We start from the raw sequence: 53,825 nt of genomic DNA, 5'->3' as shown, positions 1-53,825 counted from the left end.
GTCTTCGTGGGCGAGGGCACGCAGAAAGCCGCAGGCGGCGCCGGCGCCGGCGCCGTCGCGCAGGGCGGCCAGGTCGGCGTCCGTCAGGGTGGGGGCGGTGATCTCGGGCATGGGGTGGGCTCAACGTTTGAAGTAAAAATATTATATTTATTTATATAATAAAAAGGCAAGCCCGGACCGTGCGCGGATCGGAGGGGTTTCAGGCCGGCAGGACGCTGAAGTAGACCGCGGCGAAATGGCAGGCGCTGCCGCCCACCACGAACAGGTGCCAGATGGCGTGGTTATAGGGGATGCGGTCGGCCAGGTAGAAGATCACCCCGGCGGTGTAGGTGATGCCGCCGGCCAGGAGCAGCCAGAAGCCCAGCGGGTCGATGCTGTCCACCAGTTCCCCGGAGGCGAACAGCACCAGCCAGCCCATGGCCAGGTAGATCGCCACCCGGGCGAGCTTGTAGCGGTTGCCAAATACCAGCTTCAGGATGATGCCGGTGGCGGCCAGCCCCCAGATCACACCGAACAGGGTCCAGCCCACCGGGCCGCGCATGTTGACCAGCAGAAAGGGGGTGTAGGTGCCCGCGATCAGGGCGAAGATGGCGCAGTGATCCAGCATCTTGTAGACCGCCCGCAGGCGCGGCCGCCGGCTGCCGTGATAGAGCATGCTGGCGGCGTAGAGCAGCGCCAGGGTGGCGCCGAAGACACTGAAGCTGACGATTTTCCAAGGGTCGCCGAGCAGGCTCGCCGCCACCACCAGGACCGCCGTGCCCACCAGGCTGAGCACCAGGCCCAGACCATGGGTGAGGCTGTTGAGAAACTCTTCCAGCAGAGAATAGTCCGCCGTCGCGGCGTCGTGCCGTGAGGCCATGATGGCTCCTTGGATGGTTGCCCGAGGGGGTCCCCGAAGCGGCATCATGGCGACAGCCGAGGTCCCTTGTAAAGGGCGGTGATGCGCTGGCGTGATCGGTCGCCAAATTGCTGTGTCTATGGAGGGTAAAAGATGGATTGTTCGCTTCTATGGTCGTGATTCGCAGAATCTGTTCGCCGGCACCGCCGATGGCCACTAGTCTTGGGGTCATACGAGCACGAAGCGCCGTCACGGGCGAAAGCGAGCCGGGTTTGATTCCGCTCAGCTTGTGAAAACGGAAAAAGGGGGCATCCTATGGAGAACCCTTTCACGGCTCTCAAGGAGGTAAGGCAATGATTGAACACAGCAAAGAAGTGGCCCAGGAACTGAGCAAGCTGCTCGCCGAAAGCTACACCCTGTACTTGAAGACCCACAACTATCACTGGAACGTCACCGGCCCCATGTTCCACGGCCTGCATCTTCTGTTCGAGGAGCAGTACACGGAATTGGCCACCGCGGTGGACACCATCGCCGAGCGCATCCGCGCCCTGGGCGAGAAAGCGCCGGGCAGTTACGCCGATTTCGCCAAGCTGTCCACCGTCAAGGACGCCGAAGGCAACCCGGACGCCACCGAAATGCTGAAGACGCTGACCGCCGATCATCGCACCGTGGCCGAACGGGCCAACAAGGTGCTCAGGCTGGCCGGCGAGCATGAGGACGAAGGCAGCGCGGCGATCGCCAGCGACCGCATCGAGATTCACGAAAAAGCGGCCTGGATGCTGTCCGCCCACCTGGGCGACTGACACGAGGGACATATCAAGACCCCCTTCGACATTTTCGGCCGGCGCTCCGCCGGCCTTTGTTTTTCTCTCTCTCCTCCTCTCCCGGTCTTGTCCTCGACCCTTCCTGGTATTTATTGTACTCTCCGGTTTTGTTTGTTCGGTATACAGCCCGTATTGGGTCGCCAGGAAAAGGCAGACAGTGATGAAAAGGATAATAGGGATAATAGGGGGCGCGGCACTGATGATGCTGGGCCTGGTGGGATGTGGGGAGCCGGCGTCGAAAGCCAAGGACGGGCCGGTACCAGTGAAGCTCGTCACCGTGGACAGGGGTGACGATGGCGGGCGCCGTTATCCTGGCCGCGTGATGGCCACGGAACGCTCCCAGCTGGCGTTTCGTGTTTCAGGCCAGTTGGTGGAACTGCCGGTGAAGGATGGCCAGCGTGTCGAGGAGGGGCAGTTGCTGGCTCGCCTGGATCCGCGGGATTTCCAGAATGAATTGGACAGAAGCCAGGCGGATGCCGAGCTGGCGGAGAAGAATTACCAACGTGGCCGCGTTCTGGCGGAACGGGGAGTGATCGCGGAATCCGAACTGGATGAGTTGTTGAGCCGTTATCATCAGGCCCGGGCGGCATTCAAGTTGGCGCGGGACAACCTCTCATACACCCGCCTGCTCGCTCCTTATGATGGTGTCGTGGCGAGCACCGAGCAGGAAAACCATCAATTCGTGCAGGCTCAAGAGCCGGTCATGAATCTGCAGAGCAGCGCTACCATTGATGTGCGGTTTTCCGTTTCGCAAAGCTTCATTTCCCGCATGGCGCCGCTGGACCGGACTTTCCGGGCCGAGGTGATCTTTCCGGCCTTGCCGGAGCAACGTTTTCCCGCCGTCTACCGTGAGCATGAGGCTCGCTCCGGTTCCACCCAGGCCTACTCCGTGGTCGTCACCTTGCCCACCCCCGAGGTACTGGCGGTCCTGCCTGGCATGAGCGCGGAAGTCCGGGTTGACGAAGAGCAGTTGAACGGTCCAAAGCGGCCACGGGCCCGGGTGCCGGTGGGTGCGATTTTCAATCAGGACGGAAAGGAAGGGGCCCGGGTCTGGCGCCTGGACCCGGAGGCCGGGACCGTGCATGCGGAAACCGTGACGCTGGGGGCGGTGACCGGTTCCGGGGTGGAAATCGTCAAGGGGTTGGAGCCGGGTGATCGGGTAGTAAGTGCCGGTGTGCATCGCCTGGAGGAGGGACAGGCGGTGCGTGAGCTGACTCGCGAGCGGGGCCTGTGATGGGTATCGCCGAGTACGCTGTCCGGCATCGGGTCGTAAGCTGGCTGTTCGCGGTGGTGTTGCTGGTCGGCGGCCTGGTCAGTTTTACGCGACTGGGGCAATTGGAAGACCCGGAATTCACGTTGAAGACCGCGCTGGTCAATACCGAATACCCGGGCGCGTCCGCCCTGGAGGTGGAAGAGGAAGTCACCCTGCCCGTGGAAAAGGAGATCCAGAGCCTTCCCTACGTGGATTACGTTACTTCCATATCGAGTGCCGGTCTGTCCCAGATCACCGTGGAAATGAAACCGATCTATCGGGAAAAGGATCTCAAGCAGATTTGGGACGAGCTGCGTCGTAAGACGCATGACATTCAGCCGAGGTTGCCCCCGGGAGCCGGAGGCATTCAGGTACTCGACGATTTTGGCGACGTCTACGGCATTCTGTTGGCGCTCACCGGCGATGGCTACGCCTATCAGGACCTTAAGAATTACGCCGACGTACTGACCCGGGAGCTGGTGCTGGTCGAGGGCGTGGGGCGTGTGCAGGTCGCCGGTCAGCGTCAGGAACAGGTTTTTCTCGAGCTGTCGCGGAATCACATGGCCAATCTGGGGATTAGCCCGGAGCGGATTTTCTCCCTGCTGGATACACAGAACACGGTCAATCCCGCCGGGAAGGTCCGGGTCGATGACGAGCAGCTTCGGATCAGCCCGGACGGGGCTTTCACTTCGGTGCGGGACCTGGGCGATCTTTTGATCTCCGAGCCTGGCGCGGAGCAACTCGTCTATTTGAGCGACGTGGCGGAGATCAAACGCGGTTACAGGGAAGTGCCGGATCATCTTTATCGGCATCGTGGCAAGCCGGCATTGACGCTGGGTATTTCCTTCGCCCCGGGAGTCAATGTGGTGGATGTTGGTGAGCGCGTGCGCCAACGTCTCGCGGAGCTTTCCTACCGGCAACCCGCCGGGATGGACCTGTCGACGGTTTACGATCAGCCCGCCGAAGTGGATGAATCGGTCAGTGCTTTCCTGTGGAATCTGGGCCAGGCGGTGATGATCGTCATCGGCGTATTGTTGCTGTTCATGGGCCTGCGCTCCGGCGTTCTGATGGGCGGTATCCTGCTGCTGACCATCCTCGGTACCTTTATTGCCATGGCGGTGATGGGCATTGAGCTGCAGCGAATCTCCCTGGGGGCGTTGATCATCGCTCTGGGGATGCTGGTGGACAACGCCATCGTTATCACCGAGGGCATCCTGGTGGGGATAACGCGTGGGTTGACCAAGGTAGCGGCGGCGGCGGAGATTGTCCGTCAGACCGCATGGCCGTTGCTCGGCGCCACGGTCATCGCCATTACCGCGTTCGCACCCATCGGCCTCTCCAGCGACGCATCCGGTGAGTTCACCAATAGCCTGTTCTGGGTGCTCTTGGTGTCGCTACTGTTGAGCTGGGTGGTGGCGATCACCCTGACCCCCTTTTTCGCCAATATGCTGTTTTCCGGCGACAGGGTGGCGGAGGCGGATGGCGATAGCGCTGGAGAAGATCCCTATAAGGGCGGTTTCTTTCGCCTTTATCGGGGGATGCTGCATCGCTCCATTCATCACCGCGTACTGACCCTGATATTCATGTGCGTATTGCTGGTGGCGGCGGTGGCGGGCTTCGGGTTGGTGAAACAGTCATTTTTCCCACCCTCCAACACGCCTATTTTCCTGCTCGACTACTGGCTGCCCCAGGGCAGCGATATCCGTGCCACCCGGGAAGGCGTGGAAAAGCTGGAAGCCTCATTGCTCAAGACCGGTCATGTCACGTCGGTGACCAGCACCATCGGTCAGGGCGCGCAGCGCTTTATGCTGCCGTATTTTCCGGAACGTCGTTACCCTTCCTACGCGCAGTTGATCGTGGAGGTGGATGAACGCGACAACATCGACGGTGTGATAGCGGAACTCCAGGAACGGCTGGCCGGGGAGCACCCCTCGGCCTTCATCAAGATGAAGCGTCTGATGATCGGGCCCTCCGCCAGCGCGACCATTGAAGCGCGTTTGTCCGGGCCGGACCCGGACGTCCTGCGCGGCTTGGCGGTGAAGGTGGAAGAGGTCATGCACAGGGACCCCGGGCTGGAAGCCATTCGCCATGATTGGCGCGAGCGAGAGAAGGTGATCGTGCCGCGCTTCGAGCAGGCCGAGGCTCGTCGCGCCGGCGTCAGTCGTGAGGATCTGGAGCAGGCCCTGGCGATGAACTTCTCCGGTGTTCAGGTGGGGCTTTATCGTGACGGCGCGGATTTGCTTCCGATCATAGTGCGCCCGCCGGAGGTCGAGCGCCTTGGCGCGAATAACCTGGACCAGGTGCAAGTGTGGTCGAGGGTATTCGAGGATTACATCGCCATCCGGCAACTGGTTTCCGGGTTTGAAACAAAGCTCGAGGATGGCCTGATCATGCGTCGGGACCGGAAGCGCACCCTTACCGTGCAGGCCGAGCCGGATATTCTCGGCGATGAAACCGGTGATCAGATCTTGCGGCGTATTCGTCCCGAGATCGAGGCATTGGCGTTGCCGAGCGGCTATGAGCTGAGCTGGGGTGGGGAGTACGAACTCACCAAGGATGCCCAGGAGGCGGTATTCGCCAGTGTGCCGATGGGTTATCTCTTCATGTTCATCATCACTATTCTTCTGTTCGACAGCCTGCGTCAGCCATTAGTGATCTGGGCCACGGTACCGCTGGCGATCATCGGCGTCACCATCGGTCTTTTGGTGTTCAATGCGCCGTTCAGTTTCATGGCGTTACTCGGCTTTCTCAGTTTGAGCGGCATGTTGGTTAAGAACGGTATCGTCCTGGTTGAGCAGATCAAATTGGAGATGGATGCCGGTAATGCACCGCTGGACGCCGTGATTCACGCCTCGGTGACCAGGGTCAGGCCAGTATGCATGGCCGCGGTAACCACCATTCTGGGGATGGTGCCCTTGCTGTTCGATGCCTTCTTCAAGTCGATGGCGGCGGTGATCATGTTCGGCTTGGGTTTCGCCACCGTTCTTACCTTGATCGTGGTGCCGGTCCTGTACACTCTGGCTTACCGCATTCGCCCTGACGGCGGCACGGCATGATCGCCGCCGTGCCGTCTGGGCCGTCATGGCGCTTGAAAATGGCACGACCTGCACTGGCTCCAAACGGGCCTGTCAACGCATATTGCGGACCATATCAAGAGCAGTTTCATGACAGGTGCCGCTATGAGTGCTCAAGCCCCGATTCGACGCACTAACAAGAGCCATATTCAACCGCGCCGGATGGATTTCACCTTCGATCCGGACATCCCCCGCTACTGGTTCGACCACGATCAGTTCAAGACCCTGCTGCTGACCGCGCTGTCCTGCACCTTCCCGGAGGGGGAACGGTTCTTCGTGCGCTCCGTACGCCATTACCAGAAGAACATCGCCGACCCGCAGCTGCGCGAGCGGGTCAAGGGCTTCATCGGTCAGGAAGCGCACCACGGCAACGAACACGAGCAGTTCAACGCCTTCATGGAAAGCAAGGGCGTGCCCACCCGCAAGGTGCACGACTATGTCCATGACGGCATGAAGTGGATCGCCAAGAAGTTCTCGCCGGAGCGGCAGCTGGCCAAGACCTGCGCCCTGGAGCACTTCACCGCCATGCTGGCGGAACTGATGCTCGAGGAGCCGGAATTCCTGGAAGGCATGGATGAGCGCATGCTGCCGCTGTGGTTGTGGCACGCCATCGAGGAAAGCGAGCACAAGGCGGTGGCCTTCGATGTGTACCGCGATCAGGTGGACAACTACTGGATCCGCACCTCGGAAATGGCCTTCACCACGGTGGAATTCATCGGCTTCACCATTTTCCACTACATCCAGCTGCGCCAGGACATGGACGATAAGCGCGACCTGCGCTCGGTGCTCAACGGCGTTAACTGGCTGCTCGGCAAGCCCGGCTGGCTGCGGCGCCTGGGCCGCTCCTACCTGGCCTACTACAAGCCCGGCTTCCACCCGGAGAAGAAGGACAGCCGCGCGGTGCGCCAGCGCGCCCTCAAGCAGCTCGCCGACATGCTCGGCCGGCCGGAACTGGCGGACGCCGCCTAGGCGGGTGCCTCGCCGCGCCGTTCCCGGGGGCGGGCGATGCCCCGCTCCCGGAACAGGGCCGTCACCCGCAGCACCAGGTCGCTCTGGAACGCCTTCTCATAGTGCACGTCGAGCACATAGGCCTTGGCGCGCAGCCGGATCGCCAGATACTCGGCCACCGGTACCTCCTCGATGGCGAAGCTCACCGGCTTCTTCAAAAAGGCGTAGCGGCTGGTCACGATCACCTCCTCGATGATGTCCCGGGCCGCTTCCAGGTCCGCGTCCAGCCCCACGTGGAAATCCGTCACCACCATCATGTCCAGCTCGCCGGCGTTGCCGGACGCCACCACGTCGGTGATGAAGCGGGCATTGGGAATGGTCACCAGGTTGTCATCCAGGGTCTGCACGCGCACCGCCCGCAGGCCCATGGAGACGATTTCGCCGTAGGTGTCGTCGAAGGTGATGCGGTCGCCCACCTGGAACGGCCGGTCGAACAGCAGCAACAGGCCGGCCACCAGGGAGGCGGCCACGTCCTTGAGGGCGAAGCCCAGCGCCACGGCGATGGAGCCGGCGGCGGCGAGGATGAACTCCCGGGGCGGATTGAGCACCCCCAGAATCAAGGCGCCGGTGCCCAGAGTGTAGATGGCGAAGCCGATCAGGGTGGTCAGCTGCAGGATCAGAAAGCGACGCGCCGGCACCCGCTCCATCAGCGAGTGGCCCAGGTGCTGGATGCCCCAGTTCAGCGCCCACAGGCAGAAGCCGCCCAGCGCCAGCAGGGCGATCACGGAAAGATCGAACAGATCCAGCACCATGGCCAGATCGCCGACCAGGTCACCGCTTTCATTCATGGAGCAGGTTTTTCCTGTTCAGGTGAGTGATCATGGCGTGGTACCACAGCGGCACCAGACGGTAGCGGCCGTCGTCCTCGCTGGCGCGGATGAAGCCCGCGTCGAAGCCGGCTTTCAGCGCGTAGCGCACCACGTTCTCGGAAAGATGGGTCACCGCCACGATCTCGTCGCCGGACAGGTTCTCGTGGGTGGCGATGGCGGCGTACACGAACAGCAGGTTCTCCCCGGACTTGTCCATGGCGGAGCTGGGCGGCAGCGATGGCAGCCCCACCAGCACCTCCCGCCGGCTCACCTTCACCGAGGTCTGCCACAGTCTCAGGGCGGTCATCGGATTGCCCCGGCAGGCGTCCCACAGCAGGCTGAAATAGCGTTGCTCGGCGTTGCGCACATTGCCCGCGTCCGGGCCCCGGGACGAGAGCAGCACCTCGTCGTAGCGCAGCCGCAGCTCGGTGCGGTGGTGGCGCGAGAGAATCAGCGAGCGGATCTCCGCCGGGCTCCAGCGCTTCACCTTGAGGGCATTGCGGAACTGGTATTCGCGGCCGAACACATTGCACAGGTAGGCCCAGCTCTGGTTGTTGAGCAGGATCAGCCAGAACAGGTTGTCCAGGCGCGCGTTGGTGAGCCGCAGCAGGGTGCGCCAGCCGTCCAGGCCGCCGATCCGCGACAGGAACACGTTCTGGCATTCGTCCAGCACCAGCAGGGTAGGGGGGCGGTCCGCGTCGGTCTTGACCAGGCTGGCCGGCCCTTCGGCCAGGTCTTCGTCCAGGGCCTCGGCGATCAGGTCGGTGACCGCCTCCGGCGACAGGGTCTTGGGCGGCACCCGCAGGGACACCACGCGCAGGTCCGGGTCGTCCTTGGCCAGGCTGGCCACCAGACGCCCGGCGGCCAGGCTCTTGCCGCCGCCTTTCTCGCCGGCCACCAGCAGGGTGTTCTCGTCGGTGCGATCCTCCCGCCAGCGGCGGATCGACTTGTTCATGGCCTCCAGCAGGCCGGTGTCGATAAAGGGCGCCGGCTCGCCGTCCGGCAACTCGGCGGCGAACCAGCGCTGGTAGTCCCGGGCCGCCTGGCTTTCGTCCACCTCGGCGTCCTCGTCCTCCTCGCCCCGGTTGCGCAGCCGGAACCAGCGCGCTTTCAGTCGCAGGTAGGCGTCGAAGCCGGCGAACAGCCGGTCCAGGTAGCGGGTGGCGAAGTACACCAGCGCCACCGGCAGCAGCAGCGGCGCGGTCCAGTGAAACAGCCCCCGGCGCAGCAGGGCCTCGGCGAGCGGGTCCAGCCGCGACGGCAGGATGCTCTGCAGGCACAGCACGTATTCCTCCGCCCGGGGCGCCAGCAGCCGGCCCACGGCGGCGTACAGGGACAGCGCCACCAGCGCCGCCAGAATATCGTGCACCGGCCCGTCCGGGCGCACCTGGGCGACCACCAGGAACAGGCCCCAGGGCAGCATCAGCGCCAGGGACAGGCGGCGGGCGCGTTGCCCGGCCTGGTCCGCCTGGTCGCCCTGCATGTAATGGCCGGCGCCCTGGGCCACGCGCAGAATCAGCCATTCGCCCACCAGCCGTTGAACGCCGAACAGCACGTACAGCTTCGCGATCGGCAGCGCCCAGATCAGCCAACGGGTGGACAGGGACTGATCCAGCAGCGGTGCCACCAGGGTGATGGCCAGGGCCAGGATCAGCCAGGGGAGCAGCGGCGCCAGGCCCGCCACCAGCCGGCTCAGATTCCACAGCCAGCGGCGTTCGCTGCCCAGTTGCAGCACCCGGGCATGCAGCGCCAGCAGGCCGCCCCGGGCGCGCTGGCTGCCCTTGGCCAGCAGCACGAACAGCGCCACGCCGATCAACAGCGCGAGGGCGTTGCCCGCCAGATTGAGCGTGGTGGTATCCGCGATGCCGTAGAACGACTGCAGCGCCTCGATCACCTCCCGCGGCGCCCGCGGCCAGGAAAACCCCATGGTGCGTCCCTTGCCTCCGATTTCGGTCATTGTATGGGCCGGGGTGGCGGGCGTCATCCGGAGCGCGCCAGCCCCGGGATGAGGGTGCTATAGTCCAAGTAACCACGGCATGAAGGACGAAGGAGAGACGGGATGGCTTCATTGCTGGTTAAGGATCTGATGGTGCGCCATCCGCTGGCGATCCAGCAGGGCACCGAACTCACCTCGGTGGTGGCGACCCTGCTGCAGAGCCGCTACAGCGGCCTGCCGGTGGTGGACGCGGACCGCCAGGTGATCGGTTTCGTGTCCGAGCAGGACTGCCTGCGCCGGCTGCTGGTGGCCAGCTATCATCAGGAGGGCTCGGTGCGGGTGGAGGACCTGATGCACGACGAACCGCTCACGGTGCATGAAAACCAGTCGGTGGTGGACATCGCCGAGATGATGGTCAAGCAGAAACCCAAGATTTATCCGGTGCTGGACGAAGGCGGCCGGCTCTCCGGGCTGCTCACCCGGCGCATCGTGCTGCGCGCGCTCAACGACAGCCGCCGGGCCTGACCGCTTCGTACAAGTTTGCGCGGTGTTGGTACGCTAGTGTTAATGGCGCAATGACCCCAATAACAAAAAGGAGTGCGTGCCATGCGTAATCTCGCCACCTTTCTCGCCGATTACGGCGAAAGTCATCGTCACCCGGTAAATCAGTGGGTGCACATCGTCTGCGTACCGATCATCTTCGTGGCCACCCTGGGTCTGTTCTGGCTGATCCCGGTGGGCCGGTGGCTGGGCCTGGACGGCGCCGCCGCCTACTGGATCAACGGCGGCACCCTGCTGGCCCTGGCCTGCATGCCCTTCTATCTGCGCCTGTCCCTGGGCGTGTCCCTGCTGATGCTGGGCTGGCTGCTGGCGTCCCTGTGGCTGATCACCACCGTGGACCGCAGCGCCCTGTCGCTGGGCTGGAGCGCCCTGGCGGTGTGGCTGGGCGCCTGGGCGGTGCAGGTCTGGGGCCACAAGGTGGAGGGTAAGAAACCCTCGTTCGTGGACGATCTGGTGTTCCTGCTGGTAGGGCCGGTGTTCGTCAGCCTGGAGCTGCCGTACAAGCTGGGCCTGAGCCGCACGCCGGGCCACGGCAAGCCCTCCTGACACGTGAGCCGGCCCCGATCGCCCCTTTATCTCTGGGAGGGCGGCTGGTGCATGCTGGCGCCGCAGCTGCACAACCGGCCCCACCGGCACGTGGCCGCCTCGTTGCTGGTGGGGCTGGCGGCGCCGATCCGCGTGCAGCTGGCCGGCCACCGGCTCACCGCCAAGGCGGTGTGGGCGGCGCCGGACGTGGAGCAGGCCCTGGACAGCGACGGCCCGGTGGCGGTGCTGCATCTGGACCCGGATCATCGCGCCTGGCGGGCCCTGCGCCTGCAGGGCCCCGGCGGCGAATTCGATCTGGACGCCCACCCACGGTTCGCCGCGTCGCTGGCGGCGCTGGCCACGGCGCCTTCGGTGCCCGACGCCCTGGCGGTGCGCGCCGCCCTGGAAGCCGGCGAGCCCCGCCCCCTGGATGAGCGGGTGCGCGCCGCCTGCGAGACCCTGCGGCGCGGTGACGGCGAGGTCGGTGGCGCCGCCCTGGCGGAAACCGTGGGGCTGTCCGAGTCCCGCTTCCGGCACCTGTTCCGCGAGGAGCTGGGGGTTAACCTGAAGCGCTTCCAACTGCACCTCAAATGTCAGCGGGCGCTGACCCTTTGGCGAGACGGCATGAGCCTCACCGATCTGGCCCTGGCCGCCGGCTTCTACGACCAGCCCCATCTCAATCGCACCCTGCGCGCCATGTTCGACACCCTGCCTTCCCGCTATGCTAGGGCCTTTCCCGTTCGGGTCGAACATCTGGACCCGGCATAACAAGATCAACCCGGGAGCGCCCATGGACTACCAGCACATCCGCGCCGATCTGGCGGACCACATCCTGACCCTTACCCTGAACCGGCCGGACCGGCTCAATGCCTTCACCCTGCGCATGAAGGACGAGCTGGTGCACGCCTTCGGCGAGGCGGACCGCGACAACGCGGTGCGCGCGGTGATCGTCACCGGCGCCGGCCGCGCCTTCTGCGCCGGCATGGAAATGCAGCCGGAAGACGGCGGCCATGTGTTCGGCTACGACGACGCCGAAGGCGAGACCCCGCCCCTGGACACCATCCGCGATTCCGGCGGCGAGGTGTCCCTGGCCATCTACAACTGCCGCAAGCCGGTGATCGGCGCGCTCAACGGCGCCGCCGTGGGCGTCGGCATCACCATGACCCTGCCCATGGATTTCCGGCTCGCCACCCACGGCGCCAAGATCGGCTTCGTGTTCAGCCAGCGCGGGCTTACCCCGGAAGCCTGTTCGTCCTGGTTCCTGCCGCGTCTGGTGCCCATGCACAAGGCGCTGGAGTGGATCTACAGCGGCGACATCTTTCTCGCCGAGGAAGGGCTGGAGGCGGGCCTGTTCCGCAGCCTGCACGACAAGGAATCGGTGCTGGATGCGGCCCGGGAACTGGCCGCCAGGCTGATCGCCAAAAGCTCGCCGGTATCCGTGGCCCTGGCCCGCCAGATGCTGTGGCGCAACCCGTCGTTCGAGCACCCGATGCGTGCCCACGCCGTGGAAAGCAGTATGATCTACCGCGCCAATGAGTTTTGGGACGGCAAGGACGGCTTCACCGCCTTCCTGGAAAAGCGGGACCCGGTGTTCGACACCGATCTGAACGACCTGCCCCGTGACTTCGGCTTCTGGCCGGAGCCGCCGCTCAAGTAACAGCGCCGCTCGAACAACAGCGCCACTCGAACAACTGAAAACAGCGAGGACCCGATGAAACGAGAAACGATCGCCATCCATGGCGGCTTCGCCGGCGACCCGGAAACCCATTCCGTGGCGGTGCCGGTTTACCAGACCACCAGCTATTACTTCGACGACACCCAGCACGGCGCCGATCTGTTCGATCTCAAGGTGCCGGGCAATATCTACACCCGCATCATGAACCCCACCAACGCGGTGCTGGAAGAGCGGGTGGCGCAGCTGGAAGGCGGCATCGGCGCCCTGGCCATGGCCTCCGGCATGGCCGCCATCACCGCCGCCATCCAGACCCTGGCCCGGGCCGGCGACAACATCGTCTCGGTGAGCCAGCTGTACGGCGGCACCTACAACCTGTTCGCCCACACCCTGCCGAACATGGGTATCCGCGTGCACATGGCCGATGGCCGTGATCTGGACGCCATCGCCGCCGCCATCGACGACGACACCAAGGCGGTGTTCTGTGAGTCCGTGGGCAACCCGGCGGGCAACATCGTCGACCTGGCCGGCCTGGCCAAGGTGGCCCACGACGCCGGCGTGCCGCTGATCGTCGACAACACCGTGGCCACCCCGGCCCTGTGCCGGCCGTTCGAGCACGGCGCCGACATCGTGGTGCATTCCCTGACCAAATACATGGGCGGCCATGGCACCACCGTGGGCGGCGCCATCGTTGATTCCGGCCGTTTCCCGTGGAAGGACAACCCGCGCTTCAAGGCTTTCAACGAGCCCGACCCCAGCTACCACGGCGTGGTCTACACCGAAGCCATGGGCGAGGCGGCTTTCATCGGCCGTGCCCGGGTGGTGCCGCTGCGCAGCACCGGCGGCGCCCTGTCGCCGATGAACGCCTTCCTGCTGCTGCAGGGCATCGAGACCCTGAGCCTGCGCATGGAGCGCCACTGCGAGAACGCCATGAAAGTGGCCCGCTACCTGCGCGACCATGACAAGGTGGAGTGGGTGAACTTCGCCGGCCTGGACAGCGACCAGGACCACGCCCTGGCGCAGCGCTACATGGATGGCGGCGTGCCAGCGTCGATTCTCAGCTTCGGCATCCAGGGCGGCCGCGACGCCGGCGCCCGGTTCATCGATGCCCTGGGCATGATCAAGCGGCTGGTGAACATCGGCGACGCCAAGTCCCTGGCCTGTCACCCGGCCACCACCACCCACCGCCAGCTCAATGACGACGAACTGCGCACCGCCGGCGTCAGCGCCGACCTGGTGCGGCTGTCCATCGGCATCGAGCACGTGGACGACATCCTGGCGGATATCGAGCAGGCCCTGGCGGCGGTTTAACGGCGGAAACGGGCCGGCGTCTCGCCGGTCCAGCGCTTGAACGCCTTGGCGAAGGCGCTTTCGTCGGAGAAGCCCAGTTCCTCCGCCAGCTCGGCCACGCGGCGCCCGTCGCGGAGCCCCTGCTCGGCCCGTTCGCGCAGCAGGGTGTCGCGCAGCAACTTGAAGCTGGTGCCCTCATCGGCCAGCTTGCGGATCAGATGCCGGCCGCTCATGCCCAGCCGGTCGGCGATCCGCTCCTTTCCCCAACCCGGATGCTCGCGAATCAGCGCGCCCACCCGGGCCCCCAAGGAACGGTGATCCAGCCGTGCCAGCAATTCGTCGCCCAGCCCGCGCAGGTGCCGGCACAGAGCCGGATTGGCGTGCACCAGCGGCAGCGCCAGCTGGTCGGCGCCGAACACCAGGGCGTTGTGCGCCGTTTCAAAGGTCACCGGCACGCCCAGCTTTTCCCGATAGCGGGCCGGCGCCGCCTGAGCGACATGGCGCAGGGTCAGCGCCCGGGCCTGGAACGCCTCGCCGGTGCTCCAGCGGGTCAGATTGAGCAGGCTGGCGAGCACCGCCTCCACCCGCGCCGGGCGGCGGGTGGCGTAGCGCGGCCGGTAGCGCACCGCCACCGCGTCGCCGTCCCGGGCCACCTGGAAGTCGCCGCCCTCGCCGACGATGGGGTGATAATCGAGCAGGGAATCCAGGGCTTCCCCCACGGTTTCGCAGCTCATCAGGATCATGCCGGCGGTGTCCAGATGGCCCACCTGCAGGGCCAGGCCCAGATCCAGCCCCACCAGCGGATCGCCGGCGGCCTGGCAGAAGTGATCCCAGAGCCGGTCCTGGCGGTCCAGGTCCACCCTTTCCCGGTCCGACAATTCCGCCGCCAGCGCGTCCGGCAGCGGCAGCGCCAAACGCCGGGCCGCCTGTACGATGGCCTGGGAGAAATGGACGGTAACCGTGGGGGTGTGGGCCATGTCCTGAATTAACCGGTTGCGGGTCGCGAATCCGCCGTGCCCGGGTCGCGGGCGGCGGCTAATCTGCAAGCATAACAATAAACCGGAGCAACCATGTACGCAGTGATCGGCGCCGGGCCCATGGGTCTGGCCACCGCCCGTAATTTGCAAAAACAGGATCTGCCTTTCGTCGGCTACGAACTTCATGACGACGTGGGCGGGCTGTGGGACATCGACAACCCCCACAGCACCATGTACGAGAGCGCCCACCTGATCTCTTCCAAGCGGATGACCGAATTCCGGGAATTCCCCATGGACGACCGGGTCGCCACCTATCCGCACCACCGGGAGATGAAGCACTACTTCCACCAGTACGCGGAGCATTTCGATCTGCGCCGCCACTACCGCTTCGGCACCCGGGTGACGGCGCTGTCGCCGGCGGCGGACGGCGGCTGGGATCTGACCGCCGAGCGGGACGGCGTTGCCGATACCCGCCATTTCGACGCCGTGCTGATCGCCAGCGGTACCCTGCACACCCCCAACCGGCCGGCACTGCCCGGCGACTTCGCCGGCGAGGTGATGCACGCCAGTGACTACCGCAGCGCGGACTGTTTCCGCGACAAGCGGGTGCTGATCGTCGGGTGCGGCAACTCCGCCTGCGACATGGCGGTGGACGCGGTGCACCGGGCCGCCAAGGTGGATCTGTCGGTGCGGCGCGGCTATTACTTCCTGCCCAAGTTCATCGGTGGCCGCCCCGCGGACGCCATCGGCGGCAAGCTCAAACTGCCGCGCCGCCTCAAGCAGTGGCTGGACGCCCGCCTGATCCGTCTGATCGTGGGCCGTCCCAGCGACTACGGCCTGCCGGACCCGGACTACCGCATGTACGAGTCCCACCCGGTGGTCAATTCCCTGGTGCTCCACCATCTGGGCCACGGCGACATCACGCCACGCCCGGACATCCGCGCCGTGGACGGCCACACCGTCACCTTCAGCGATGGCGAGCGCGCCGATTACGACCTGATCCTCATGGCCACCGGCTACCAGCTGGATTACCCCTACATCGATCCCGCCCACCTGAACTGGCACGGCAACGCGCCCCGGCTTTATCTGAACCTGTTCCACCCGGAGCGGGACGACCTGTTCATGATGGGCATGATCGAGGCCGCCGGGCTGGGCTGGGAAGGGCGCAACGAACAGGCGGAGCTGGCCGCCCTGTACCTGCGCCGCCTTGCCGAGGGGCACCCGGCGGCCCGGGATCTGCGGCGGCTTAAACGGGAGCGCGCCGGCCAGAGCCTGGACGGCGGCTACGACTATCTGAAACTGGCGCGCATGGCCTACTACGTCCACAAGGACAGTTACCGGGCGGAAGTGGCCCGGCACGCGCGCGCGCTTCGCGCCGATCAATAACAACGCCGTCCGGCGGCTCCGCCGGCGAGGAGGACGGGTGCAGACCACCATTGAATTCAACACCGGTAGCCTGATCGTGCTGAACGCCATCCTGGCGTGCATGATGTTCGGGGTGTCCCTGTCGCTGCGCGCCGACGACTTCAAGCGCGTGCTGGCCAAACCGGATGCGCCGGTGGCCGGCCTGCTGGCGCAGTTCCTGCTGCTGCCGGCGCTCACCTGCGCCACCACCTGGTGGCTGGAGGTGGACCCGCAACTGGCCCTGGGCATGATCCTGGTGGCGTCCTGTCCGGGCGGCACCTTCTCCAACATCATGACCTGGCTGGCGCGCGCCAACGTGGCGGTGTCGGTGAGCATGACCGCGGTGTCCAGCCTTGCCGCCACCGTGCTGACGCCGCTCAATTTCGCGCTCTACGGCTGGCTCAACCCGCACACCCGCGGCCTGGTCACCGACATCGCCCTGGACACCGGCAACATCCTCATGCTGGTGGTGGCGGTGCTGGCGGTGCCGTTGCTGCTGGGCATGGCGTGCGGGCATTACTTCCCCCGTTTCGCCCAGGCCGCGCAGAAACCCATGCGGGTGTTCACCCTGCTGGTGCTGTTCACCTTCGTGGGGCTGGCGTTCGCCAACAACATGGATGTCTTCCTGGCCAACGCGGACCGTATCGTCGGCCTGGTGGTGGGCCAGAACGCCCTGGCCCTGGGGCTGGGTGCCCTGGCGGGGCTGTTGGTGGGCCTCAACCGGGCCGACCGCCGGGCGGTGACCCTGGAGGTGGGGATCCAGAACTCCGGGCTCGGGCTGTCGATCCTGTTCACCTTCTTCCCCCACGCCTCCGGCATGATTCTGATCGCCGGGTTCTGGGGGATCTGGCACCTGGTCAGCGGCCTGACCCTGTCGCTGCTGTGGGGGCGCGGCGCCGGCCGGCGGGAGGCGGCGCCATGAGCCGTATTCTGATTACCGGCGCCGGCGGCTACATTGGCCGCCAGCTGGGCGAACGCCTGGCCGCCGATCACGATGTTCTGGGGCTGGACGTGCGCGTGCCCGACGGACTGCCGTTCGAGTGCCGGCGCGGTGACATTCGCGATCCGGCCCTGGCGGACCTGCTGCGCGCGCACCGTGCCGAGGTGGTGGTGCACCTGGCGGCGGTGCTGGAGGATTCCGGTGACCGGGTCCGGGACCACGACATCGACGTGAACGGCACCCGCAACGTGCTGCGGGCCTGCCTGACCGCCGGCGTGCGGCAGCTGGTGGTCACCAGCTCCGGTGCCGCCTACGGCTACCATCCGGACAACCCGGCCTGGCTCGACGAGGGGCAGCCGCTGCGCGGCAACCCGGAATTCGCCTACTCGGACCACAAGCGCCAGGTGGAGGAGCTGCTGGCCGACTACCGGCGCGAGCACCCGGCGTTGGGCCAGCTGATTCTGCGCCCGGGCACGGTGCTGGGTGCCGGCACCCGTAACCAGATCACCGCCCTGTTCGAACGCCGCCGCATCCTGGCCATTGCCGGCTCCCCGTCGCCGTTCGTGTTCATCTGGGACCAGGACGTGGTGGGCGCCATCGTCCATGGCGTGCAAACCGGTGCCACCGGCGTCTACAACCTGGCCGGCGACGGCGCCCTGCCAATCCAGCGGGTGGCCGCGCTGCTTGGCAAGCCGCGTCTGGTTTTGCCCGCCTGGCTGCTGGCCGCCGGCCTGGCGGTGGGGCACCGGCTGGGGCTGACGCCGCACACCCCGGACAAGCTGAAGTTCCTGCGTTACCGGCCGGTGCTCGACAACCGCCGCCTCAAGGAGGAATTCGGCTACCGGCCGGCGAAGACCTCCGAGGAAACCTTCCGCTTCTTCATCGACCACGCCCGGCAAAGGGGACAACTGTGAAAACCATGCTGATCACCGGGGCCGCTTCCGGGCTCGGTTGGGCCCTGGCGCTGGCCGCCCGGCAGCGGGGCTGGCGCCTGATTCTGGTGGACCGGGACGCGCGAGCCCTGGCGGACAAGTGCGCCCGGCTGGCCGGCACGGACACCGACACGGTGCGCCAGCGCGCCCTGGATCTCACCGACGCCGCCGCCCGCGACGCCCTGGTGGCGGAGCTGCGCGACGAACCCCTGCGGGCCCTGGTCAACAACGCCGGCATTACCCACCGCTCGCCGGCGGCGGCCACCGATATGGCGGTGTTTCAGCGGGTCATGGCGGTGGACTGGGAAGCGCCGGTGGCGCTCACCCTGGGCCTGCTGCCGGCGCTGCGCCGGGGCGGCGGCACCGTGGTCAACATCGGCTCCATGGCCGGCTGGATGCCGGTACTGGGGCGCGCCGGCTACTGCAGCGCCAAGGCCGCCCTGGGGCAATTCTTCGAGGTGCTGCGCGGCGAAGTGGCCGACGACGGCGTCGGCGTGCTGATGGTTTACCCCAGCTTCCTGGCCACCCCCATCGAAGCCAATGCCCTGGGGTTCGACGGCCGGCCCGCCGCCCACGCCCGTTCCTCGGTGGGGCGGGTGCGCGACGCGGACTGGATGGCGCGGCGCACCCTGGACGCTCTGGACGCCGGCAAGCGGCGGCTGTTTCCCGATCGCTTTACCTGGTTCGCCAGCCTGCTGTGGCGGCTGGCGCCGGACCTGTACCATCGCCTGATGCGCCGCCGCTTCGCCGTGGAACTGGAATCCTGAATGCTGGACTTGCTTGCTTCACCCTGGGCCCTGGTGGCCCTGTTCGTGCTGTTCGCCTACACCACCGAGGCGATGACCGGTTTCGGGTCCATCGTCATCGCCCTGTCGCTGAGCGCCCTGGTGCTGCCCCTGGACGTGCTGATGCCGGTGCTGGTGCCGCTCAACCTGGTGCTCAGCGGCTACCTGACGCTGCGCTATCACCGGCTGGTGGCGTGGCGGCTGCTGCTCACCGGCATCCTGCCGATGATGGCGGCGGGCACCCTGGCCGGTTTCCTGGCCCGGCCCTGGCTGGATCAGGGCGTTGCCCGGCCGCTGTTCGGTGCCCTGGTGGTGGCGTTCAGCGTGCGCGAGCTGTGGCGGCTGCGCCACGCGGTGACGGCGGCTGCCCACGGTCGTTGGCACAGCCGCTTCTGGATGCTGATGGCCGGGCTCACCCATGGCCTGTTCGCCTCCGGCGGGCCCTTGCTGGTGTACGCGCTGAACGGCATCCGGCTGGACAAGGGTCGCTTCCGGGCCACTTTGGTGCTGGTCTGGTTCAGCCTCAACAGCCTGCTCACCCTGGGCTTTCTGATCAACGGTGATTTGCGGGCCCAGGGCGATCATCTGCTGGCGCTGGTGCCAGTGGTGCTGGTGGGCATCGTGCTCGGCGAGGCCTTGCATCACCGGGTGGACGAGCGCCGTTTCCGTCAGGTTCTGTTCACCGTGCTGCTGCTTGCCGGTGTCGCCCTGCTGGTTCGATAGCCGCTGGCCTTTCCCGGGCACAGCCCCTAGCATTCGAATCAGAAGACAAGGGAGAGTGTTATGTCGGCAGTGGAAATTCGGCCGGTCAGTGGCATCGCGGTGGAGCCCTGGCTGGATGAACTGGCGGATCTTCGTATTCGCGTTTTTCGTGATTATCCCTACCTGTACGACGGCTCCCCGGCCTATGAACGGGACTACCTGGACCGCTACGCCCGCTCCGAGCAGAGCCTGTTCGTGCTCGCCCTGGAGTTCAACCGGTTGATCGGCGCCGCCACCGCGCTGCCCCTCACCGACGCCGATCCGGAATTCATGGCGCCTTTCGAGCAGTACGGGCCGGCGCCGGAGCGGGTGTTCTACTTCGGCGAATCGGTGCTGCTGCCGGATTACCGTGGCGAGGGCATCGGCCACCGCTTCTTTGACCTCCGTGAGCTCTACGCCCGGGATTTTGGCTTCGACGTCACCGCCTTCTGCGCGGTGGTGCGCGATCCGGACCACCCGGCGCGTCCCGGCGACTATCGTTCCCTGGAGCCGTTCTGGGAAAAACGCGGCTATCGCCCGGTGCCGTCGCTCACCGCCCGCTTTTCCTGGCGGGATCTCGGCGAGGACGAACAGACCGAGAAGACCATGCGATTCTGGCTGCGCGAGGCCGCCGAGGACGAGTAACCGCGGGCTCGGGTTTGTAAAAATTCGTAGTTTTCATACCTTCGGGCCATGAAGAGGACGTGAAGACCGGTCTACAGTCGAGGCCTTCGGAGACTCGATTATGCACTGGTCCTATTGGCTCGGCCGCGTCACCCGCGGCCTCCTCATTATCGTTCCCCTGGCGCTGATCGCGGTGCTGGCGGCGCTGCTGGTGGCGGGCTGAGCCGTCAGCAGCCGCCGTGGCGGCGCAGCAGCGCCACCGGGTTGTCCAGGTGAACCACCTCCCAGCCGTACCGGCGCGCCAGCCAGCGGAAGGTGTGCGGCTGCCAGAAGCACACATGGGTGGGGTCGCGGCGATAATGCCAGCGTGGGAAATGATCGTCGTCGGTGAGAAACCGGGTCATGATGCCCAGCCAGCCGCCGGCCGGCACCAGGCTCTGGAAGCGGGCCCATTCCCGGGCCGGCTGGTGCAGGTGCTCCACCACCTCGGTGCAGGTCACGAAGTCGTAGGTCCGCTCCAGAACGGCCGGATCGTCGGCGTAGATCGGGTCCCAGATCCGCGTTGGAAAGCCTTCCTCCTCCAGCATCCGCGCCAGGGCCGGCCCCGGCCCGCAGCCGAAATCCAGCCCCCGGGCGCCGGCGCTCAGCCGCGCCGTCAGCGGCGCCGCCAGCTGGCTTAGAAAGCGCCGGTAGCCGGCGTCGTCCGGGTCGTTGCGGTGCAGATCGTACTGGCGCTTTTCCTCCGCCCGGTCCGGCAATTGGGCGCGGCTCAGGAACGTCAGCCGGCAGGCGTCGCAACGCAGGTAGCGGCGCCCTTCCACGGTGGCGAACAGGGTGCTGTGGGGATGGCCGCACAGGCAGCAGGCGGTCATGGTCGCGGCAACCACTCCTTCAGGCAGGCATAGGTGCGCGGGTCCTCGAGCATGGCCATGTGGCCCATGCGGTGGAACAGCCGGCGGGTGAGGTTGGCGGCGCCCGGATAGAGGCGCTCGGCCAGGGCGCTGTCCACCCGCACCAGCCAGTCGCCCAGGGGCGCGGCGCTGCGCTCGTCGCTCAGGCTGCCGGCCAGGAACAGCTGCTCCACGTGCGGGTCCAGCGGTACCTTGAGGCTGGGGCGGGCTTCGTCCAGGGGCCGGTCGCGCCATTGTTCCTCGAGCACGTAGCCGAAGCGCAGGTCGCGGATACCGTCGGAGCGCAGGTTGCCCAGGCGCATCAGCGGCCGGGAGTAGGGGGTCAGTCCCAGCAGCCGGTTGGCCTGGTTGCCGAGCCGCTCCAGCACCGCGCCCTGGTGGGGCGAGCCCAGGCAGGCCAGGTGGCTGAGCTTGTCCACCCAGGCATCGCCCCGCGCCCGGCCCTGGTGCAGGGCGCTGCGCGACACCAGGCCGCCCATGCTGTGGCCCACCAGGATCAGCCGGTCGGGCAGGGCGGTACGGTTGAGCAGATCGGCCAGGGCGCGGCCATTCTCGGAGATGTGCAGCCCGGTGTTGTAGCGCAGAAAGCGGGTGTGGGCATCCAGGGCCGGGCCCGCCCAGCGCTGGAAGTCGGCGGCGGCCTGGTTGTCCCAGCAGCGTTCGTTGAGGCACAGGCCGTGCACGAACAGCACCAGGGTGCCGCGCTCCAGGGACGGCGGGTCCGGCAGCAGGGCCATGGGGAGCGCGTAGTCGCTGTCCTGAAGATCCAGCACCTGGCCGAACACGCCGTTGACGGCGCTGCGCAGGTCCAGCCCGCCGTCCGCCTCCCGGTCCGGGTCGGCGGCCAGGCGGGCCAGGGTGGTGAGCCGGCCGGCCTGGTGCAGGCCGTAGCGGATCGAGCCGTACACCAGCGGCGCCGCCGCCCGGGCCCGGTCGCCGGGTGTCAGCGGCCGGGCGATGGCGCCGTGCATCTCCTGCACCACCCGCGTCACTTCGCCGCCCAGGGCGGTGGCCAGCTGGGCCAGGCCCCCCAACTGCTCGCTGAAACCTTTCATGGACACTCCTTTTTTTGCTTCCCGATGGTAGGGCCTGCCCGCGGGAAATGCGATGCCCGGGAGCGGTGACCGCATGGTCACACGGAAATGGTTTCATTTGATACAATATGCGCTCCAGCCTTGGAGAATGGAATGACCCCTGAACAGCGTTTCGGCCGCTGGGTGCGCCTGGCCTTGGCGGCGTTTTTTCTGATTTTTGTCTATGTGGTCTGGATGGACCTCTACGCGCCCCTCACCACCCTGGCCCGGGCCCAGCGTTACGTGGTGCAGGTGGCGGCCCAGGTGGACGGCCAGGTGATGGAGGTGCCGGTGGCCGACGGTGATCGGGTGGGGCGGGGTGACGTGCTGTTCCGGGTGGACGATCGGGACTACCGGCTGGCCCGGGACGCCGCCGAACTGGCGGTGACTGGCGCCGGCCAGGACAACACCGTGATGCTGGCGGAGCTGGCCGGGGCCCGGGCCCGGGTGACCGGCGCCCGTGCCACCCTGGAAGAGGCCCGCCGCAAGCAGCGGCGCCTGGACAATCTGCACCGCAGCGGTGCCGTCTCCCGGCAGCAATGGGAAGAAATCCAGGTGGCCGTGGAGCAGGCCCGGGCGGATCTGGAAGCGGCCCGGGCGGAAACCAAACGCCTCGGCACCCGTCTGGGTGATGGCGACCAGGACAACCTTGCTCTGGCGCGGGCCATGAACCAGCTGGAAACCGCCAGGCTGCAACTGCGGCGCACCGAGGTGAAGGCTCCCCTGGCCGGGGTGGTTACCGACCGGCAACTGCAGGTGGGCCATTACGCCCGGGCCCGGGAGCCGGTGCTCAGCCTGGTGTCCGACGAGCCCGCCTGGGTGGCGGCGGACTTCCGTGAAAAGAGCCTGCGCCACACCCGCGACGGCGATCGCGCCGAGGTGGTGTTCGACGCGCTGCCGGGCCGGGTGTTCGAGGCCCGAGTGGGTACCCGGGGCTGGGGTGTGCGCCAGGGCCAGGGCACGCCGGACGGCGCCCTTGCCGAGGTGGAGGACAGCGATCGCTGGGTGCGCGACGCCCAGCGCGCCCGGGTGCGGCTGGTGCTCCTGGACCCGCCGCCGCAGCGCGCACTGATGGTGGGCGCCCGCGCCACCGTGCAGCTGTACCCGGAGCACGGCATCGCCGCCGCCGTGGCCCGCGTCTTTGGCTGGGCGCAGATCCGTGCCTTGGCCGTGCTTCACTACCTGTACTGAGCGATGAACGACGATCAACTGCGCCATTGTCTGCGTATCAGCCTGGGCTCGCTGGCCGGCTATCTGTTCATGCACCTGACCACCTGGACGTCCGGCTTGTTCTTCTGCGTGTATCCGGTGTTGCTGCTGGCCATGGTGCCGCGCATGAACGGCCACGCCGCCTTTCAGTTCATCGCCGCGGCGATGATCAACATCGTCGAGGTGTATCTGATCAGCGGCCTGTTCGGCGACCGGCCGCTGCTGATCACGCCCCTGGTCTGGGCTCTGTTCGCGGTGCGCTTTCATTGCATGGCCACGGGACCGTATTTCCTCTTCGGTGCCCAGGGGCTGGTGGCGGCCAGTGTGCTGTTCCACTTCGCCAGCTATCCGGACCTGGACGTCACCGGCATGGCCAAGGCGAACCTGGCGGCGGCCGTTTTCACCGTGGCGGTGGCCTGGGTGCTGGGTTGGTTGTTGCCGCCGCGCCAGGTGACCCCTCCGCCGGCGCCGGAACCGAAAAGCGATGCCCAGCGCCGCCACCAGGTGCTGCTGGGCGCCACCGTGGCCACGGTCAGTTTTCTGGTGTTCCAGATCTTTTCCTTGAGCGATTCCTTGTCCGCCCAGGTCACCACCCTGCTGATGCTGTTTCCCATGAGCTTCGCCGGCGCCGCCGAGTACGGCGGCCGGCGCGCGGTGGGGGTGCTGTTGGGCTGCAATCTGGCGCTGGCGATCCAGCTGCTTCTGTACGACTGGTACGGCTACTGGATTCTTTCCGCGCCGCTCTACTGGGTGGCCCTGATGGTCTGCGCCCGGCAGCATTTGCTGGAGGGCCGCTCCGGCGCCGGTTTCGCCGCCTGTACCACCATCGCGGTGATCTTCGGGCAATACCTGACGCCGGAAGGTGACGCGGTCTACGCCACCCTGTACCGGTTCAGTTCCATCGCCGTGGCGGTGCTGGTGGCGCTCACCGTGATTTACCTGGTGCACAAGCTGCTGAACCTGTCGCCGCTTACCCGTTACCGGGTGGGCGCCGCGGAGGATTCGTAAAATACAGGAAAATCCCGGCCCCCCTCCCTGTTCAGGCGCCGATCGTGACGCTAGATTGCTCCTCAACGATCACGACACGTCGAGGAGTGACTATGCGTACTTTTAGCAAAGGACTTGTAACCATCATGTTTGGCGCCATGCTCGGCCTGGCTGGCTGTGACCAGCAGGGCCCGATGGAAAAAGCCGGCGAGAAAGCCGACGACGCCGTCGATGAAGTCACCGAACAGGGCCCCATGGAAGAGGCCGGTGAAGAGATGGGCGATGCCTGGGATGAAACCAAGGAAGCCGGTGAGGAAATGGGCGAAGCCATGGACGGGGACGGCAACAAATAACCGTCGCTTCCTTCACCAGAAAAAAGGCCGCTCGGGGGAATCACCGGGCGGCCTTTTTTTGTGGCCGGCGAAGGCCGGTGGCGGGTGCCGGAACGGAAATGCGTATATTTGGGCGGCAATTTTTTGCGAAGGGATACATTCCACTACATCCCTTCACTCAATCCTGACCGTTTATGTCTTTGGCGCCCCGGTGTCCACTGGCTAGAGTAAGCAGGCTGCACGGCCCGGCGGCGACGTTCGCTCCCGCGCCGACCTAACCGATGAGGAGTAGCCCGATGGGAACCCAGGCGAAATGGGTGGGGCCGGAATCGCCAGCCCGGCTGACCGTGGACGCGGTGGATAACCGGGCCTTGGCGTTGCATGAGTATCTGGTGGTCTACCGCGCCGGCGTGGGGCCCCGTCGCGGGCGCCGGCAGCGGCTGCGTGAACTGCGCTACGACATTGCCCGTCTGCAGGCCTGGGCATGGTATCTGCGGGCCACCGAGCGGCGGCCGGCGTGGTGGCGGCTCCTGCACCTGCTGGGTGGCTGGTTCGGAGCGGGCCGTCAGGAGAAACCCGGTCGCCGCCATCAACGCCGCGCCGGGATTCAGCGCCTGAGCGCCTTCAGCGTAGTGGATCGCGCCTATGCCGCCCAGATCGAGGATTTCCAGGGACGCCTGTTGACGCTGGGCCTGAACCATCCGCCACTCAGCGAGGAGCGCCAGCGCTGCCGGCGGCTGCTCGAGGACGATGTGGAGCGCCTGCGACAGGAGCGGGATCGTCTCACCGGAGAGGCCGGTCGCGTGGCGGTGGTGTGCTGGCTGCTGGGCCGGCTGGTGCGGGTGCGTGGCTGGCTTGGCCTGAACAAGCACACCTCCCGGGCGATGGATCCATGAGCGGTTTGCTGGAGGGCGGCCGCCTGCCCATGGTGTTCACCCTGGCGGACCTGAAACAGCAACTGGACGGCGATGAGCACGCCGCCATGGAGCTGGCCCGGCGCTGGCTGGAAAGCGGCCAGGTGCGTCAGGTGGCGCCGCCGCGTCCGGTGTTCATCCGTCTCGGCGGCGCCGAGCCGCCGGAGGAACCTCATCTGTGCCTGGCCCTGGCCCGCACCTTCCCTTCCGCCGTGGTGGTGGGCGGCTCCGCGTTGTGGCGCCAGGGCGCCAGCCGCCAGCGCGATGCCCTGCTGCACTGCGCGGTGAGCGAGGACGTGGAGCAGTTCGCCTTGCCCGGCGTGCGCCTGCACCAGCGCCCGGAGGGCTGGCTGCTGGCGGTGTCGCGCGCCGACGGGCTGCACGGCCAGCTCCATGAGCTGCCCCTGCTGACGGCGGAAATGGCGGTGGCCGACGCCGCCCGTTTCGCCGACGTCTGGGTGCCCGATCGGGATCAGCTGGATGGCCCGGGACTGGACGCCGCCCGGGTGGCCGCCGCGGAGCGTGCCCTGGCGGCGCTGTAACCGGACTTTCATTGACCGGGCCGGTCCGGGCGCGTATAAATGCGAATCGTTATCAAGCTCGTCATGCGCGCCTTATGCTGCTCCTCTTGTCCGTCGTGCTGCTCGCCGGCACCTTTCTGCTTTATCTTTCCGACCGTCAGCAACGGGCGCTGGCCCGCCCCTTGCCGCAAGCCGCCCGACTCGCCGGCCTGGTGATGGTGATCGGTGCCTTCGCCGGCTGGGCCTGGCGCCTGGGGCCCGGCGTCGGCCTGTTTACCGCGCTCTGGGTGTTCGCCCTGGGGGCCATGGGGCTGCCGATGCTGGTCGGCCACTGGGTGGACAGCTACCGCGGCGGCCGCGGCAAGGCCGCCGGAGGCCGTCCATGAGAGGACTGCTCGGCGCCGTGCTGGGGCTGCCCCTGGCGATGATGTTGTGTGGCCTGCTGGCCGCGGCGCTGCCAGTGAACTGGCGCGACTGGCTGGTGCTGCTGATGTTGCTGTCACTACTGGTCTGGGCGGTACTGATCGTGCTTGCCGGCATGGCGCGCACGCCCTGGCGGGCCGGCATTGGCCTGGTGGCCGCCAACGGCGTGGCCTGGCTGCTTCTGCAAACCACCAGCCTTTACGGGGGAGCCTGATGCGCGCGGAGACCCTGAAACGACACATTGATCTGCACGCCTGGGTGGGCATCCTCACCGGGTTGGCGTTGTTCGTGGCGTTCTTCGCCGGCGCCCTCAATATGTTCCACCACGAACTGCACCACTGGCAGGAGCCGGCGGCCACGGAAACCGCCGCCCCGGACGCCAACATGCAGGCGCTGCTGGATACCGTGGTGGCCAATAATCCGAACGCCGGCAACTGGATGTTCCTGATCCCCGGCGACGATCCCTCCGCCATCTGGCAGGAGACCGTGGACGGCGAGAGCGTCTGGCACACCGAGCACGCCTCGGATTTCAACGACGCTGGCGAGAAGGTCGCCCCGGCCGGTGGTTCCGGCCTCTCCGAATTCGTCAACGAACTGCATTTCGAGCTGGCCATTCCCAAGGTGGGCCTGTACTTCATGGGCGTGGTCTCGGTGCTGTACGGCGCCGCCCTGATCGGCGGGCTGGTGATTCACTGGTCCCGGCTCAAGAAGGAATTCTTCGCCCTCAAACACCAGGGCAACCTGCGCCGTTACTGGAAGAACCTGCATAACCTGGTGGGCGTGATCAGCTACCCCTTCCACGTGATCTTCGCCTGGACCGGCGCCGCCATGGGCTGCCTGGCCATCGTTACCCTGGTGATGGGCGGCCTGGTGTTCGGGCCCCAGTTCCAGCCCGCCTTCACCGAGGCCTCCGAAGCCTGGCCGACGCCGGAAGCCAGCGGCAACCCGGCGGCCATGGCCGGCGTCGACGACTATCTGGCCGGCGCCCGTCAGGCGATGCCGGAACTGGACGTGGGCTGGATCGAGCTGCAGCAGTACGGCGATGAAAACGCGGTGGTGGACGTGGGGGGCTCGGTGCACGGCAAGGTGGCGCATTATTCCCATGTGGTGATGCGCGGTGACAACGCCGAGCTGCTCACCGTCAGCGGTCCCGGCCAGCGCTCCTTCAACCATTTCCTGATGGCGCCGGTGTACTCCCTGCACTTCGGCGACTACGGCGGCCTGTTCGTGCGCTTGATGTATTTCGCCCTGGCCTTGCTGGGCTGCCTGCTGTTCTTCTCCGGCAACATCATGTGGTGCGAGCGGCGCACCGACCGCCAGGGCCCCAGCCGCTCCGCCGCCTTCATGCTGCGCCTCACCCTGGGCGTCACCTTCGGGGTCATGGCCGGGCTGGCCATGGCGTTCATCGTCAGCAAGCCGATGCTGTACTCCCCCTGGCAGGCCTGGACCGCCCCGGCGGAAAAGATCGCCTTCCTGGTCACCCTGCTGATCGCCCTGGCCGCCGCCTTCCGTGCCGCGCCGCTCACCACCGCCGGCCTGTGGCCCAAGGTCTGCGCCGGCCTGTACCTGCTGGCGCCGCTGGTGCAGGGCGCCCTGGAGGGCTTCCACACCTGGCTGGAGCCGGACTTCCTGCTGGTCAACGGTTCGCTGCTGGCGGTGGCCGCCAGCCTGATCCTGGTGGACCGGCTGCGCCGCCGGCGCCTGCGCCGGGCCGCGCCGCACCCGCTCTGGGTGGGCGCCGCCCACCCGGTGACGGCGGCCAATCCGGTGGACCCGGATCCGGCCTGATGGCCATCATCGACGCGCACCAACTGCAACGGGACTGGGCGGGCATGACGCCGGCCCGCGCCCGTGCCCTGCAACATGAGAGCGCCGCCCGGGTCCGACTGGAGACCGACGTGGCGCTGCCGCCGGCAACGGTGGCGGGCGTGGACGTGGGCTTCGAGAATGGCGACACAGCCCGGGCCGCCGTGGTGGTGCTGCGTTACGCGGACCTGGAGCCGGTGGACTACGCGCTGGCGCGGCTGCCGGTGACCTTCCCCTATGTGCCCGGCCTGCTGTCGTTCCGGGAATGTCCGGTGATTCTGCGTGCCCTGGAGCAACTGCGCGTGGCGCCGGACCTGCTGCTGTGCGACGGCCATGGGGTGGCGCATCCGCGCCGCCTGGGCATCGCCGCCCACCTGGGCGTGCTCACCGGTCTGCCCACCGTGGGGGTCGCCAAGAAGAAGTTGTGCGGGCGCCATGGCGCGGTGCCCGAAGGGTGGGGTGAATGGACCCCGCTGAAGGACGGCGACGAGACCCTGGGCGCGGTGCTGCGCACCCGGCCCGGGGTCAAGCCGTTGTTCATCTCACCGGGCCACCGGCTGGATCTGCCCGCCGCTCTGGAACTGGTGATGCACTTCACCACCCGCTACCGGCTGCCGGAAACCACCCGCTGGGCGGACGGCCTGGCGTCCAACCGGGGCCAGCGCTGGCTGGCCCGGCTTGATCAACTGCGCTGACGTCGCGGGCGGATCAGGGCGCCAGGGAAAGGCGGTGAGCCGGGCTGGGCGCGGTGCCGCTGACCGGTTCGACTCTGGACAGGGTGGCGCCCACCCACTCGGCCACCTTCGCCTTGCCCACCACCTCGCCGGCGCGCCACGCCACCACCTGCCCGGTGGGGGTGCGCACCGGCCGGCCCGGTTCACGTACTTCCAGCACGGTGCCTTCCGCCAGGCCGTTGACGCGGCCGGCGGCGATGTACAGGGCATTGCCCTCGCCCTGGAACGGGCGCGCTGACCAATCCGCCGTGGCGGCCTGGCTGGCCAGGCTGTCAAGCAGGCGGGCGGCGCCCTGGTCGTTGTTGGCGACGCGCTCGGTAAGTTCCTTGTCCAGCGCCGTGTCCCATACCCGGACGGCGACCCGGCCGCCGTCCCCGGCGCGGGCCTGGACCAGCAGGCGGGCGCCGGGGTAGACCGCCAGCGCCGAGCGGCAGGCCTGGCTGGCGAGGTCGTTGCACTCGGAGGTGTGGGCGATGGCGTCCTGGACCAGCCCTTTGGGCAGGACCAACAGGCCGTGCTCCGCCGCCTCCTTGGTGAGGGTTTCCGGCAGGGCGGCTTGCACGGCCCCGTCCGTGACCAGCGCCACGTTGGCGAGCGGCTGATCGCGCCGGTTAAAGCTGACGGCGCGGGGCTGGTCGCCCTTGTTGCCGTCGGGTTGCGCCTGGCTCCACCGTTCCCAGAACGGGGTGTCCCAGTCCGGTTGCGGCGTGTTCAGGTTGGAAGGGCTGTCGGCGATCTCCAGGGCCTGCTCCGCTTCCGCGTCGGTGAGGGCGCAGCCACTCAGGCTGAAGGCGGCGAGAACGCTGGAAAACAGCACGGTTCTGGCAGTGAGCTTGATCATGAAAGTAGTTCCGTATCAAAAAAGCTGGAGCGGGGACAACAGAGTTTGGGCAACGGGGAAAGACTTTGTCCAGTGGCGCGCGCCGGTGGTGCGGCCCGGAAACGAAAACGGGGCGACCAAGGTCGCCCCGATTCCGTGTCTGACGATGCAGCCTGGGAGCGCTTAGAAGCTCACGCTCATGTTCAGGCTGGCGGCTTTCACGTCGTCGTTGGCGAAGGAGCCACCGTCGGAGGGGCCGAAGCCAAGCAGGTCATTGCCGGCCAGGGTACCCGCTTCGTTCTCCTCCATCATGCCCACGGACAGCCAGGTACGCAGGCTCTTGTTGGCCTGGTAGGCGAACTGCAGGTCATAGACCATGCTGTCGTCGTCGACGGTGCCATTGTCCACGGAGAGTTGGCCCACGGCGCCGGTGATGGAGAATTTCGGCGTCAAATTGAACTTGGCGCGGCCGATCAGCAGATCCTCGTCGAAGTCCTTCCGGCCCAGCGTACCGCCCATGCGATACAGGCTGCTGGCGCTCTGGGTGGCTTCCGGGTTGGAGTTGATCAGGCTGGACCAGGTATCGAAGCCAGGGGAGATCAGACCGCCGTCACGGGTAGCGGCGTATTGAACGCCCAGGTCGACGATGCCCACGTTGGTGCCCAGACGCAGGTAGGCGGAGGGTGCGTCTTCCTGGAAGAAGCGATCGTCACCGGGGGTACCGGTTTCCACATTGCCGTTGGTGAAAACGTTGAAACCGACTGCCATGTTCAGCGCTTCGCCAATGCTGCCGTCCAGGTAACCAGAGAAAAGCGTCACATTTGAGAGCGGATATTGAGTCGGAGGGCCACCAGCGCCTTCATAGTTGTTGTACCACTGCACCCACAGCAGGCTGGCATCCCAATCGCTGATCTTGGAGGTCACGCCAAGCAGCGACATGTCGCCGTTATCGACGTTGGAGTAAGGGGTGGCATCAGAACGACGATCATAACCCAGGACCATGCTGGTGGTCTTGCTAAACGGTTGAACCATCAGGATGCGGTCGCGGCGGTCGTCGCACACGAGAAAGCAATTATTGTAACTGGTTGCCTGTCTGCCTACACGGAACACGGTATGTCCAACCGGAATCTGCACATAACCCAGGTCCAGACGCACACTGTCACCACGACTGGAACTGTTGTAGGAAGGAGTACCGGTGGCGTTTGGATGATTGTCACCGACCCAGCGGTCACCGGCTACTTCCACGCTGGTGTACACGGAAATACCGGTATCCTCATCAAGAAAGTTGCTTTTTACCCGGATCAGGTGGCCAAAACCGGTGTCGCTGTCATCGGTGGCACCGGCGGGCAGGCCATCCTCATCAAGCTGGTTGGCGAACGCGGTGGCCCGGTACTCCAGGCCAAAATCGGTTTTGATGGCCTGGGCCATCGGAGACAGCGCGGCGGTGGCGCCGAACACGGCGGCCATGCCGATGGCTTTGGTCAGTTTGGAAAGGCGGGGCTGGTCGGAATGACTGTTCAGCGCTCCCTGAGCGTCTTTGGTCCACTTAAGTGCCATTGTTTTTGTCCTGTTTCTTCGAAGTTTATTGGTATCTCAGAGGGTCGTACTCCGGTCATCCTTCACCGGCCACCACCCCCGGGGTGACAAACCCGTTTCAGGCGATGAACGATGAAACCCTCTCGCATGCCCTTCCCAGGGCATCGTCTCCCGAGCGGACACGTTCGTGCTGAACAAGTCCACTAGACTTTTGGCGAAACCCCGCGATTACACGGTTTCACCCGGCCGTCACGGGCTATCTTAGAGCCCCTTTTATCGCCGAAGCAATACTGTAAAGCGCCAAAATACCGGTTGGTATGTTGGCGCCGTGGAGGATCCGGCGCGCCTTCCGGGTGGAAAAGTGAACACCGGTTGATTATTGGCGGGGTGGAATCCGTTTTCACAGGTCAGGGGAAAGCGGGGGAGGACGGTGCGCCCCCACGGGCTCTCTGGAATCCGCTACAGTGGCGTTGCCGCCGATACGGAAAAATGAAACGTCCTATTCGCGGCGGTTTCATTTTTCGTAACGGGAACAGGTGTTCACTCGTTCAGGTTGTCGGCGGGTCGGGGCCGGAGCGGCACGAAACCGCCCCGAAAAATGTTGCGAGATGTGTCCGCGTGCCGGGATCAGGTCTCGCCCACGGTGACGATTTTCAGGGTATTGGTGCCACCGCCCACGCGCACCGCGTCCCCCCGGGTGAGAATCACCCGGTCGCCGTTGGCCACCTGGCCGGCTTCGCGCAGCCGCGTTACCGCTTCGTTGTTGGCCTGGTCGCCCGGGTAGGGGGCCATGTCGAACCGGCGCGGTTCCACGCCCCGGTAGATCGCCACCCGGCGCTGGGTGCGCGGGTCCGGGGTGAAGGCGAAAATCGGCATGCCGGAGCGCACCCGGGACATCAGCCGCGCGGTGGTGCCGGTCTCGGTCATGGCGACGATGGCCTTGACGTTGTCCAGGTGGTTGGCCACGTGCATGGCCGCCCGCGCGATGGCTTCGTCGGAGCGGTGCATGGCCTGCTCCTGGCGCTGATTGGGCGGGCGGTTCTGGTAGGTGCGCTCGGCGCCCAGGATGATGCGGTCCATGGCCTGTACCGTGGCCACCGGGTAATCGCCCACCGCGGTTTCCGCGGACAGCATCACCGCGTCGGTGCCGTCCAGCACCGCGTTGGCCACGTCGGAGACCTCGGCGCGGGTGGGCTGGGGGCTGTGGATCATGGACTCCATCATCTGCGTGGCGGTGATCACGAAGCGGTCCAGGTCCCGGGCCCGGCGGATGATGTGCTTCTGCACGCCCACCAGCTCGGCGTCGCCGATTTCCACCGCCAGGTCGCCGCGCGCCACCATGACGCCATCGGAGGCCTCGATCAGGGCATCCAGGGTGTCCGGCTCGGCCACCGCCTCGGCCCGTTCGATCTTGGCGACCATGTCGCCCTGGCCGCCGGCTTCCCGGTACAGGGCGCGGGCCAGGTGAATGTCGTCGGCATGGCGCGGGAAAGACAGCGCCAGGAAATCCAGATCCAGCTCGGCGGCCAGGTGCAGGTCGCGGCGGTCCTTGTCGGTGAGGGTGTCGGCGTTGAGGCCGCCGCCCAGCCGGTTGATGCCTTTATTATCGGACAGCTCGCCGCCCACGGTGACCCGGCAGCGCACCCGGGTGCCTTCCACGGCGTCCACTTCCAGTTGGATCAGGCCATCGTTGAGCAGCAGGACGTCGCCGGGGCGGCAGTCTTCGGCCAGGCCGGCGTAGTCGGTGCCCACCGCCCCGGCGTCGCCGGCGTCCTTGTCCAGGGCGGTGTCGATGATGAAGGGTTCGCCGGCGCGCAGCATCACCGGGCCGTCGCGGAAGCGGGCGACCCGGATCTTCGGCCCCTGCAGGTCGCCGAGCAGGGCCACGGTGCGGCCCAGGGCATCCGCCTGCTCGCGCACCCGGGCCGCCACCGCGCGGTGGTCGTCGGCGCCGCCGTGGGAAAAGTTGAGGCGGAACACATTGACGCCGGCGTCGATCAGGGCGGCCAGAGTGTCGGCGGCGGAGGAGGCGGGGCCAAGGGTGGCCACGATTTTGGTGCGTCGGAACATCGCGATCTTTCCCGGGTACGATGGATGATGACGCTATTGTGGCAAAAAAGGGTGACGGTTTGGGGACCGGGCCGTTCGGGGAGCGGGGAAAGTGGCCCGCCCGTCAGGATTCGAACCTGAGACCTTCGCCTCCGGAGGGCGACGCTCTATCCAGCTGAGCTACGGGCGGATATCGGGGCCTCCCGAAAGCCGTGTGGGGCCGGGAGCCGATAAGTGGCGCGCATGATAGCGGGTTGCGGCCGGGGAGTCCATGGGAGACGCGGGCATTGGGGCCGCCGCCGCGGAACGGTATGATGGCGCCCGCCGAACGGTGGTGCGCCGCGCGCGGCGGCATTTTACAATCTTTTCCCGCCAACCGAAGTCCGTTTGGTTACCCTCTTGCAGCATTGGGATGGAGTAGAAACGGTGCGTATTGCTTACCTAGAAGACGATCACGCCCAGGCCGAGCTGGTCACGCACTGGCTCAAGGAAGCTGGGCATACCTGCACGCATCTCTCCAGTGGGCGGGAATTCATGAGCCTGCTGCGCAGGGATACATTCGATTTACTGGTGCTCGATTGGGAAGTCCCCGATATGAGCGGCTACGCCGTCCTGGAGGAGGTGCGGGCCAGCGGCAACAAAACGCCGGTGCTGTTCGCCACCCAGCGCGACGACGAGTCCTCGATCGTTGGGGCACTCAGCCAGGGGGCCGACGATTATATGGTTAAGCCTGTGAAACAAGCGGAACTGCTGGCCCGCCTCACCGCGTTGGGGCGAAGGGCGGGCGTGGCCGACATGGATGATCAAGGAATGATGACCGTGGGACCCTGGACGATCGACCGTGGTCGACGCCAGATTTTTCTTGATGAGGAACCCATCAAGCTCACCGATAAGGATTACGAGCTGGCCTGCTATCTGTTCCAGAACGTGGGCAAGCTGATGTCGCGGGCCCATCTGCTGGAAAAAGTGTGGGGGATCATGACGCCGATCGAATCCCGCACCGTGGACGTGCATATCAGTCGTATTCGTCGTAGTCTGCAAATCCGGCCGGAGCGCGGCTATCGGATCAAGACGGTGTACCAGCACGGTTACCGCTTGGAGCCAATCGACGAGTAATCGTCCCGGGCCGTCCGCGGCCCCGGCGCCAGGGGGTCGTGTCCCACCGGCTGCTCCGAGACGCTGCCCGGACCGGGCCGTCAGCGTATAATCGATTCTCCGCCGACTCACGGCCGGCCGGCGCCGGGAGAATATAAGGACAGCGCTGGCGGCTGCGCAGTGACGATTTTCAGGGGCACCATGGCGAACCCGGGTTCCGAGCAAAAACGCTATTTCATCGAGCACCTCTCGGTGCTGTTGGTCGTGGCGGGGCTGTGCGTGCTCCTGTCGATCAGCGGCGCGCTTTCCTTCTTTAACCGTTATGTCTACGACAGCATGATGGAGTGGCTGCCCATGGAGCCCTCCGGTGACGTGCTGATCGTCGGCATCGACGAGTACAGCCTGCGCGAGATTGGCCGCTGGCCCTGGGACCGGCGGGTGCACGCGGAGCTGCTCGATCAGCTCCACGAGCAGGGCGCGCGGGCCATTCTCATGGACCTGATTCTCTCCGAGCCGGACCGGGCCCGCCCGGAATCCGACCAGGCCCTGGTGGACGCCATCAAGAACGCCGGCAACGTCTATCTGCCGGTGCACGTGGAGCAGTTGCGCTCCGGCGGGCAGCTCACCGAGGTGCTGCCCCACGCCTCCTTCGCCCGCGCCGCCAAGGGCCTGGGCCATGTGGATCTGGAGCTGGATGGCGACGGGGTCGCCCGGTCGGTGTACATGCGCTCGGGGATCGGCCAGCCCTGGTGGCCGCACATTACCCAGGCGCTGCTGGAAGGCGAGGGGCTGCTGTCCCCGGACCGCTACCCGGCGGGAGACGGTGAAGGTTTTTCCGGGCTCGCCAATGTGCGCAAGTACCCGCGCTACATTCCTTTCGTGGGGCCCGCCGGCACCTACCCTCAGGTGTCCGCCGTGGACGTGCTCGAAGGCCGGGTGCCGGATCAGCTGATCAAGGATCAGTTCGTGCTGATCGGCGCCACCGCCGCCGGGCTCGGCGACGTGCTCCCCACGCCCCTGGCCGGCCAGGGCGAGCTGATGGCCGGGGTGGAAATCAACGCCAATATCTTCGACGCCCTGCGCCGTGGCCAACTGATCCAGGGTCTGTCGTCGGTGCCTACCCTGCTGCTGGGGGTGCTGCTGGCGCTGATCACGCCCCTGCTGCTGCCGCTGGTGCTGCCGCGCTGGAGCATTCCCCTGGTGCTCGCCTCCCTGGGCCTGACCCTGGCGGTCTGCTACGGGCTGCTGGCGTTGTTCGGGCTGTGGTTCGCGCCGGCGGCGGCGCTGCTCTCGGCGATCGTCGCCTACCCGCTGTGGACCTGGCGGCGCCTGGAATATTCCATGGCCTATATGCGCAACGCCCTGGCGCGGCTGGCGGAGTACAGCGACCTGAACCGCCGCCTTACCGAGCCGGCGCCCATGTCGCGGATGCTGCGCATGCTCGATCAGGTGCTGCCGGTGCGCGCCTGGCGGCTGCAGACACAAGGTGGCGCTCCGGTGTCCGGTGGCGAGCAGCTGGCGCCGGTGGATTGGCGCGGGCAGCTCGCACGCCGTTACCCGTTCCGCCACGAAGGCAAACGCTACGAGCTGTCCGTGGCCTGGCGCCAGGGCCTGGACGCCGACACCTACGATTACTGGATTCGCGCGATGCTGGCCCGCACCGAGGCCCCCGGCCGCTCTGGCGGGCCGCGCTACGAGGTGATCGAGAAGCACGTGGAGAAGCTTCGCAACGAAGAGCAGCGTCAGCAGACGCTGACCCGTTTCTTTCAGGTGGGCCTGGCGCAGATGAGCGAGGGCGTGCTGATCTGCGACGCCTGCGGCGGGGTGGTGTTCATCAATCCCCAGGCTGCCTACCTGCTGAGCCTGGAAGGGGTTGGCCAGGACACCCTGGGGCTGGCGGACATCGGCCGCGAGCTGGAATTCAGTGGCGAGCGCCAGTGGGTGGACCTGGTGCAGACGGTGCTGGCCGACGGCCGGGTGCAGAAGGAATGCCGCAACCGGCGCGGCATGGATTTGTACCTGGATATGATCCTGGTGCACGCCGGCGACCAGCCCGGGCGCATGTTGATCATCAGCCTCAAGGACATTTCCGACGTCAAGCAGGCGATGCGCACCCGCACCGAGATGCTCGACTTCCTGTCCCACGATCTGCGTTCGCCGATGGTTTCGGTGCTGGCGCTGATCGGCAAGATGCGCCACGGCGAGGACGGCGAGCGCCTGCGTGAGTTCCTGGACAACGTGGAGCACTACGCCCAGCGCAACCTGAACATCGCCGAGCAGTTCCTGCAGCTGGCCCGGGTGGAATCCGAGGAAGCGGTGGAAATGATCGAGCAGGACATGCTCGACGTGGTGGAGTCCGCCGTGGACCAGGTGCAGATCCAGGCCCAGTCCCGGGACATCGGCCTGCGCTTCGAATACAACGAGGACGAGGACGTCTGGGTGCGGGGCAACAACGAGCTGCTCGAGCGGCTGGTGGTGAACCTGCTCACCAACGCCGTGAAGTACAGCCACGAAAGCGGCACCGTGGACGTGCGGCTCTTCGCCGCCGAGGATCGGGTGGTGTGCCAGGTCCGCGACCAGGGGGTGGGCATCCCGGAGGCCTTCCAGGAGCGCCTGTTCGAGCGCTTCAGCCGTGCCAGCAGCAGTGGTGGCGCCCGCACCCGGGGCGCCGGCCTGGGCCTGCGCTTCGTCAAGGTGGTCACCGAGCGTCACGGCGGCGACATCACCGTGCAGAGCGAGCCCGGCGAGGGCAGTTGCTTCACCCTGTCGTTACCGCGCATCCAGGTGGACCACCTGTAGCGGCCCTTTTTCCCCGTGTTCTCTACGGGTATAATCCGGCGGCCCCCGGGGCAAGTCGCAGCTATCAGAGGTGTCATTGTGAAAAAACTGCTGTCAGCCAGCCTGGTTCTCCTGGCCACCCTTTTTGCCGGAACCGCCGTGGCGGCCGAGAATTCCTCCTACCCGCTGGGTCAGCGTTCCATTTTCAGTGACCGCGCCACCGCCGAGCGCCTGCAGCCGGTGGGCAGTGTCTGCGTCGAGGGCGAGGAATGCGGCGCCCAGGTGGCCGCCGCCGAGGAAGGCTCCGGGGAGCCGCGTTCCGGGGAACAGGTCTACAACAGCGGCTGTGCCGCCTGCCACGCCAGCGGTGCCGCCGGCGCGCCCAAGCTGGGCGACGCCGCCGCCTGGGCGCCGCGCATCGACAAGGGCATGGAGACCCTGGTCAAGCACGCCTACGAAGGCTTCAACGCCATGCCGGCCAAGGGCATGTGCGCCGATTGCTCCGAGGAAGAGATTCACGCCGCCGTGGAATACATCGTCGGCCAGAGCAAGTAAGAGTGCGCGTCGCCGGCTCCCTGGCACTGGCGCTGGCCCTGACCGGCTGCGGTGACCCGGAGCCGGCCCGTGACGCCGGCGCCGAGCGCGCCGAACCCCGCCCTCCGGCGGCCATCTACGGTCGCTACTGCGTCAATTGCCACGGCCGTGGCATGGCGGGCGCCCCCCGGGTCGGGCCGGAATACCGGCTGCACTGGTCCCATGAGGTCGAGGAAGAAGGCTTCGAGCACCTGGTGAAGGTCGCCATCGAGGGCCAGATGGGAATGCCGCCCCGTGGCACCTGCTTCGACTGCACCGACGAAGAGCTGGAAGCCACCGTCATCTATATGCTCAAGCAGAGCGGCGCCCAATAACCGGGTCTAATCCAGAAGAGCCTTCAGGTTGGCGATGCTGTTTTCCGCCACCCGGTCCTCCGCTTCCTCATCCTTCTCGAACCCCTCGCCGATGCGCACCAGGTCGTCCAGCGGCAGTTCTTCCAGGAACCGGCTGGCGATGGTGTCCACCCGCTCGCCGTACTGCTTGCGGGTCAGCGCCTGGGTCAGCGCCAGGCTCTCCCGGGCCCGGGTGATGCCCACGTACATCAGGCGCCGCTCCTCGACGATGTTGTCGTCCTCGATGCTGGCCCGGTGGGGCAGCAGCTCCTCCTCCACGCCCATCATGTAGACATGGGGGAACTCCAGGCCCTTGGAGGCGTGCAGGGTCATCAGCTGAACGCGGTCGGAGTCGTCTTCCTCTTCCTGCTGCTCGAGCATGTCCATCAGCACCAGCTTGCTGATCACCGCTTCCAGGTCGGAGGCGCCGTCGTCCTCCTCTTCCTGTTTTTCCAGCATGCGCTGGATGTTGCGCACCAACTGCCAGACGTTCTCCATGCGCTTCTCGCCGATGCGCGGGCTGGAGGCGTTCTGCATCACCCAGCCCTCGTAGTCCATTTCGGTGATCAGCTCGTGGATCGCCTGCAGGCTGTTGTGGCCGAAGCAGGCGCGGCGCTTCTCATCCAGCCACTGCTTGATGGCGCGCAGTTTCTCGGCGGCCTTGCCGGGCATCACCTCGCCCAGGGCGAAGTCGTCACAGACGTGGTACAGGCCCTGGTCCCGTTTCGCCGCCCAGCCGGCCAGTTTTTCCAGGGTGGCCGGGCCGATCTCCCGGCGCGGCGTGTTGATCACGCGCAGGAAGGCGTTGTCGTCGTCCGGATTGACCAGCAGCCGCAGGTAGCACATCAGATCCTTGATCTCGCCGCGGCCGAAGAAACTGGTGCCGCCGGACACCTTGTAAGGAATCTGCAGGGACTGCAGCTTCATCTCCAGGATCCGGGACTGGAAGTTGCCCCGGTAGAGCACCGCGAAATCCTTCCATTGCTGCCGGTTCTGCAGGCGACGATGGAAGATGTCGCCGGCGATCCAGTCGGTTTCCGCGTCCTCGTCGCGCAGGGCGGCGATGCGGATCGCCTCGCCGTAGCCGTGGTCCGACCACAGGCTCTTCTCGAACACATGGGGGTTGTTGGCGATCACGGTGTTGGCGGCCTTGAGGATGCGGCCGGTGGAGCGGTAGTTCTGCTCCAGCTTGACCACGCGCAACGCCGGCCAGTCCTCCTGCAGCCGCGCCAGGTTTTCCGGGCGCGCGCCGCGCCAGGCGTAGATCGACTGGTCGTCGTCGCCGACCACGGTGAAGCGGCCCTCCGGCTGGGTCAGCATGCGCACCAGCTCGTACTGGGCGCCGTTGGTGTCCTGGTATTCGTCCACCAGCAGGTACTGGATGCGATGGCGCCACTTGTCGAGAATGCGCGGCTGCTCGCGGAACAGCTGGGCGGGCAGCAGAATCAGGTCGTCGAAGTCCACCGCGTTGCAGGCCCGCAGCATGCGGCTGTAGCCCTCGTAGGCCATGGCCGCGCGCAGGTCGGCGGCCTCCTCGGCGCGGCTGGCCGCTTCCTGGGGCAGGATCAGTTCGTTCTTCCAGTCGGAGATGCGCTTTTGCACCGCGTCGACGGCGTTCAGGTCCTGCTCGGACTCGCCCTGGCGCAGGATCTCCTTGAGGATTTCCTTGCTGTCGGTCTGGTCGAGGATCGAGAAGCCCCGGCGCAGGCCGCTGGCGGTGAGCTCCTGCTTGAGGATGCGCAGCCCCAGGTTGTGGAAGGTGGAGACGATCAGGCCCCGGGTCTGCCCGCGTTCCACCAGGCTTTGCACCCGTTCCTTCATTTCCCGGGCGGCCTTGTTGGTGAAGGTCACCGCCGCGATGCGGCGGGCCGGCACGCCCTTTTCCTGGATCAGCCAGGCGATCTTGCGGGTGATCACGCTGGTCTTGCCCGACCCCGCCCCGGCCAGTACCAGCAGGGGGCCATCGGTGTACAGGACGGCTTCCTGTTGACGGGGATTCAGGGTGGACATAGGACTCCGGCGGATCAGGATCGGAAAAGGCGTATCATACCAGCGAATCGCTACCCCGTAGCAGGGATCGTTCGACGAGGAGCCCATGAGGCTGGACCGTTTTCTGGCGCTGCACACCGCCCTGGGCCGGCGCGGCGCCCGCCTTGCCCTGGCTTCCGGCCGGGTCACCCTGGCCGGGACCACCGTCACCGACGGCCAGTGCCCGGTGGACGACTTCAGCCCGGTGGCCCTGGACGGCGTCTGCCTGCGCCGCCGCCGTCCGCGCTATTTGATGCTGCACAAGCCGGCGGGCTGCGTGAGCGCCACCCGGGACCCGGTGCACCCCACGGTGCTGGATCTGATCGACGGGCCCGCCGAGGCCAAGGCGGATCTGCATCTGGCCGGTCGGCTGGACTTCAACTCCACCGGCCTGCTGCTGCTCACCAACGACGGCCGCTGGTCCCGGCGCGTCACCGAGCCCGGCGCCGGCCGCGCCAAGGTCTACCATGTGCGCACCGAGGACCCCATCGGCGCCGATTACGCGGCGGTGTTCCAGCGCGGTCTGTATTTTCGCTACGAAGGGCTGACCACCCGGCCCGCCGGGCTGGAGATCCTCGGTGAGCGGGAGGCCCGGGTGACCTTGAGCGAGGGGCGCTACCACCACATCAAGCGGCTGTTCGGCCACTTCAACAACCGGGTGGTGGCGCTGCACCGGGAGCGTGTCGGCGCCATCGTCCTCGATCCGGACCTGGCGCCGGGCCGCTATCGCCCGCTCACCGAGGCGGAGATCGCCGGTTAACTCCAGCGCTCGAACAGGGCGCGCAGGTGGGCCGTGCCGAGCCGGTCGAGGGTGGCGATGTTGCGCTCGGGGATCGCCTCGGCGTCCGGGTAGTCGGCCAGGGCCCGTTCCAGGCTGTCCTCGCGAAGAATGTGCAGGATCGGGTAGGGGGCGCGGTTGCTGTAGTTCTCCGCGTCGTCCGGGGTGGTGCCGGCGAACTGATAGCGCGGATGAAAGCTGGCCACCTGGTAGACGCCGCCACCGCCGTGCTCGGCCAGCAGGGCGTCCACCGGGTCGAGAAAGTCGTTGTAGTCCAGGAAGTCCGCCAACGCCCAGGGCGTGATCAGCAGCGTGGTCTCCACCGCCGGGTCGTGATCCAGGTGGGTCAGCTCCCGGCTCAGATCGGCCAGCACCGCCTCCGGCTCCCGGGCCTCGCTGACCGCCAGCCGGATGCGGCCCTGATCGTAGGGCCTACGGGCGAAGGGGCACAGTTTCAGGCCCAGCACCGCGCCTTCCAGCCAGGCCAGGGTGCGTTGATCCACGGCGCTCAAGCGGAATCGCTCCGGCTATTGTCTCCGTCCGCGCGGATCACATCGCCCTCGCGGAGCACGCCGGAATCGAGGATCTCGGCGCGCAGGCCTCCCCGGTCCATCAGGCCGCGAATCACCTCGGTGGGGCTTAAACCCGGCCGCGCCAGCAGCTGCCCCACCACCGCGCAGGGCTCGCACAGTTCAATGCCGCGCAGGCGTACGCCGCCGACCTGGAATTCCCGCCCCTCCAGGGCGTTCAGGTCGATGCCCTCGGTGACCAGATTGCGGCGCAGGGCGCCGGCTTCCACGTCCAGGCCGTATTCCCGGTTGAAGGCCGCCACGCGCTCGCTTTCGATCAGGGTGATCTGCTCCGCCGGTGGCGTGTCGCGCTTATAGCGGCGGTCGCCGACGATGCCACGGCCGGCTTCCACTTTCACCGCCGGGTGGCGGCTTACCGGGCCGCGCTTCTCGGTGGCGATGTACAGGGCTTGAACGGTGGCCATGGCGCCCCTCCCGGGCAATACGACGAAGACGGCCAATGGTACGTCAGCGCGGGTCGCTTTGCAGTGCCGGGCCGTGCGCGCGCCAAAACGGGCCTGTCATTTTCGGACAACGCCGAGAACGGTTGTATCCTTGCCGTCATGGAAACCTATGACGCGGGTCTCAATGACCTCACCGGCGACCGCACGCCGATCCCGGTGAACTATGTGCGTAACCTGCTGGAACTGATCCAGGAATCCGGCCTGGATACCGGCCGCCTGCTGGCCCGGGTGGGGCTGGACCGGGAGGCCGTGTACAGCGCCGAGCCGGCGCTGCGGTTCGATCAGTTTCGCCGCGTCATGGAGGGCGCGCGCTCACTCAGCGGCGATCCCGCCATCGGGCTGGCCCTGGGCCGGCAGCTCACCGTCAACGCCCACGGCCTGCTCGGCTACGCGGCGATCAGCAGCGCGGATCTGGGCGAGGCCCTGGAGCTGCTGGAGCGTTACTTCCGCACCCGCACCCGGCTGTGCCTGCCCCGCCTGCGGGCGCAACCGCGCTGGGTGCGCTTCTGCCTCGCCGAGCCCTACGATCTGGGCGACATCCGCGAGCCCTACCTGGAGGTGGTCACCGCCGCCCTGGTGGGCGGCCTGCGCTATCTGCTCGGTGACCGTTTCCGCGGCGCCACCCTGGAACTGCCCTATCCGGCGCCGCCCCACGCGGCACGCTACACCGAGGTGCTCGGCATGCCGGTGACCTTCGGCAAGCCGGTGGCGGCGCTGCGGTTCCCGGCGCGGCTGATGAACGAGCGCTTCGCCCTGGCCGATCCCGCTTCCCGCAGCATGGCGGCGCGGCGTTGCGAGGAGGAACTGCGGCGCCTGGAAATCGACCAGGACTGGGCCTCCCGGGTGCGCTCCCGGCTGATGCAGGCGGAGGGCATGCTGCCCAGTCTTGAGCAGCTGGCCGGCAGCTTTCATCTCACCTCCCGCACCCTGCGCCGCCACCTGGCCGCCCTGGGCGTGAGCTACCGCAATCTGCTCGAGGAAGTGCGCATGGCCCGGGCGGTGCGTTACCTGGCCGCCAACCACCCGGTGCAGAAGGTGGCCGACCTGCTCGGCTACGCCGACCCCAGCAACTTCACCCGCGCCTTCCGCCGCTGGACCGGCCACCCGCCCAGCTACTACCGGGCCGGCGATTACCGGGACTGACGTTTTCCCCGCCGCGCCGCGCAGCCATGGGCGGTGTTTTCCGTTACAGTAAAGCCCTTTGACCTTACCGCCCTTCGAAGGCGATGGCAGAGGAGAATCCCATGACCGACTCCCGTTTCGATATCACCGGCAAACGGATCCTGATCACCGGCGCGTCCAGCGGCTTCGGCGCCCACTTCGCCCGGGAACTGGCCGAGCGCGGCGCCGACCTGGTGCTGGCCGCCCGTCGCGTGGAGAAACTCCAGGAAACCGCCGAGGCGGTGCGCGCCGAGGGCCGCGACGCCGTGGTGGTGCCGCTGGATGTGTCCGACCACGCCAGCGTGGAAAAGGCATTCGCGGAAATGCCGGCCCTGGACGTGGTGATCAACAACGCCGGCATCACCCGGGAAGGCGGCCTGGACACCCTGGAAGAAGACGATTGGAACGCGGTCATCGACACCAACCTGAACGGCGTCTGGGCGGTGAGCAAATTCGCCATCCGGCAATGGCGCCGCGACGGCCGGCCCGGCAACATCATCAATATCGCCTCCATCCTCGGCCTGCGGGTGGGCGCGCTGCTGTCGCCCTACACCGTCTCCAAGGCCGGCGTGGTGCAGCTCACCAAATCCATCGCCCTGGACTACGCGCGCCATGGGATCCGCTGCAACGCCATCTGCCCGGGCTACGTGGAAACCGACATCAACCGGGACTTCTTCGCCGGCCCCCACGGCGAGAAATTGATCAAGCGCATCCCCTACCGCCGGCTCGGCCAGATTGATGAGCTCATGGGGCCCCTGTTGCTGCTGGCTTCGGACGCTTCCTCCTACATGAGCGGCACCGCCATTCCGGTGGACGGCGCCCACCTCTGCAACAGTCTCTGAGGCGCGGTTTGGCCTACCTGTTTCCGCTCGCCGCGGTGATGCTGTGGTCGGGCAACAATGTGGTCAACAAGCTGGTCGCGGGTGTGTTGCACCCGGCGGAGATCGGCTTTTACCGCTGGCTGCTGGCCGGCGCGCTGCTCACCCCGGTGATGCTGCGGCCGCTGTGGCGGCAGCGCCACGCCATCCGCCCCTGGCTGTGGCACAACGTGGTGCTCGGCATCCTCGGCATGGTCGCCTACCAGACCCTGGCCTATTACGCCGGCATTTCCACCAGCGCCACCAACATGGGCATCATCCTGTCGCTGATGCCGCTGCTCGCGTTGTTGCTGTCGGCGTTGCTGCTCGGCCAGCCGCTCACGGCGGGCGCGGTTACCGGCGCGTTGATCTCCCTGGCCGGGGTGATCGTGGTGGTGTCCTCCGGGGATCCCGCCGCGCTGCTTCGCCAGGGCGTTAACCTGGGCGATCTGCTGATGTTGCTGGCGACCCTGTCCTACGCGGTCTACGGCGTGCTGCTGAAACGCTGGCGGCCGGATTTGCCCGCGCTCACCCTGCTTTACCTGCAGGTGCTGGTGGGCATCGTGGTGCTGTTGCCGCTGATGCTGCTGTCGCCGCGCCAGGGGCTCAGCGGCGAGGCGCTGCCGTTGATCGCCTACGCCGGCATCGCCGCGTCCATCGCCGCGCCCTGGCTGTGGATGAACGGCATCACCCGGCTCGATCCCAGCCGTGTCAGCCTGTTCTTCAACCTGGTGCCACTGTTCACCGCCGCCATCGCCGCCGTGGTGCTGCGCGAGCAGCTCACCTGGGCGCACCTGTTCGGCGGCCTGCTGACCCTGGCCGGGGTGATGCTGGCGGAGCTGTGGCGGCGCCTCAGTCCGGCTCGCTCTCCCGATAGCTGAGCGCCTCGCGCAGATGGGCCCGTTCCACCGCCTCGGCGCCGGCCAGGTCGGCGATGGTGCGCGCCACCCGCAGGCTGCGGTGCAGGCCCCGGGCGGACAGATCGAGCCGTTCCATGACGCCGCGCAGCCAGGCCCGGTGCGCGCGCAGGCCGGCGTTCAGGGCGCCCGGCGGCAGGTCCCGGTTGAGGCAGCCCTGGCGCCGCCATTGCCGCTCCCGGGCCGCCGCCACCCTGGGCCGCACGGCGGCGCTGGGTTCGCCGTCGCCCTCGGCGAGCAGGGTGCCCGGGTCCACCGGCGGCACCGTCAGATGCAGGTCGATGCGGTCCAGCAGCGGGCCGGACAGCCGCTGGCGGTAGCGCCGTGCCTTGTCGCAGCGGTAACCGCAGCCCTTGTCCGGGTCGTCCAGGTAGCCACAGGGGCAGGGGTTCATGGCCGCCACCAACTGAAAGCGGGCCGGGAAGCGCAATTGCTCGGCGGTGCGGGCGATGTGCACCTCGCCGGTTTCCAGGGGCTCGCGCAGCACTTCCAGCACCTGGCGGCCGAATTCCGGCAACTCGTCCAGGAACAGCACGCCCTGGTGGGCCAGGGAGATTTCCCCAGGTCGCGGGCGCCCGCCGCCGCCCACCAGGGCGGTGGCGGAAATGGTGTGGTGCGGGCTGCGGTAGGGCCGGGTCAGGAACGCCGACGCCGGCCGCGCCGAGCGCAATGAATGCACCGCCGCCACCTCCAGGGCCTGGTCCCGGGTGAGCGCTGGCAGCAGCCCGGGCAGGCGCGCCGCCAGCAGGCTCTTGCCGGCGCCGGGCGGGCCGCACAGCAGCAGTGAATGGCCGCCGGCGGCGGCGATCTCCAGCACCCGCTTGCCGGCCGGTTGGCCGCGCACGTCGCCCAGGCAGGGCAGGGCGTCCGGGGGCGTGGCCGCCACCGCCGGCGGTGGGTGCGGGGGCAGCGGCTCGGCGCCGCGCAGGTGCGCGCACAGGGCCGCCAGGCTGGCCGGTGCCAGGGTGCGGGCCCCGGCCAGGGCCGCCTCGTCGGCGTTATCCGGTGGCACCACCAGGGTGTGGCCGGTGCGCGCGCAGGCCAGGGCCGCCGGCAGCAGCGCCGGCACCGGGTTGAGCCGGCCGCTCAGCGCCAGCTCGCCGATGAATTCCAGTTTGCCGGTGTCCACCCGCCCCAGCTGGCCGCTCGCCAGCAGGATGCCCAGGGCGATGGGCAGATCGAAGCGGCCGCCATCCTTGGGCAGGTCCGCCGGCGCCAGGTTCACGGTGATGCGCCGCTGGGGGAAATCGAAGCCGGCGTTGACCAGGGCCGAGCGCACCCGGTCGCGGCTTTCCCGCACGGCGGTGTCCGGCAGGCCGACGATGGTGAAGCCGGGCAGGCCCGGCGCCAGGTGGGTTTCCACGCGCACCGGCACGGCGTCCACGCCCCGGGCGGCGCGGCTGTTCAGGCTGGTGATGTTCATGGCCGCAGCATAGCGGCGCCGGCCGGGACCGCGCGTACGAGATCCGCCCGGATCGGCGTGCGCCGATGGCGCCGGTTTCGGTAAGCCTGTTTCTTGGAGGTTTCTTCCCGTGGCGGCCAGACGCGCTTTGGCCGGTCCCGCTGGGCGCGGGGCTCGTTCAGGGTGTGTCGTCTTCTCCGGTGGCCCGTTCCAGTGCCGCCACTTCCTTCTCCAGGGCGTCCAGTTTGGCGCGGGTGCGCTCCAGTACCTGGCGCTGCACCTCGAATTCTTCCCGGCTGACCAGATCCAGGCGCGTCAGGGTTTCATTGAGGACCGCGCGCACGCTGTGCTCCACGTCCTGGCGCAGGCGACCCAGGTCACCGGGCAGATGGCGGCTGATGTCGGCCATCAGTCGGTCGATAAAGGCTTGGCTTTGCATGGCCGGAGGCTCCACTATTTCGGCATCGGGCGAATCGGCGTCCGATGGTAGCACGGGCGCTCCGGCGTCGAGCACCGTAACGGCGTGCACCGTTTTGGGTTGTGGTCCAAAGTGGTGCACTATAATGCCGCAAATGACCCGGCAGGACGCCAGGAACTGAGTTCTAACCCCCTGAGATTGCGTGACTTTTTAAAACTGGCATGGGTCGTGCACTAAACGGGCTAGAGCGTTCGAACGAGTGGATGGATCGGGAACCAAAGCGGGGCCTGAAACCCAACGAACGTCAACGGACGCGGTATAAGCGTTTGAAGGAGATAGAAATGAAACTGGTTACAGCCATTATCAAGCCGTTCAAATTGGACGACGTGCGCGAAGCACTGTCCGAGATCGGCGTTCAGGGCATCACCGTCACCGAGGTGAAGGGCTTTGGGCGTCAGAAAGGCCACACCGAACTGTACCGCGGCGCGGAATACGTAGTGGATTTCCTGCCCAAGGTGAAGATCGAAGTGGCGATCGCGGAAGCCAGCCTGGATCAAGTGATCGAAGCCATCACCAAGGCGGCCAACACCGGGAAGATTGGCGACGGCAAGATTTTCGTCACCACCCTGGAGCAGGCCATTCGCATCCGCACCGGCGAGACCGGCGAGGACGCGATCTAAGTTTCAAAGCAACGTGTAATACGACCCATGCCAAGGTCCTGATCACGCTTCCAATTTCTCGGAGGGTTGCAACGTGGAAAATCAAATTTTCGAACTTCAGTACGCCATCGACACCTTTTATTTTCTGGTGTGTGGCGCACTGGTAATGTGGATGGCCGCCGGCTTCGCCATGCTCGAGGCGGGTCTGGTTCGCGCCAAGAACACCACTGAGATTCTCACCAAGAACGTGGCGTTGTTCGCCATTGCCTGCATTATGTACCTGGTCTGCGGTTACGCGATCATGTACGACGGCGGCATCTTCTTGAGCGGCATCGAAGCCTTCGATCTGGCCGGCGTGCTGGCCGATTCCTCGGAAGCCGGCTTCGACGGCGGTTCCGTGTACTCCGCCGCGTCCGACTTCTTCTTCCAGGTGGTGTTCGTGGCCACCGCCATGTCCATCGTCTCCGGCGCCGTGGCCGAGCGCATGAAGCTGTGGGCCTTCCTGGCCTTCGCCGTGGTCATGACCGGTTTCATCTACCCGATGGAAGGCGCCTGGACCTGGAACGGTGCCGACGTGTTCGGTATGTACAACCTGGGCGACCTGGGCTTCTCCGACTTCGCCGGTTCCGGCATCGTGCACATGGCCGGTGCGTCCGCCGCCCTGGCCGGCGTGCTGCTGCTCGGTCCGCGTAAAGGCAAGTACGGCGCCAATGGCGAGATCCACGCTATCCCCGGCTCCAATTTGCCGCTGGCGACCCTGGGTACCTTCATCCTGTGGATGGGCTGGTTCGGCTTCAACGGCGGTTCCGTGCTGAAGCTGGGCGACGCCGCCAACGCGCACTCCGTGGCCATGGTGTTCCTGAACACCAACACCGCCGCCGCCGGTGGCGCCATCGCCGCTCTGATCGTGGGCCGCTTCCTGTTCGGCAAGGCCGACCTGACCATGCTCCTCAACGGTGCCCTGGCCGGCCTGGTGACCATCACCGCCGAGCCCTCCACCCCGACCGCGCTGACCGCCACTCTGTTCGGTGCCCTGGGCGGCGTGCTGGTGGTGTTCAGCATCGTGGCCCTGGACAAGATGAAGATCGACGATCCGGTCGGTGCCATCTCCGTGCACGGTGTCGTGGGTCTGCTGGGTCTGCTGCTGGTACCGCTCACCAACGACGGTTCCACCTTCACCGGCCAGATCGTCGGCGCCATCACCATCTTCGTCTGGGTGTTCGTGGCCAGCCTGATCGTGTGGGCCATCCTCAAGGCGGTGATCGGCATCCGTGTCTCCGAAGAAGACGAGTACGAAGGCATGGACCTGGTCGACTGCGGCATGGAAGCTTACCCGGAATTCGTGAAAAGCTGATTCTGTTTCCTTCCTTGGAACAACCTTGGGCGCCTTCGGGCGCCCTTTTTTGTGACCACCATCCCTGGCGGTCACCCTTCGGGCCGTCGCTTCGCGACGTCAAAAACCGCTCCCGGCGATTTTTTGCGCTCTTTTACCCCCTGGTTACGTTCCGTGCCTGGAGTGGCCGGAGCGGGCTGCTAGAGTGAACACATGTCCAATTCATTCTCCCGGTCCTCCGGTGCGGCGGTGGTGTGCCACGACTGCGCCCTGCGTCTGGCGCGGCCGGACGCCGATCGTGGCCATTGGTTCTGCCCGCGCTGCGGTGCCCGCCTGGGCTCGCAGCACCGCCTGCGCGCCCAGGCGGTGCTGGCCCTGGCGGCCACCGCCCTGGTGCTGTGGGCGCCGGCGGTGACTCTGCCGCTGGTGTACGTGGAGCAGTTCGGCGCTTCCGGTTCGGTGTCCGTGACCTCCAGCGCCGCCGCCTTGCTGGACGACCGCTACGGCCTGGTGGCGGCGGTGGTGTTGGGCACCCTGGTGCTGATGCCGGCGGCGCAGATGATCGCCCTGCTGGTGGCCATGGCCCGGCTGCACGCCGGCGGCCGGCCCCGGCGCTGGCTGTGGTGGTACCGCCAGGGCCGGGAATGGGCGATGCCGGAAATTTTCCTGCTCGGCGCCCTGATCGCCACCACCGAACTGGGCGAGAGCGCCAGCCTGCGCCTGGGCGCCGGTTTGTTCTGCCTGCTGGGCCTGGTGGTGGCGCGCTGGGTGGCCGAGGGGCTGGCGGACCCGGCGGTGCTGGACCGCGTTCTCGAACAACGTGACGCGGAGGCCGGCGATGCGGCCCGCGTCTAGGCGGCTGACCGCCTGGGCCCTGCTGGCCGCGGCGGCGGTCTGGCTGGTGCCCGCCAATCTGCTGCCGATCATGACCTTCGAGAGCATCGGCCGCGAACAGTCCGGCACCATCGCCGACGGCGTGGTGCGGCTGGTGCACTCCGGCATGCCGGTGCTGGCCCTGGTGGTGTTCACCGCCAGCCTGCTGATTCCGATTCTCAAGATCCTGGTGCTGACGGTGGTGTACTGGCGGACCCCGGCGCATCCGTCGCCACGCACGGCGATCCGCGCCTACCGGCTGGTTTACTGGATCGGCCGCTGGTCGATGCTGGACGTGTTCGTGGTGGCCTTGCTGGCCGGGCTGATGCGTTTTGGCAAGCTGGCCACCGCCAGCCCGGAACCGGGCATCACCGCCTTCGCGCTGGCGGTGGTGCTGACCATGCTGTCCGCGCACGTTTTTTCCACTTCGCAACTCTGGGAACCCGACCATGGAAACGGTGCAAACCCGTAGCAGCCGCTGGCCCTCGCCGATCTGGCTGGTGCCGCTGATCAGTATCGTGCTGGCCGGCTGGCTGCTGTATCAGGAATTCCTCAGCAGCGATCGCCAGGTGGTGATCACCTTCGCCAACGGCGGTGGCCTGAAAACCGGCGTGCCGGTGAAATACCGGGGCGTGCCGGTGGGCAAGGTGGACGAGATCCGCCTCAGCGACGATCTCAAGCAGGTGGAGGTGCACGCCAGCCTCAACCAGGACGCCAAGGAGCTGGCCCGGGAAAACAGCCGCTTCTGGGTCGTGGAACCGGAAATCGGCGTGGCCGGCGCGCGCAACCTGGATACCCTGGTGGAAGGCAAGTACATCGCCGTGAAGCCCGGCGACGGTGAGCCGGCCAGCCGCTTCAAGGGGTTGTCGGCGCCGCCGGAGCAGCAGCCGGAATCCGGCCTCAAGCTGACCCTGGTGGCGGACACCCTGGGCTCGCTCAAGCAGGGGCGAAAGGTGTTTTATCGGGATCTGCCGGTGGGCACCATCGGCGAGAGCAAACTGGCCCGGGATGCCCGCCACGTGGAGATCGAGGTGGTCATCCAGCCGCGCTACGCCAAGCTGGTGCGCACCAATTCCCGGTTCTGGAACAGCTCCGGGCTGGACGTGGATTTCGGTCTGTTCAGCGGCGCCGACATTCGCGCCAGTTCGGTGGAGAACCTGCTGCGCGGCGGCGTCAGCTTCGCTACTCCGGACGAGGCCGGCTCCCTGGCCGGCGCCGGGCGCCGCTTCGAGCTCAACAAGGAGCCCGAGGACGAATGGCTGGAATGGGCGCCGGTGCTGGGCTGGCGGTAGCGGTTCAGGTCATCCGCCGTACCCAGGACAGCGGCAGGACGCGCATGGCCAGCCCCAGCGGGCGCCATGGCCAGGACGGCACGAACGCCTTGGCCGGTTCCCGCTCGATGGCGGCCACCAGAGCCTTGCAGCCGGTTTCCGTGTCGACGATGAACGGCGCCTTCTCCACCTTCTCGTTGATCTCGGAGCGGATGTAGCCCGGGTAGATGGTGCTCACCTTGATCGGCTTGCCCAGCATCTCCATGCGCAGGCCTTCCGCCAGGCTGGCCACGCCGGCCTTGGTGGCGGCGTAGGTGTTGATGTTCTTGCGCATGCCGCGCAGGGCGCTCATCGACGACATCATCACCAGGTGGCCGTCGTTCTGGGCACGGAAGATCTCCATGGCCGCCTCGCACTGGGCCAGGGCCGCCACGAAATTGGTCTCGGCGGTTTGCCGGTTGGCGTGGAAAGCGCCGGTGCCCAGGGGCTGGCCCTTGCCCAGGCCGGCGTTGACGATGATGCGGTCCAGATGGCCCATTTCTTCCTGGAAAGCGTGGAAGACCTGGAACACCTGATCGTAGTCGTTCACGTCCAGGGGCTTGATGCGCACCGTGATGGACGGATTGATGCCTTCCAGCTCCGCCTTCAGGGCTTCCAGCCGATCCAGGCGGCGGGCGCACAGCGCCAGATCGCGGCCCTGGGCGGCGAACAGCCGGGCCATGCCGGCGCCCAGGCCGGAGCTGGCGCCGGTGATCAGGATGTTGTCGCGGGTGGTCATGGGGGGTCCTTGGCGTCGGCGGTTACCGGTAGGTAAGCAAATCGCCGCTCAGATGCAAATGTTCATTGAGGGTGGCCAGACGCAGACGCCCGGTGTTGACCAGCAGGCGGGTGACGCTGGTGTTCACCAGCCCGCGATTGAAGGTGATCAGCGCTTCGTCGTCCAGTTCCAGCAGATGCTGAATGGCGACGCTGATGGCGCCGCCGGAGGTGAACACCAGGGCGCTGTCGCCCCTTTCCAGGCCGTTGGCCAGACTGTACAGCGACGCCAGCACCCGCTCGCGGAACGCCGGCCAGGTTTCCGGGTAGTCGTCGCCGCCGCGCTGCCAGCGCCGCAGCGCCTCCTCGAAGCGCGCCTGGAAGGCCCGCCGCGGTTGCGGCTGTTCGCTCATCCAGCGGGTCAGGACTTCCCGGTCCTGGGACTCCGGCCAGTGCACCCGCATCAGGCTCTGGTGATCGTATTCGTTGAAGCCGCCATCGGTGTGCCACTCCACCGGCAGGTTGAGGGCCCCCAGGGCGGCCTCGGCGGTTTCCCGGTGGCGCTGCATGGCACCGCACAGTACCCGTGGCGCGCCCAGATTCTGCTCGCGAAGATGCCGGCCCAGCACCCGGCTTTGCTCCCAGCCGTGCTCGGACAGGGCGTCGTAGTTTTCGGCGCCGAAGCTGGCCTGGCCATGGCGAATCAGATAAATGACGGGCATGAGAGCTCCTGGACACTGCTTGACCTCATGCTAGGGAGCGGTTTTGAATAAATCGAATGAATCTTGAAAATAATCGCGGATAAATTGGATGCATGTATCGCGCTTCGACCTGAACCTGTTCGTGGTCTTCGACGCCATCTACACCGAGGGCTCCCTGACCCGGGCGGCGCGGGTCCTCAATCTCACCCAACCGGCGGTCAGTCACGCCCTGGGGCGCCTGCGCGAGCGGCTCGACGACCCGCTGTTCGTGCGCCAGGGCGCGCGCATGGTGCCCACCAGCCGGGCCCGCGCCATGGTCACGCCGGTGCGTCACGCTCTCGGCGGTTTGCAGCGCTGCCTCAGCGACGAGGGTGGCTTCGACGTGGCGGAAGCCGAGCGCACCTTCGTGCTGGGGCTGCGCGATGGCCTGGAGGGCTGCATGCTTCCGCCGTTGATCGCCGGCCTGGTGGACGAAGCGCCCGGCGTGAAACTGCAGTCGATGACCGTGCCGCGCCGGCAACTGGCCACCGAGCTGGCCAGCGGGCGCCTGGATCTGGCCGCCGATATTCTGCTGCCGCTGCCGGAGTCCATCGAGCACCGGCCGGTGGTCAGTGGCCCCCTGGTGGTGATGATGCGCGCCGGTCACCCACTGGCCGGGCGGCTTGATCTGCCCGCCTATCTGGCCGCTCAACACGTGCTGGTTTCCTCGCGCCGGGAAGGGCCCGGTATGGAGGATTTCGGCCTCTCGCGGCTCGGTTATCGCCGTAACATACGGTTACGTTGCCAGCATCACATGGCCGCGCTGGCCACGGTGATGGGGTCGGATCTTTTACTGACGCTGCCCGGTCTGCTGGCGCGGCGGCTGGCGCCCCCGGGCAGCCATCTGGAGCCGCTGCCCGCGGACGTGCCCGGCCTGGAACTGCACCTGTATTGGCACCGTGACCAGAGTGCCGACCCGGGCCACTCCTGGTTGCGCCAGCGGGTCATGGCCATGCTGGCCGAGCAGCAGGCCCTGCAAAGCTGATCATAAAATATACGTACCTTCCGATGCGCCTCGGTCACGCCTTCGCCGTATTGCGTGGCCCGCCCCTCCGGCGCAGGATCAAATTGTGATATGTGTCACACTTTGGTTGTGCAAAAAATGAGTAAGAAATCCCGGGGGGGACCCAAAATGGGCTTGTTCAAAGAACTGGCATTGGTGGACTGGAATACGGTGGGGCGTCGCGCCGTACTCATTCTGATTCTTGGCGTGGTGGCCTGCGCGTTGGCGGTGATGGTGGGCGGCTGACGTCGCCGCCGGTTTCCGGCACGGGCAACAGGGGATCCGTGAAC

At 66.8% G+C, this 53,825-nt stretch carries 56 protein-coding genes and 1 tRNA gene (2 of these 57 cut by a window edge); 38 read left to right on the top strand and 19 right to left on the bottom strand.

What is annotated here, in order from left to right; genetic code table 11:
* Both HMJ39_RS15415 and trhA read right to left on the bottom strand, forming a co-directional pair.
* Nucleotides 1-111, bottom strand: partial view of an ArsR/SmtB family transcription factor gene (locus HMJ39_RS15415; RefSeq protein WP_194297971.1) — the beginning only. Its footprint begins 240 nt before the window's first position; only the first 111 of its 351 coding nucleotides appear in the window; the start codon lies at nt 109-111; its stop codon lies off the left edge, out of view.
* Nucleotides 112-199: 88 nt separating this feature from the next.
* Entirely contained in the window at nt 200-859 is a 660-nt protein-coding gene (gene trhA / locus HMJ39_RS15410) for a PAQR family membrane homeostasis protein TrhA (RefSeq protein ID WP_194297970.1), read from the bottom strand.
* Nucleotides 860-1,191: 332 nt separating this feature from the next.
* Between trhA and HMJ39_RS15405 the strand changes: the two genes are divergently transcribed.
* From HMJ39_RS15405 to HMJ39_RS15390, 4 genes are all read left to right on the top strand, one after another.
* Nucleotides 1,192-1,641, top strand: a complete 450-nt coding sequence (locus HMJ39_RS15405) for a Dps family protein (RefSeq protein WP_194297969.1) — start codon at nt 1,192-1,194, stop codon at nt 1,639-1,641.
* 220 nt (nt 1,642-1,861) lie between these two features.
* On the top strand, nt 1,862-2,896 hold the full coding sequence (locus HMJ39_RS15400) for an efflux RND transporter periplasmic adaptor subunit (RefSeq protein ID WP_194297968.1): 1,035 nt from the start codon (nt 1,862-1,864) through the stop codon (nt 2,894-2,896).
* Entirely contained in the window at nt 2,896-5,970 is a 3,075-nt protein-coding gene (locus HMJ39_RS15395; protein ID WP_194297967.1) for an efflux RND transporter permease subunit, read from the top strand. The genes HMJ39_RS15400 and HMJ39_RS15395 overlap by 1 nt, the downstream gene beginning before the upstream one ends.
* 123 nt (nt 5,971-6,093) lie before the next feature.
* Nucleotides 6,094-6,957 carry a metal-dependent hydrolase gene (locus tag HMJ39_RS15390; RefSeq protein ID WP_194297966.1) on the top strand — a complete coding sequence of 288 codons (864 nt, stop codon included), beginning with the start codon at nt 6,094-6,096 and terminating at the stop codon, nt 6,955-6,957.
* On the opposite strand, the gene HMJ39_RS15385 is transcribed toward HMJ39_RS15390, so the two are convergent.
* Together HMJ39_RS15385 and HMJ39_RS15380 are read right to left on the bottom strand one after the other, a co-directional pair.
* Nucleotides 6,954-7,784, bottom strand: coding sequence for a mechanosensitive ion channel family protein (locus HMJ39_RS15385; RefSeq protein ID WP_194297965.1), 831 nt, complete (start codon nt 7,782-7,784; stop codon nt 6,954-6,956). The two genes, HMJ39_RS15390 and HMJ39_RS15385, sit on opposite strands and share 4 nt — an antisense overlap.
* Nucleotides 7,777-9,732, bottom strand: a complete 1,956-nt coding sequence (locus HMJ39_RS15380; RefSeq protein ID WP_194297964.1) for an AAA family ATPase — start codon at nt 9,730-9,732, stop codon at nt 7,777-7,779. The genes HMJ39_RS15385 and HMJ39_RS15380 overlap by 8 nt, the downstream gene beginning before the upstream one ends.
* 132 nt (nt 9,733-9,864) lie before the next feature.
* On the opposite strand from HMJ39_RS15380, the gene HMJ39_RS15375 reads away from it, so the two are divergent.
* From HMJ39_RS15375 to HMJ39_RS15355, 5 genes are all read left to right on the top strand, one after another.
* Nucleotides 9,865-10,266 carry a CBS domain-containing protein gene (locus HMJ39_RS15375; RefSeq protein WP_194297963.1) on the top strand — a complete coding sequence of 134 codons (402 nt, stop codon included), beginning with the start codon at nt 9,865-9,867 and terminating at the stop codon, nt 10,264-10,266.
* An 81-nt stretch (nt 10,267-10,347) separates the two neighbouring features.
* Nucleotides 10,348-10,848 carry an Mpo1 family 2-hydroxy fatty acid dioxygenase gene (locus HMJ39_RS15370; protein WP_194297962.1) on the top strand — a complete coding sequence of 167 codons (501 nt, stop codon included), beginning with the start codon at nt 10,348-10,350 and terminating at the stop codon, nt 10,846-10,848.
* 51 nt (nt 10,849-10,899) lie between these two features.
* Nucleotides 10,900-11,595 (top strand): helix-turn-helix domain-containing protein, encoded by a 696-nt coding sequence (locus HMJ39_RS15365; RefSeq protein ID WP_194297961.1) that lies wholly within the window; start codon nt 10,900-10,902, stop codon nt 11,593-11,595.
* Between the two features lie 22 nt (nt 11,596-11,617).
* Entirely contained in the window at nt 11,618-12,484 is an 867-nt protein-coding gene (locus HMJ39_RS15360) for a crotonase/enoyl-CoA hydratase family protein (protein ID WP_194297960.1), read from the top strand.
* A gap of 54 nt (nt 12,485-12,538) precedes the next feature.
* On the top strand, nt 12,539-13,810 hold the full coding sequence (locus HMJ39_RS15355; RefSeq protein WP_194297959.1) for an O-acetylhomoserine aminocarboxypropyltransferase/cysteine synthase family protein: 1,272 nt from the start codon (nt 12,539-12,541) through the stop codon (nt 13,808-13,810).
* On the opposite strand, the gene HMJ39_RS15350 is transcribed toward HMJ39_RS15355, so the two are convergent.
* A complete protein-coding gene (locus tag HMJ39_RS15350) occupies nt 13,807-14,766 on the bottom strand; it encodes an AraC family transcriptional regulator (RefSeq protein ID WP_194297958.1) in 960 nt (319 codons plus the stop codon). The two genes, HMJ39_RS15355 and HMJ39_RS15350, sit on opposite strands and share 4 nt — an antisense overlap.
* Nucleotides 14,767-14,859: 93 nt before the next feature.
* On the opposite strand from HMJ39_RS15350, the gene HMJ39_RS15345 reads away from it, so the two are divergent.
* The 6 genes from HMJ39_RS15345 to HMJ39_RS15320 all read left to right on the top strand — a co-directional run bounded on the left by HMJ39_RS15345 (nt 14,860) and on the right by HMJ39_RS15320 (nt 20,213).
* A complete protein-coding gene (locus HMJ39_RS15345) occupies nt 14,860-16,152 on the top strand; it encodes a flavin-containing monooxygenase (RefSeq protein WP_194297957.1) in 1,293 nt (430 codons plus the stop codon).
* A gap of 100 nt (nt 16,153-16,252) precedes the next feature.
* Nucleotides 16,253-17,092, top strand: a complete 840-nt coding sequence (locus HMJ39_RS15340) for a bile acid:sodium symporter family protein (RefSeq protein WP_194298154.1) — start codon at nt 16,253-16,255, stop codon at nt 17,090-17,092.
* Nucleotides 17,089-18,024, top strand: a complete 936-nt coding sequence (locus tag HMJ39_RS15335; protein ID WP_161382893.1) for an SDR family oxidoreductase — start codon at nt 17,089-17,091, stop codon at nt 18,022-18,024. Before HMJ39_RS15340 ends, HMJ39_RS15335 begins: the two co-directional genes overlap by 4 nt.
* 5 nt (nt 18,025-18,029) lie before the next feature.
* Nucleotides 18,030-18,809, top strand: a complete 780-nt coding sequence (locus HMJ39_RS15330) for an SDR family NAD(P)-dependent oxidoreductase (RefSeq protein ID WP_228462427.1) — start codon at nt 18,030-18,032, stop codon at nt 18,807-18,809.
* Nucleotides 18,810-19,550, top strand: a complete 741-nt coding sequence (locus HMJ39_RS15325) for a sulfite exporter TauE/SafE family protein (protein WP_194297955.1) — start codon at nt 18,810-18,812, stop codon at nt 19,548-19,550.
* Nucleotides 19,551-19,610: 60 nt separating this feature from the next.
* Nucleotides 19,611-20,213, top strand: a complete 603-nt coding sequence (locus tag HMJ39_RS15320; protein WP_194297954.1) for a GNAT family N-acetyltransferase — start codon at nt 19,611-19,613, stop codon at nt 20,211-20,213.
* A gap of 206 nt (nt 20,214-20,419) precedes the next feature.
* Here the strand turns inward: HMJ39_RS15320 and HMJ39_RS15315 are convergent, their stop codons facing one another.
* Both HMJ39_RS15315 and HMJ39_RS15310 read right to left on the bottom strand, forming a co-directional pair.
* On the bottom strand, nt 20,420-21,064 hold the full coding sequence (locus HMJ39_RS15315) for a class I SAM-dependent methyltransferase (RefSeq protein ID WP_194297953.1): 645 nt from the start codon (nt 21,062-21,064) through the stop codon (nt 20,420-20,422).
* On the bottom strand, nt 21,061-22,158 hold the full coding sequence (locus tag HMJ39_RS15310) for an alpha/beta fold hydrolase (RefSeq protein ID WP_161382897.1): 1,098 nt from the start codon (nt 22,156-22,158) through the stop codon (nt 21,061-21,063). The genes HMJ39_RS15315 and HMJ39_RS15310 overlap by 4 nt, the downstream gene beginning before the upstream one ends.
* A 132-nt stretch (nt 22,159-22,290) precedes the next feature.
* Between HMJ39_RS15310 and HMJ39_RS15305 the strand changes: the two genes are divergently transcribed.
* The 9 genes from HMJ39_RS15305 to nfi all read left to right on the top strand — a co-directional run bounded on the left by HMJ39_RS15305 (nt 22,291) and on the right by nfi (nt 29,063).
* A complete protein-coding gene (locus HMJ39_RS15305; protein WP_194297952.1) occupies nt 22,291-23,367 on the top strand; it encodes an HlyD family secretion protein in 1,077 nt (358 codons plus the stop codon).
* A gap of 3 nt (nt 23,368-23,370) precedes the next feature.
* A complete protein-coding gene (locus HMJ39_RS15300; RefSeq protein ID WP_194297951.1) occupies nt 23,371-24,393 on the top strand; it encodes a DUF2955 domain-containing protein in 1,023 nt (340 codons plus the stop codon).
* 125 nt (nt 24,394-24,518) lie between these two features.
* Nucleotides 24,519-24,725, top strand: a complete 207-nt coding sequence (locus HMJ39_RS15295) for a hypothetical protein (protein WP_228462399.1) — start codon at nt 24,519-24,521, stop codon at nt 24,723-24,725.
* 275 nt (nt 24,726-25,000) lie between these two features.
* Nucleotides 25,001-25,600: a hypothetical protein gene (locus tag HMJ39_RS15290; protein WP_194297950.1), complete on the top strand. Its 600-nt coding sequence runs from the start codon at nt 25,001-25,003 to the stop codon at nt 25,598-25,600.
* Nucleotides 25,597-26,160 carry a hypothetical protein gene (locus tag HMJ39_RS15285; RefSeq protein ID WP_194297949.1) on the top strand — a complete coding sequence of 188 codons (564 nt, stop codon included), beginning with the start codon at nt 25,597-25,599 and terminating at the stop codon, nt 26,158-26,160. Before HMJ39_RS15290 ends, HMJ39_RS15285 begins: the two co-directional genes overlap by 4 nt.
* A 74-nt stretch (nt 26,161-26,234) precedes the next feature.
* Nucleotides 26,235-26,525 carry a hypothetical protein gene (locus HMJ39_RS15280; RefSeq protein ID WP_194297948.1) on the top strand — a complete coding sequence of 97 codons (291 nt, stop codon included), beginning with the start codon at nt 26,235-26,237 and terminating at the stop codon, nt 26,523-26,525.
* Complete coding sequence (locus HMJ39_RS15275; protein ID WP_161382904.1) at nt 26,522-26,776, top strand: hypothetical protein; 255 nt, start codon at nt 26,522-26,524, stop codon at nt 26,774-26,776. The genes HMJ39_RS15280 and HMJ39_RS15275 overlap by 4 nt, the downstream gene beginning before the upstream one ends.
* Complete coding sequence (locus tag HMJ39_RS15270) at nt 26,776-28,350, top strand: PepSY-associated TM helix domain-containing protein (RefSeq protein ID WP_194297947.1); 1,575 nt, start codon at nt 26,776-26,778, stop codon at nt 28,348-28,350. Before HMJ39_RS15275 ends, HMJ39_RS15270 begins: the two co-directional genes overlap by 1 nt.
* A complete protein-coding gene (gene nfi, locus HMJ39_RS15265) occupies nt 28,350-29,063 on the top strand; it encodes a deoxyribonuclease V (protein ID WP_228462398.1) in 714 nt (237 codons plus the stop codon). Before HMJ39_RS15270 ends, nfi begins: the two co-directional genes overlap by 1 nt.
* 13 nt (nt 29,064-29,076) lie before the next feature.
* On the opposite strand, the gene HMJ39_RS15260 is transcribed toward nfi, so the two are convergent.
* The 4 genes from HMJ39_RS15260 to HMJ39_RS15245 form a co-directional block, all read right to left on the bottom strand.
* Nucleotides 29,077-29,943, bottom strand: coding sequence for a hypothetical protein (locus HMJ39_RS15260; protein WP_194297946.1), 867 nt, complete (start codon nt 29,941-29,943; stop codon nt 29,077-29,079).
* 162 nt (nt 29,944-30,105) lie between these two features.
* Complete coding sequence (locus HMJ39_RS15255) at nt 30,106-31,479, bottom strand: hypothetical protein (protein ID WP_194297945.1); 1,374 nt, start codon at nt 31,477-31,479, stop codon at nt 30,106-30,108.
* A 606-nt stretch (nt 31,480-32,085) separates the two neighbouring features.
* A complete protein-coding gene (gene pyk, locus HMJ39_RS15250; protein ID WP_194297944.1) occupies nt 32,086-33,528 on the bottom strand; it encodes a pyruvate kinase in 1,443 nt (480 codons plus the stop codon).
* Between the two features lie 92 nt (nt 33,529-33,620).
* Nucleotides 33,621-33,697 (bottom strand) — tRNA-Arg (locus HMJ39_RS15245).
* Nucleotides 33,698-33,933: 236 nt separating this feature from the next.
* On the opposite strand from HMJ39_RS15245, the gene HMJ39_RS15240 reads away from it, so the two are divergent.
* From HMJ39_RS15240 to HMJ39_RS15225, 4 genes are all read left to right on the top strand, one after another.
* The gene (locus HMJ39_RS15240) at nt 33,934-34,623 is read left to right on the top strand and encodes a response regulator transcription factor (RefSeq protein ID WP_161382910.1); all 690 of its coding nucleotides are present in this window, start codon (nt 33,934-33,936) and stop codon (nt 34,621-34,623) included.
* A gap of 180 nt (nt 34,624-34,803) precedes the next feature.
* Nucleotides 34,804-37,401: a CHASE2 domain-containing protein gene (locus HMJ39_RS15235; protein ID WP_194297943.1), complete on the top strand. Its 2,598-nt coding sequence runs from the start codon at nt 34,804-34,806 to the stop codon at nt 37,399-37,401.
* Nucleotides 37,402-37,539: 138 nt separating this feature from the next.
* Nucleotides 37,540-37,935 (top strand): c-type cytochrome, encoded by a 396-nt coding sequence (locus HMJ39_RS15230; protein WP_256244468.1) that lies wholly within the window; start codon nt 37,540-37,542, stop codon nt 37,933-37,935.
* A gap of 2 nt (nt 37,936-37,937) precedes the next feature.
* Nucleotides 37,938-38,288, top strand: a complete 351-nt coding sequence (locus HMJ39_RS15225; RefSeq protein ID WP_256244469.1) for a c-type cytochrome — start codon at nt 37,938-37,940, stop codon at nt 38,286-38,288.
* 6 nt (nt 38,289-38,294) lie between these two features.
* On the opposite strand, the gene rep is transcribed toward HMJ39_RS15225, so the two are convergent.
* Nucleotides 38,295-40,316: a DNA helicase Rep gene (gene rep / locus HMJ39_RS15220; RefSeq protein ID WP_161382912.1), complete on the bottom strand. Its 2,022-nt coding sequence runs from the start codon at nt 40,314-40,316 to the stop codon at nt 38,295-38,297.
* A gap of 85 nt (nt 40,317-40,401) precedes the next feature.
* Between rep and HMJ39_RS15215 the strand changes: the two genes are divergently transcribed.
* Entirely contained in the window at nt 40,402-41,094 is a 693-nt protein-coding gene (locus tag HMJ39_RS15215) for a pseudouridine synthase (RefSeq protein WP_194297941.1), read from the top strand.
* On the opposite strand, the gene HMJ39_RS15210 is transcribed toward HMJ39_RS15215, so the two are convergent.
* Complete coding sequence (locus tag HMJ39_RS15210) at nt 41,091-41,615, bottom strand: DUF1415 domain-containing protein (RefSeq protein ID WP_323370926.1); 525 nt, start codon at nt 41,613-41,615, stop codon at nt 41,091-41,093. The two genes, HMJ39_RS15215 and HMJ39_RS15210, sit on opposite strands and share 4 nt — an antisense overlap.
* Before the next feature lie 5 nt (nt 41,616-41,620).
* Nucleotides 41,621-42,106: an MOSC domain-containing protein gene (locus HMJ39_RS15205; protein WP_194297939.1), complete on the bottom strand. Its 486-nt coding sequence runs from the start codon at nt 42,104-42,106 to the stop codon at nt 41,621-41,623.
* A gap of 138 nt (nt 42,107-42,244) precedes the next feature.
* Here HMJ39_RS15205 and HMJ39_RS15200 point away from each other — a divergent pair, with 138 nt between their 5' ends.
* The 3 genes from HMJ39_RS15200 to HMJ39_RS15190 all read left to right on the top strand — a co-directional run bounded on the left by HMJ39_RS15200 (nt 42,245) and on the right by HMJ39_RS15190 (nt 45,044).
* The gene (locus tag HMJ39_RS15200; protein ID WP_194297938.1) at nt 42,245-43,288 is read left to right on the top strand and encodes an AraC family transcriptional regulator; all 1,044 of its coding nucleotides are present in this window, start codon (nt 42,245-42,247) and stop codon (nt 43,286-43,288) included.
* Between the two features lie 101 nt (nt 43,289-43,389).
* Entirely contained in the window at nt 43,390-44,148 is a 759-nt protein-coding gene (locus HMJ39_RS15195; RefSeq protein WP_161382917.1) for an SDR family NAD(P)-dependent oxidoreductase, read from the top strand.
* Nucleotides 44,149-44,156: 8 nt separating this feature from the next.
* Nucleotides 44,157-45,044 (top strand): DMT family transporter, encoded by an 888-nt coding sequence (locus tag HMJ39_RS15190; RefSeq protein ID WP_194297937.1) that lies wholly within the window; start codon nt 44,157-44,159, stop codon nt 45,042-45,044.
* Here the strand turns inward: HMJ39_RS15190 and HMJ39_RS15185 are convergent.
* Complete coding sequence (locus HMJ39_RS15185) at nt 45,016-46,503, bottom strand: YifB family Mg chelatase-like AAA ATPase (protein ID WP_194297936.1); 1,488 nt, start codon at nt 46,501-46,503, stop codon at nt 45,016-45,018. The genes HMJ39_RS15190 and HMJ39_RS15185 overlap by 29 nt on opposite strands.
* A 157-nt stretch (nt 46,504-46,660) precedes the next feature.
* The gene (locus HMJ39_RS15180; RefSeq protein ID WP_194297935.1) at nt 46,661-46,921 is read right to left on the bottom strand and encodes an accessory factor UbiK family protein; all 261 of its coding nucleotides are present in this window, start codon (nt 46,919-46,921) and stop codon (nt 46,661-46,663) included.
* Between the two features lie 320 nt (nt 46,922-47,241).
* On the opposite strand from HMJ39_RS15180, the gene glnK reads away from it, so the two are divergent.
* From glnK to HMJ39_RS15155, 5 genes are all read left to right on the top strand, one after another.
* Nucleotides 47,242-47,580 carry a P-II family nitrogen regulator gene (gene glnK, locus HMJ39_RS15175; protein WP_067612559.1) on the top strand — a complete coding sequence of 113 codons (339 nt, stop codon included), beginning with the start codon at nt 47,242-47,244 and terminating at the stop codon, nt 47,578-47,580.
* Nucleotides 47,581-47,653: 73 nt separating this feature from the next.
* Nucleotides 47,654-48,913 (top strand): ammonium transporter, encoded by a 1,260-nt coding sequence (locus HMJ39_RS15170; protein ID WP_194297934.1) that lies wholly within the window; start codon nt 47,654-47,656, stop codon nt 48,911-48,913.
* A 192-nt stretch (nt 48,914-49,105) separates the two neighbouring features.
* Complete coding sequence (locus HMJ39_RS15165) at nt 49,106-49,747, top strand: paraquat-inducible protein A (protein WP_194297933.1); 642 nt, start codon at nt 49,106-49,108, stop codon at nt 49,745-49,747.
* Nucleotides 49,731-50,237 carry a paraquat-inducible protein A gene (locus tag HMJ39_RS15160; RefSeq protein ID WP_194297932.1) on the top strand — a complete coding sequence of 169 codons (507 nt, stop codon included), beginning with the start codon at nt 49,731-49,733 and terminating at the stop codon, nt 50,235-50,237. The genes HMJ39_RS15165 and HMJ39_RS15160 overlap by 17 nt, the downstream gene beginning before the upstream one ends.
* Nucleotides 50,215-51,057, top strand: a complete 843-nt coding sequence (locus tag HMJ39_RS15155) for a PqiB family protein (RefSeq protein WP_194297931.1) — start codon at nt 50,215-50,217, stop codon at nt 51,055-51,057. Before HMJ39_RS15160 ends, HMJ39_RS15155 begins: the two co-directional genes overlap by 23 nt.
* A 4-nt stretch (nt 51,058-51,061) precedes the next feature.
* Here the strand turns inward: HMJ39_RS15155 and HMJ39_RS15150 are convergent, their stop codons facing one another.
* Both HMJ39_RS15150 and HMJ39_RS15145 read right to left on the bottom strand, forming a co-directional pair.
* Nucleotides 51,062-51,814, bottom strand: a complete 753-nt coding sequence (locus tag HMJ39_RS15150; RefSeq protein ID WP_194297930.1) for an SDR family oxidoreductase — start codon at nt 51,812-51,814, stop codon at nt 51,062-51,064.
* A 22-nt stretch (nt 51,815-51,836) separates the two neighbouring features.
* The gene (locus HMJ39_RS15145) at nt 51,837-52,514 is read right to left on the bottom strand and encodes a histidine phosphatase family protein (protein ID WP_194297929.1); all 678 of its coding nucleotides are present in this window, start codon (nt 52,512-52,514) and stop codon (nt 51,837-51,839) included.
* 88 nt (nt 52,515-52,602) lie between these two features.
* On the opposite strand from HMJ39_RS15145, the gene HMJ39_RS15140 reads away from it, so the two are divergent.
* Nucleotides 52,603-53,517 (top strand): LysR family transcriptional regulator, encoded by a 915-nt coding sequence (locus HMJ39_RS15140; protein WP_194297928.1) that lies wholly within the window; start codon nt 52,603-52,605, stop codon nt 53,515-53,517.
* 208 nt (nt 53,518-53,725) lie between these two features.
* On the opposite strand, the gene HMJ39_RS15135 is transcribed toward HMJ39_RS15140, so the two are convergent.
* Nucleotides 53,726-53,825 carry the 3' end of a winged helix-turn-helix transcriptional regulator gene (locus HMJ39_RS15135; protein WP_194297927.1) on the bottom strand. Its footprint extends 443 nt past the window's final position, so only the last 100 of its 543 coding nucleotides appear in the window; its start codon lies off the right edge, out of view; the stop codon is at nt 53,726-53,728.

It is taken from the genome of Alloalcanivorax profundimaris (genome assembly GCF_015265435.1).
Classification (GTDB): Bacteria; Pseudomonadota; Gammaproteobacteria; order Pseudomonadales; family Alcanivoracaceae; genus Alloalcanivorax; species Alloalcanivorax profundimaris.
This window is presented reverse-complemented; position numbering and strand designations above follow the sequence as displayed.

Coding starts and splice junctions, on each gene's coding strand:
- HMJ39_RS15280 (WP_194297948.1), top strand. CDS start 26,235: ATGCTGCTCCTCTTGTCCGTCGTGCTGCTCGCCGGCACCTTTCTGCTT.
- HMJ39_RS15270 (WP_194297947.1), top strand. CDS start 26,776: ATGCGCGCGGAGACCCTGAAACGACACATTGATCTGCACGCCTGGGTG.
- HMJ39_RS15140 (WP_194297928.1), top strand. CDS start 52,603: ATGCATGTATCGCGCTTCGACCTGAACCTGTTCGTGGTCTTCGACGCC.
- glnK (WP_067612559.1), top strand. CDS start 47,242: ATGAAACTGGTTACAGCCATTATCAAGCCGTTCAAATTGGACGACGTG.
- HMJ39_RS15365 (WP_194297961.1), top strand. CDS start 10,900: ATGCTGGCGCCGCAGCTGCACAACCGGCCCCACCGGCACGTGGCCGCC.
- HMJ39_RS15385 (WP_194297965.1), bottom strand. CDS start 7,784: ATGAATGAAAGCGGTGACCTGGTCGGCGATCTGGCCATGGTGCTGGAT.
- HMJ39_RS15295 (WP_228462399.1), top strand. CDS start 24,519: ATGTTTGGCGCCATGCTCGGCCTGGCTGGCTGTGACCAGCAGGGCCCG.
- HMJ39_RS15155 (WP_194297931.1), top strand. CDS start 50,215: ATGGAAACGGTGCAAACCCGTAGCAGCCGCTGGCCCTCGCCGATCTGG.
- HMJ39_RS15180 (WP_194297935.1), bottom strand. CDS start 46,921: ATGCAAAGCCAAGCCTTTATCGACCGACTGATGGCCGACATCAGCCGC.
- HMJ39_RS15345 (WP_194297957.1), top strand. CDS start 14,860: ATGTACGCAGTGATCGGCGCCGGGCCCATGGGTCTGGCCACCGCCCGT.
- pyk (WP_194297944.1), bottom strand. CDS start 33,528: ATGTTCCGACGCACCAAAATCGTGGCCACCCTTGGCCCCGCCTCCTCC.
- HMJ39_RS15395 (WP_194297967.1), top strand. CDS start 2,896: ATGGGTATCGCCGAGTACGCTGTCCGGCATCGGGTCGTAAGCTGGCTG.
- HMJ39_RS15150 (WP_194297930.1), bottom strand. CDS start 51,814: ATGACCACCCGCGACAACATCCTGATCACCGGCGCCAGCTCCGGCCTG.
- nfi (WP_228462398.1), top strand. CDS start 28,350: ATGGCCATCATCGACGCGCACCAACTGCAACGGGACTGGGCGGGCATG.
- HMJ39_RS15315 (WP_194297953.1), bottom strand. CDS start 21,064: ATGACCGCCTGCTGCCTGTGCGGCCATCCCCACAGCACCCTGTTCGCC.
- HMJ39_RS15330 (WP_228462427.1), top strand. CDS start 18,030: ATGCTGATCACCGGGGCCGCTTCCGGGCTCGGTTGGGCCCTGGCGCTG.
- HMJ39_RS15165 (WP_194297933.1), top strand. CDS start 49,106: ATGTCCAATTCATTCTCCCGGTCCTCCGGTGCGGCGGTGGTGTGCCAC.
- HMJ39_RS15185 (WP_194297936.1), bottom strand. CDS start 46,503: ATGAACATCACCAGCCTGAACAGCCGCGCCGCCCGGGGCGTGGACGCC.
- HMJ39_RS15370 (WP_194297962.1), top strand. CDS start 10,348: ATGCGTAATCTCGCCACCTTTCTCGCCGATTACGGCGAAAGTCATCGT.
- HMJ39_RS15360 (WP_194297960.1), top strand. CDS start 11,618: ATGGACTACCAGCACATCCGCGCCGATCTGGCGGACCACATCCTGACC.
- HMJ39_RS15160 (WP_194297932.1), top strand. CDS start 49,731: ATGCGGCCCGCGTCTAGGCGGCTGACCGCCTGGGCCCTGCTGGCCGCG.
- HMJ39_RS15340 (WP_194298154.1), top strand. CDS start 16,253: ATGATGTTCGGGGTGTCCCTGTCGCTGCGCGCCGACGACTTCAAGCGC.
- HMJ39_RS15310 (WP_161382897.1), bottom strand. CDS start 22,158: ATGAAAGGTTTCAGCGAGCAGTTGGGGGGCCTGGCCCAGCTGGCCACC.
- trhA (WP_194297970.1), bottom strand. CDS start 859: ATGGCCTCACGGCACGACGCCGCGACGGCGGACTATTCTCTGCTGGAA.
- HMJ39_RS15405 (WP_194297969.1), top strand. CDS start 1,192: ATGATTGAACACAGCAAAGAAGTGGCCCAGGAACTGAGCAAGCTGCTC.
- HMJ39_RS15335 (WP_161382893.1), top strand. CDS start 17,089: ATGAGCCGTATTCTGATTACCGGCGCCGGCGGCTACATTGGCCGCCAG.
- HMJ39_RS15375 (WP_194297963.1), top strand. CDS start 9,865: ATGGCTTCATTGCTGGTTAAGGATCTGATGGTGCGCCATCCGCTGGCG.
- HMJ39_RS15275 (WP_161382904.1), top strand. CDS start 26,522: ATGAGAGGACTGCTCGGCGCCGTGCTGGGGCTGCCCCTGGCGATGATG.
- HMJ39_RS15400 (WP_194297968.1), top strand. CDS start 1,862: ATGATGCTGGGCCTGGTGGGATGTGGGGAGCCGGCGTCGAAAGCCAAG.
- HMJ39_RS15320 (WP_194297954.1), top strand. CDS start 19,611: ATGTCGGCAGTGGAAATTCGGCCGGTCAGTGGCATCGCGGTGGAGCCC.
- HMJ39_RS15205 (WP_194297939.1), bottom strand. CDS start 42,106: ATGGCCACCGTTCAAGCCCTGTACATCGCCACCGAGAAGCGCGGCCCG.
- HMJ39_RS15235 (WP_194297943.1), top strand. CDS start 34,804: ATGGCGAACCCGGGTTCCGAGCAAAAACGCTATTTCATCGAGCACCTC.
- rep (WP_161382912.1), bottom strand. CDS start 40,316: ATGTCCACCCTGAATCCCCGTCAACAGGAAGCCGTCCTGTACACCGAT.
- HMJ39_RS15200 (WP_194297938.1), top strand. CDS start 42,245: ATGGAAACCTATGACGCGGGTCTCAATGACCTCACCGGCGACCGCACG.
- HMJ39_RS15325 (WP_194297955.1), top strand. CDS start 18,810: ATGCTGGACTTGCTTGCTTCACCCTGGGCCCTGGTGGCCCTGTTCGTG.
- HMJ39_RS15350 (WP_194297958.1), bottom strand. CDS start 14,766: ATGGCCCACACCCCCACGGTTACCGTCCATTTCTCCCAGGCCATCGTA.
- HMJ39_RS15260 (WP_194297946.1), bottom strand. CDS start 29,943: ATGATCAAGCTCACTGCCAGAACCGTGCTGTTTTCCAGCGTTCTCGCC.
- HMJ39_RS15390 (WP_194297966.1), top strand. CDS start 6,094: ATGAGTGCTCAAGCCCCGATTCGACGCACTAACAAGAGCCATATTCAA.
- HMJ39_RS15290 (WP_194297950.1), top strand. CDS start 25,001: ATGGGAACCCAGGCGAAATGGGTGGGGCCGGAATCGCCAGCCCGGCTG.
- HMJ39_RS15215 (WP_194297941.1), top strand. CDS start 40,402: ATGAGGCTGGACCGTTTTCTGGCGCTGCACACCGCCCTGGGCCGGCGC.
- HMJ39_RS15195 (WP_161382917.1), top strand. CDS start 43,390: ATGACCGACTCCCGTTTCGATATCACCGGCAAACGGATCCTGATCACC.
- HMJ39_RS15300 (WP_194297951.1), top strand. CDS start 23,371: ATGAACGACGATCAACTGCGCCATTGTCTGCGTATCAGCCTGGGCTCG.
- HMJ39_RS15145 (WP_194297929.1), bottom strand. CDS start 52,514: ATGCCCGTCATTTATCTGATTCGCCATGGCCAGGCCAGCTTCGGCGCC.
- HMJ39_RS15305 (WP_194297952.1), top strand. CDS start 22,291: ATGACCCCTGAACAGCGTTTCGGCCGCTGGGTGCGCCTGGCCTTGGCG.
- HMJ39_RS15255 (WP_194297945.1), bottom strand. CDS start 31,479: ATGGCACTTAAGTGGACCAAAGACGCTCAGGGAGCGCTGAACAGTCAT.
- HMJ39_RS15355 (WP_194297959.1), top strand. CDS start 12,539: ATGAAACGAGAAACGATCGCCATCCATGGCGGCTTCGCCGGCGACCCG.
- HMJ39_RS15380 (WP_194297964.1), bottom strand. CDS start 9,732: ATGGGGTTTTCCTGGCCGCGGGCGCCGCGGGAGGTGATCGAGGCGCTG.
- HMJ39_RS15285 (WP_194297949.1), top strand. CDS start 25,597: ATGAGCGGTTTGCTGGAGGGCGGCCGCCTGCCCATGGTGTTCACCCTG.